The organism is Robertmurraya korlensis (genome assembly GCF_023715225.1).
Lineage (GTDB): Bacteria > Bacillota > Bacilli > Bacillales > Cytobacillaceae > Robertmurraya_A.
Map to the genome: position 1 here is coordinate 345,515 of NZ_JAMBNS010000001.1, position 57,671 is coordinate 403,185.

At 38.4% G+C, this 57,671-nt stretch carries 62 protein-coding genes, 1 other RNA gene and 1 other annotated feature (2 of these 64 running past the window's edge); of the genes, 57 read left to right on the plus strand and 6 right to left on the minus strand.

What is annotated here, in order from left to right; translation table 11 throughout:
* The 4 genes from hisS to M3175_RS01895 form a co-directional block, all read left to right on the plus strand.
* Window positions 1-824 carry the 3' portion of a histidine--tRNA ligase gene (gene hisS, locus M3175_RS01880; protein ID WP_251514090.1) on the plus strand. Its footprint begins 457 nt before the window's first position, so 824 of the gene's 1,281 nt are visible here — the last part of the coding sequence; its start codon lies beyond the left edge, outside the window; it ends in the stop codon at window positions 822-824.
* 4 nt (window positions 825-828) lie between these two features.
* Entirely contained in the window at window positions 829-2,607 is a 1,779-nt protein-coding gene (gene aspS / locus M3175_RS01885; RefSeq protein WP_251514092.1) for an aspartate--tRNA ligase, read from the plus strand.
* Between the two features lie 49 nt (window positions 2,608-2,656).
* A non-coding RNA gene (gene ssrS, locus M3175_RS01890) (6S RNA) lies at window positions 2,657-2,839 on the plus strand.
* Between the two features lie 170 nt (window positions 2,840-3,009).
* A complete protein-coding gene (locus M3175_RS01895) occupies window positions 3,010-3,777 on the plus strand; it encodes a tRNA threonylcarbamoyladenosine dehydratase (RefSeq protein WP_119709233.1) in 768 nt (255 codons plus the stop codon).
* Between the two features lie 34 nt (window positions 3,778-3,811).
* Here M3175_RS01895 and M3175_RS01900 read toward each other — a convergent pair whose 3' ends face one another.
* Window positions 3,812-5,080 carry a replication-associated recombination protein A gene (locus M3175_RS01900; protein WP_251515233.1) on the minus strand — a complete coding sequence of 423 codons (1,269 nt, stop codon included), beginning with the start codon at window positions 5,078-5,080 and terminating at the stop codon, window positions 3,812-3,814.
* Between the two features lie 152 nt (window positions 5,081-5,232).
* Between M3175_RS01900 and M3175_RS01905 the strand changes: the two genes are divergently transcribed.
* The 28 genes from M3175_RS01905 (at window position 5,233) to M3175_RS02040 (ending at window position 31,313) form a co-directional block, all read left to right on the plus strand.
* Complete coding sequence (locus M3175_RS01905) at window positions 5,233-5,925, plus strand: YczE/YyaS/YitT family protein (protein ID WP_251514093.1); 693 nt, start codon at window positions 5,233-5,235, stop codon at window positions 5,923-5,925.
* Entirely contained in the window at window positions 5,922-6,341 is a 420-nt protein-coding gene (gene cymR, locus M3175_RS01910; RefSeq protein WP_251514095.1) for a cysteine metabolism transcriptional regulator CymR, read from the plus strand. Before M3175_RS01905 ends, cymR begins: the two co-directional genes overlap by 4 nt.
* Before the next feature lie 51 nt (window positions 6,342-6,392).
* Window positions 6,393-7,535, plus strand: coding sequence for a cysteine desulfurase family protein (locus tag M3175_RS01915; protein WP_251515235.1), 1,143 nt, complete (start codon window positions 6,393-6,395; stop codon window positions 7,533-7,535).
* A 23-nt stretch (window positions 7,536-7,558) separates the two neighbouring features.
* Complete coding sequence (gene mnmA, locus M3175_RS01920; RefSeq protein ID WP_371321644.1) at window positions 7,559-8,674, plus strand: tRNA 2-thiouridine(34) synthase MnmA; 1,116 nt, start codon at window positions 7,559-7,561, stop codon at window positions 8,672-8,674.
* Between the two features lie 109 nt (window positions 8,675-8,783).
* Entirely contained in the window at window positions 8,784-9,434 is a 651-nt protein-coding gene (locus M3175_RS01925) for a tetratricopeptide repeat protein (RefSeq protein ID WP_251514096.1), read from the plus strand.
* A gap of 40 nt (window positions 9,435-9,474) precedes the next feature.
* Window positions 9,475-11,871: an SF1B family DNA helicase RecD2 gene (recD2, locus tag M3175_RS01930; RefSeq protein WP_251514097.1), complete on the plus strand. Its 2,397-nt coding sequence runs from the start codon at window positions 9,475-9,477 to the stop codon at window positions 11,869-11,871.
* Window positions 11,872-11,955: 84 nt separating this feature from the next.
* Window positions 11,956-12,435 (plus strand): PRC-barrel domain-containing protein, encoded by a 480-nt coding sequence (locus tag M3175_RS01935; RefSeq protein WP_251514098.1) that lies wholly within the window; start codon window positions 11,956-11,958, stop codon window positions 12,433-12,435.
* Between the two features lie 43 nt (window positions 12,436-12,478).
* A complete protein-coding gene (locus tag M3175_RS01940; protein ID WP_066049968.1) occupies window positions 12,479-12,670 on the plus strand; it encodes a YrzR-like zinc ribbon domain in 192 nt (63 codons plus the stop codon).
* Between the two features lie 21 nt (window positions 12,671-12,691).
* Window positions 12,692-12,823 carry a YrzQ family protein gene (locus tag M3175_RS01945; RefSeq protein WP_251514099.1) on the plus strand — a complete coding sequence of 44 codons (132 nt, stop codon included), beginning with the start codon at window positions 12,692-12,694 and terminating at the stop codon, window positions 12,821-12,823.
* A gap of 89 nt (window positions 12,824-12,912) precedes the next feature.
* Complete coding sequence (locus M3175_RS01950) at window positions 12,913-13,992, plus strand: AI-2E family transporter (RefSeq protein WP_251514100.1); 1,080 nt, start codon at window positions 12,913-12,915, stop codon at window positions 13,990-13,992.
* Between the two features lie 59 nt (window positions 13,993-14,051).
* Window positions 14,052-14,262, plus strand: a binding site (T-box leader).
* A gap of 49 nt (window positions 14,263-14,311) precedes the next feature.
* Window positions 14,312-16,945 (plus strand): alanine--tRNA ligase, encoded by a 2,634-nt coding sequence (gene alaS / locus M3175_RS01955; protein ID WP_251514101.1) that lies wholly within the window; start codon window positions 14,312-14,314, stop codon window positions 16,943-16,945.
* Between the two features lie 137 nt (window positions 16,946-17,082).
* A complete protein-coding gene (locus tag M3175_RS01960) occupies window positions 17,083-17,352 on the plus strand; it encodes an IreB family regulatory phosphoprotein (RefSeq protein ID WP_119709221.1) in 270 nt (89 codons plus the stop codon).
* Window positions 17,353-17,355: 3 nt separating this feature from the next.
* Window positions 17,356-17,772 (plus strand): Holliday junction resolvase RuvX, encoded by a 417-nt coding sequence (ruvX, locus tag M3175_RS01965; protein ID WP_251514102.1) that lies wholly within the window; start codon window positions 17,356-17,358, stop codon window positions 17,770-17,772.
* A gap of 17 nt (window positions 17,773-17,789) precedes the next feature.
* Window positions 17,790-18,077, plus strand: a complete 288-nt coding sequence (locus M3175_RS01970) for a DUF1292 domain-containing protein (protein ID WP_251514103.1) — start codon at window positions 17,790-17,792, stop codon at window positions 18,075-18,077.
* 181 nt (window positions 18,078-18,258) lie between these two features.
* Window positions 18,259-19,371: an endolytic transglycosylase MltG gene (gene mltG / locus M3175_RS01975; RefSeq protein WP_251515241.1), complete on the plus strand. Its 1,113-nt coding sequence runs from the start codon at window positions 18,259-18,261 to the stop codon at window positions 19,369-19,371.
* A 165-nt stretch (window positions 19,372-19,536) separates the two neighbouring features.
* Window positions 19,537-20,175: an O-methyltransferase gene (locus tag M3175_RS01980; protein WP_251514105.1), complete on the plus strand. Its 639-nt coding sequence runs from the start codon at window positions 19,537-19,539 to the stop codon at window positions 20,173-20,175.
* 7 nt (window positions 20,176-20,182) lie between these two features.
* Window positions 20,183-21,112, plus strand: a complete 930-nt coding sequence (locus tag M3175_RS01985; RefSeq protein WP_251514107.1) for a peptidase U32 family protein — start codon at window positions 20,183-20,185, stop codon at window positions 21,110-21,112.
* Between the two features lie 28 nt (window positions 21,113-21,140).
* Complete coding sequence (locus M3175_RS01990) at window positions 21,141-22,412, plus strand: peptidase U32 family protein (protein WP_251514108.1); 1,272 nt, start codon at window positions 21,141-21,143, stop codon at window positions 22,410-22,412.
* Between the two features lie 6 nt (window positions 22,413-22,418).
* Window positions 22,419-23,054: a uridine kinase gene (gene udk / locus M3175_RS01995; protein WP_251514110.1), complete on the plus strand. Its 636-nt coding sequence runs from the start codon at window positions 22,419-22,421 to the stop codon at window positions 23,052-23,054.
* Window positions 23,055-23,223: 169 nt separating this feature from the next.
* Window positions 23,224-23,700 (plus strand): transcription elongation factor GreA, encoded by a 477-nt coding sequence (gene greA / locus M3175_RS02000; protein ID WP_251514112.1) that lies wholly within the window; start codon window positions 23,224-23,226, stop codon window positions 23,698-23,700.
* A gap of 54 nt (window positions 23,701-23,754) precedes the next feature.
* Window positions 23,755-25,533, plus strand: a complete 1,779-nt coding sequence (locus tag M3175_RS02005) for a peptidoglycan D,D-transpeptidase FtsI family protein (protein ID WP_251514114.1) — start codon at window positions 23,755-23,757, stop codon at window positions 25,531-25,533.
* 107 nt (window positions 25,534-25,640) lie between these two features.
* Window positions 25,641-26,300, plus strand: coding sequence for a YrrS family protein (locus M3175_RS02010; protein WP_306663934.1), 660 nt, complete (start codon window positions 25,641-25,643; stop codon window positions 26,298-26,300).
* 24 nt (window positions 26,301-26,324) lie between these two features.
* Entirely contained in the window at window positions 26,325-27,023 is a 699-nt protein-coding gene (gene mtnN, locus M3175_RS02015) for a 5'-methylthioadenosine/S-adenosylhomocysteine nucleosidase (protein ID WP_251514118.1), read from the plus strand.
* A gap of 93 nt (window positions 27,024-27,116) precedes the next feature.
* Window positions 27,117-27,368 carry a YrhC family protein gene (locus tag M3175_RS02020; protein WP_251514120.1) on the plus strand — a complete coding sequence of 84 codons (252 nt, stop codon included), beginning with the start codon at window positions 27,117-27,119 and terminating at the stop codon, window positions 27,366-27,368.
* A gap of 341 nt (window positions 27,369-27,709) precedes the next feature.
* The gene (locus M3175_RS02025) at window positions 27,710-27,850 is read left to right on the plus strand and encodes a YrzI family small protein (RefSeq protein ID WP_251514121.1); all 141 of its coding nucleotides are present in this window, start codon (window positions 27,710-27,712) and stop codon (window positions 27,848-27,850) included.
* 565 nt (window positions 27,851-28,415) lie between these two features.
* Window positions 28,416-29,141 carry an RNA polymerase sporulation sigma factor SigK gene (gene sigK, locus M3175_RS02030; RefSeq protein ID WP_251514123.1) on the plus strand — a complete coding sequence of 242 codons (726 nt, stop codon included), beginning with the start codon at window positions 28,416-28,418 and terminating at the stop codon, window positions 29,139-29,141.
* Window positions 29,142-29,265: 124 nt separating this feature from the next.
* Window positions 29,266-29,409, plus strand: a complete 144-nt coding sequence (locus M3175_RS02035) for a hypothetical protein (protein ID WP_198158769.1) — start codon at window positions 29,266-29,268, stop codon at window positions 29,407-29,409.
* A gap of 107 nt (window positions 29,410-29,516) precedes the next feature.
* On the plus strand, window positions 29,517-31,313 hold the full coding sequence (locus M3175_RS02040) for a M3 family oligoendopeptidase (protein ID WP_251514125.1): 1,797 nt from the start codon (window positions 29,517-29,519) through the stop codon (window positions 31,311-31,313).
* Between the two features lie 33 nt (window positions 31,314-31,346).
* Here the strand turns inward: M3175_RS02040 and pssA are convergent, their stop codons facing one another.
* Window positions 31,347-31,886 carry a CDP-diacylglycerol--serine O-phosphatidyltransferase gene (gene pssA, locus M3175_RS02045; RefSeq protein ID WP_251514127.1) on the minus strand — a complete coding sequence of 180 codons (540 nt, stop codon included), beginning with the start codon at window positions 31,884-31,886 and terminating at the stop codon, window positions 31,347-31,349.
* A gap of 117 nt (window positions 31,887-32,003) precedes the next feature.
* Between pssA and M3175_RS02050 the strand changes: the two genes are divergently transcribed.
* Window positions 32,004-32,789, plus strand: a complete 786-nt coding sequence (locus M3175_RS02050; RefSeq protein ID WP_251514128.1) for a phosphatidylserine decarboxylase — start codon at window positions 32,004-32,006, stop codon at window positions 32,787-32,789.
* Window positions 32,790-32,833: 44 nt separating this feature from the next.
* On the opposite strand, the gene M3175_RS02055 is transcribed toward M3175_RS02050, so the two are convergent.
* Entirely contained in the window at window positions 32,834-32,968 is a 135-nt protein-coding gene (locus M3175_RS02055; RefSeq protein ID WP_119709206.1) for a sporulation histidine kinase inhibitor Sda, read from the minus strand.
* Window positions 32,969-33,247: 279 nt separating this feature from the next.
* On the opposite strand from M3175_RS02055, the gene M3175_RS02060 reads away from it, so the two are divergent.
* The 8 genes from M3175_RS02060 (at window position 33,248) to M3175_RS02095 (ending at window position 38,309) form a co-directional block, all read left to right on the plus strand.
* Window positions 33,248-33,763 (plus strand): YqeG family HAD IIIA-type phosphatase, encoded by a 516-nt coding sequence (locus M3175_RS02060; RefSeq protein WP_251514130.1) that lies wholly within the window; start codon window positions 33,248-33,250, stop codon window positions 33,761-33,763.
* Window positions 33,751-34,869, plus strand: a complete 1,119-nt coding sequence (gene yqeH, locus M3175_RS02065; RefSeq protein ID WP_251514131.1) for a ribosome biogenesis GTPase YqeH — start codon at window positions 33,751-33,753, stop codon at window positions 34,867-34,869. The genes M3175_RS02060 and yqeH overlap by 13 nt, the downstream gene beginning before the upstream one ends.
* A 74-nt stretch (window positions 34,870-34,943) precedes the next feature.
* Entirely contained in the window at window positions 34,944-35,774 is an 831-nt protein-coding gene (gene aroE, locus M3175_RS02070) for a shikimate dehydrogenase (protein WP_251514133.1), read from the plus strand.
* Window positions 35,775-35,776: 2 nt separating this feature from the next.
* Window positions 35,777-36,067: a ribosome assembly RNA-binding protein YhbY gene (gene yhbY, locus M3175_RS02075; protein ID WP_251514135.1), complete on the plus strand. Its 291-nt coding sequence runs from the start codon at window positions 35,777-35,779 to the stop codon at window positions 36,065-36,067.
* Between the two features lie 15 nt (window positions 36,068-36,082).
* Window positions 36,083-36,670, plus strand: coding sequence for a nicotinate-nucleotide adenylyltransferase (locus M3175_RS02080; RefSeq protein ID WP_251514136.1), 588 nt, complete (start codon window positions 36,083-36,085; stop codon window positions 36,668-36,670).
* A complete protein-coding gene (gene yqeK / locus M3175_RS02085) occupies window positions 36,639-37,205 on the plus strand; it encodes a bis(5'-nucleosyl)-tetraphosphatase (symmetrical) YqeK (RefSeq protein WP_251514138.1) in 567 nt (188 codons plus the stop codon). The genes M3175_RS02080 and yqeK overlap by 32 nt, the downstream gene beginning before the upstream one ends.
* Window positions 37,206-37,209: 4 nt before the next feature.
* The gene (gene rsfS / locus M3175_RS02090) at window positions 37,210-37,566 is read left to right on the plus strand and encodes a ribosome silencing factor (RefSeq protein ID WP_251514140.1); all 357 of its coding nucleotides are present in this window, start codon (window positions 37,210-37,212) and stop codon (window positions 37,564-37,566) included.
* Window positions 37,563-38,309, plus strand: coding sequence for a class I SAM-dependent DNA methyltransferase (locus tag M3175_RS02095; RefSeq protein WP_251514142.1), 747 nt, complete (start codon window positions 37,563-37,565; stop codon window positions 38,307-38,309). Before rsfS ends, M3175_RS02095 begins: the two co-directional genes overlap by 4 nt.
* Window positions 38,310-38,362: 53 nt before the next feature.
* Here the strand turns inward: M3175_RS02095 and comER are convergent, their stop codons facing one another.
* Window positions 38,363-39,202, minus strand: a complete 840-nt coding sequence (gene comER, locus M3175_RS02100) for a late competence protein ComER (RefSeq protein ID WP_251514143.1) — start codon at window positions 39,200-39,202, stop codon at window positions 38,363-38,365.
* Window positions 39,203-39,287: 85 nt separating this feature from the next.
* Between comER and M3175_RS02105 the strand changes: the two genes are divergently transcribed.
* The 3 genes from M3175_RS02105 to M3175_RS02115 all read left to right on the plus strand — a co-directional run bounded on the left by M3175_RS02105 (window position 39,288) and on the right by M3175_RS02115 (window position 42,833).
* A complete protein-coding gene (locus tag M3175_RS02105) occupies window positions 39,288-39,914 on the plus strand; it encodes a helix-hairpin-helix domain-containing protein (protein ID WP_251514145.1) in 627 nt (208 codons plus the stop codon).
* A gap of 66 nt (window positions 39,915-39,980) precedes the next feature.
* Window positions 39,981-40,478, plus strand: coding sequence for a ComE operon protein 2 (locus M3175_RS02110; protein WP_251514146.1), 498 nt, complete (start codon window positions 39,981-39,983; stop codon window positions 40,476-40,478).
* A gap of 36 nt (window positions 40,479-40,514) precedes the next feature.
* Window positions 40,515-42,833 (plus strand): DNA internalization-related competence protein ComEC/Rec2, encoded by a 2,319-nt coding sequence (locus M3175_RS02115; RefSeq protein ID WP_251514147.1) that lies wholly within the window; start codon window positions 40,515-40,517, stop codon window positions 42,831-42,833.
* A gap of 47 nt (window positions 42,834-42,880) precedes the next feature.
* Here the strand turns inward: M3175_RS02115 and M3175_RS02120 are convergent, their stop codons facing one another.
* Window positions 42,881-43,015, minus strand: a complete 135-nt coding sequence (locus M3175_RS02120) for a YqzM family protein (RefSeq protein WP_084361972.1) — start codon at window positions 43,013-43,015, stop codon at window positions 42,881-42,883.
* Between the two features lie 299 nt (window positions 43,016-43,314).
* Here M3175_RS02120 and holA point away from each other — a divergent pair, with 299 nt between their 5' ends.
* Window positions 43,315-44,337: a DNA polymerase III subunit delta gene (holA, locus tag M3175_RS02125; RefSeq protein WP_251514149.1), complete on the plus strand. Its 1,023-nt coding sequence runs from the start codon at window positions 43,315-43,317 to the stop codon at window positions 44,335-44,337.
* A 57-nt stretch (window positions 44,338-44,394) separates the two neighbouring features.
* Here holA and rpsT read toward each other — a convergent pair whose 3' ends face one another.
* The gene (gene rpsT, locus M3175_RS02130; protein WP_251514151.1) at window positions 44,395-44,661 is read right to left on the minus strand and encodes a 30S ribosomal protein S20; all 267 of its coding nucleotides are present in this window, start codon (window positions 44,659-44,661) and stop codon (window positions 44,395-44,397) included.
* A gap of 226 nt (window positions 44,662-44,887) precedes the next feature.
* On the opposite strand from rpsT, the gene gpr reads away from it, so the two are divergent.
* The 12 genes from gpr to mtaB form a co-directional block, all read left to right on the plus strand.
* Window positions 44,888-46,012 (plus strand): GPR endopeptidase, encoded by a 1,125-nt coding sequence (gene gpr, locus M3175_RS02135; RefSeq protein ID WP_251515244.1) that lies wholly within the window; start codon window positions 44,888-44,890, stop codon window positions 46,010-46,012.
* Between the two features lie 76 nt (window positions 46,013-46,088).
* Entirely contained in the window at window positions 46,089-47,285 is a 1,197-nt protein-coding gene (gene spoIIP, locus M3175_RS02140; protein WP_251514152.1) for a stage II sporulation protein P, read from the plus strand.
* Between the two features lie 31 nt (window positions 47,286-47,316).
* Complete coding sequence (locus M3175_RS02145) at window positions 47,317-47,634, plus strand: YqxA family protein (RefSeq protein WP_306663940.1); 318 nt, start codon at window positions 47,317-47,319, stop codon at window positions 47,632-47,634.
* A 136-nt stretch (window positions 47,635-47,770) separates the two neighbouring features.
* Entirely contained in the window at window positions 47,771-49,606 is a 1,836-nt protein-coding gene (gene lepA / locus M3175_RS02150; protein WP_251514156.1) for a translation elongation factor 4, read from the plus strand.
* Between the two features lie 98 nt (window positions 49,607-49,704).
* On the plus strand, window positions 49,705-50,844 hold the full coding sequence (gene hemW, locus M3175_RS02155; protein WP_251514158.1) for a radical SAM family heme chaperone HemW: 1,140 nt from the start codon (window positions 49,705-49,707) through the stop codon (window positions 50,842-50,844).
* 85 nt (window positions 50,845-50,929) lie between these two features.
* Entirely contained in the window at window positions 50,930-51,961 is a 1,032-nt protein-coding gene (gene hrcA / locus M3175_RS02160) for a heat-inducible transcriptional repressor HrcA (RefSeq protein ID WP_251514160.1), read from the plus strand.
* Window positions 51,962-52,049: 88 nt separating this feature from the next.
* Window positions 52,050-52,634: a nucleotide exchange factor GrpE gene (gene grpE / locus M3175_RS02165; protein WP_251514162.1), complete on the plus strand. Its 585-nt coding sequence runs from the start codon at window positions 52,050-52,052 to the stop codon at window positions 52,632-52,634.
* A 34-nt stretch (window positions 52,635-52,668) separates the two neighbouring features.
* A complete protein-coding gene (gene dnaK / locus M3175_RS02170; protein WP_251514163.1) occupies window positions 52,669-54,495 on the plus strand; it encodes a molecular chaperone DnaK in 1,827 nt (608 codons plus the stop codon).
* 126 nt (window positions 54,496-54,621) lie between these two features.
* Complete coding sequence (dnaJ, locus tag M3175_RS02175; RefSeq protein WP_251514165.1) at window positions 54,622-55,743, plus strand: molecular chaperone DnaJ; 1,122 nt, start codon at window positions 54,622-54,624, stop codon at window positions 55,741-55,743.
* A gap of 20 nt (window positions 55,744-55,763) precedes the next feature.
* Window positions 55,764-56,702 (plus strand): 50S ribosomal protein L11 methyltransferase, encoded by a 939-nt coding sequence (prmA, locus tag M3175_RS02180; RefSeq protein ID WP_251514167.1) that lies wholly within the window; start codon window positions 55,764-55,766, stop codon window positions 56,700-56,702.
* Between the two features lie 51 nt (window positions 56,703-56,753).
* Complete coding sequence (locus M3175_RS02185; protein ID WP_251514168.1) at window positions 56,754-57,500, plus strand: 16S rRNA (uracil(1498)-N(3))-methyltransferase; 747 nt, start codon at window positions 56,754-56,756, stop codon at window positions 57,498-57,500.
* Between the two features lie 5 nt (window positions 57,501-57,505).
* Window positions 57,506-57,671, plus strand: partial view of a tRNA (N(6)-L-threonylcarbamoyladenosine(37)-C(2))-methylthiotransferase MtaB gene (mtaB, locus tag M3175_RS02190; RefSeq protein ID WP_251514170.1) — the beginning only. The gene runs 1,184 nt beyond the window's last position; 166 of the gene's 1,350 nt are visible here — the first part of the coding sequence; its start codon is at window positions 57,506-57,508; the stop codon falls past the right edge of the window.

Below are 57,671 nucleotides of genomic sequence, written 5' to 3' on the forward strand. Positions count from 1 at the left end.
AATCATTAGGCTTGAAAAGGCTAAAGCTAATTATCAATAGCCTTGGTGACAAAGAAAGTAGAAATGCTCACCGAGAGGCTTTAATCAATCATTTTTCACCAAGAATTGATGAGTTTTGTGGCGATTGTAAATCAAGACTAGAAAAAAATCCTCTTCGTATTCTTGATTGTAAGAAGGATCGTGACCATGAGCTTATGGCTACAGCACCATCCATCCTACAATATTTAAATGATGATTCTAAAAAGTATTTTGATAAAGTTCAACAATATTTAGCTGACCTTGGAATTGATTTTGAAGTCGATCCGAATCTTGTAAGAGGTCTCGATTACTACAATCAAACGGCTTTTGAAATTATGAGTGATGCTGAAGGGTTTGGAGCCATTACGACTCTGTGTGGCGGCGGACGATACAATGGGCTTGTAGAAGAAAGTGGTGGACCAGAAACTCCTGGTATTGGCTTTGCACTTAGCATTGAACGCTGTTTGGCAGCACTTCATGCGGAAGGTATTGATCTTCCAGTAACACAGGGAATTGATTGTTTTCTCGCTTCATTAGGGGAGGCAGCCAAGGACTATACCGTAAAGCTTTTACATGAACTGCGTAAAGCAGGTTTTTCTGCGGAACGAGATTATCTCGATCGAAAAATCAAAGCTCAGTTGAAGACAGCGGATCGCTTACAAGCCAAGTATGTAGCAGTCCTCGGAGATGATGAACTTCAAGCGAATAAAATCAGCGTGAAGGACATGGAAAGTGGAAATCAAATTGAAGTACCGTTAGATACATTTATGGAAGAATTTTCAGCAATTTATAAAAAAGGGAGATAGGAATATGTACGGTAGAACGTATTTTTGTGGAGAGGTAACAGAACAGCATATTGGTGAAAGTATTACGTTAAAGGGTTGGGTGCAAAGACGCCGCGATTTGGGTGGATTAATTTTTATCGACTTGCGTGACCGTACGGGAATGATCCAAGTGGTGTTTAATCCAGAGGTTTCACCAGAGGCTCTAGCTTTAGCAGAAAAAATTCGAAATGAATATGTATTGGATATAGTTGGGACAGTTATCGCTAGAGAAGCTGGTACAATCAATGAAAACCTGCAAACAGGTCGAATTGAAGTACAAGCAAAGCAGGTTACGATCATAAACGAGGCTAAAACGCCTCCATTTACAATTGCAGACCAAACGGATGTATCTGAGGATGTTCGCTTGAAATATCGTTACTTGGATCTTAGAAGACCTGCAATGTTTGAAACATTTAAAATGCGTCATCAAGTAACTCAAATTATTCGTAACTTCCTTGATCGTGAAGGGTTCCTAGATGTAGAAACTCCAATTCTAACAAAAAGTACGCCTGAGGGTGCACGTGATTATTTAGTACCTAGTCGTGTTCATCCAGGGGAGTTTTATGCTTTGCCACAATCACCGCAAATATTTAAACAACTTCTTATGGTGGGTGGTTTTGAAAGGTATTATCAAATTGCAAGATGTTTCCGTGACGAGGACCTTCGTGCAGATAGACAGCCTGAATTTACTCAAATAGATATTGAAACGAGCTTTATGAGCCAAGATGATATTATTTCCTTGATGGAAGATATGATGACTGAAATGATGTCAAAGGTAAAGGGATTGCAAGTGGAGACACCGTTTGAGCGTATGCCATACCAAGAGGCGATGGCACGTTTTGGATCCGATAAGCCAGACACTCGTTTTGAAATGGAGCTAGTGGATCTCTCAGAAATCGTGAAGGATTCTAGCTTTAAGGTCTTTGCAGGTGCGGTTTCATCTGGTGGCCAAGTAAAGGCTATTAATGTGAAGCAGGCTGCGACCAAGTATTCTCGTAAAGATATCGATGCATTAACTGAATTTGTAGCCGTCTATGGAGCAAAAGGGTTGGCTTGGTTAAAAGCAGAAGAGGACGGACTAAAAGGACCAATCTCTAAATTTATTACCGAAGAAGAACAATCGGCAATAAAGTCTGCGTTATCAATTGAATCGGGAGACTTACTTCTATTTGTAGCTGACAAAAAGAGTGTGGTGGTAGATGCATTAGGTGCTCTTCGATTAAAACTTGGAAAAGAGCTTGAATTAATCGATCAAAGCAAATTCAACTTCTTATGGATTACCGATTGGCCATTACTAGAGTATGATGAGGCAGATGGACGTTACTATGCGGCTCACCATCCATTTACAATGCCAGTAAGAGAAGACCTTCACTTATTAGACGAAAATCCAGGTCTTGTTCGAGCACAGGCGTATGATCTTGTACTGAATGGCTATGAGCTTGGGGGAGGATCTCTGCGTATTTTTGAAAGAGATGTTCAGGAAAAAATGTTCAGTATTTTAGGATTCTCTCCAGAGGAAGCTAGAGCTCAGTTCGGTTTCCTGCTTGAAGCCTTCGAATACGGAACGCCTCCTCATGGTGGTATTGCTCTTGGGCTAGACAGACTTATCATGCTTTTAGCAGGCAGAACCAATTTAAGAGATACGATTGCATTTCCAAAAACTGCTAGTGCAAGTTGTTTATTAACAGATGCTCCGGGTGAAGTGAGCGAGGCGCAGCTTTCTGACCTTCATCTGTCATTAAAACGTAATATTTCTGTCCAATAGAGTCATCTTGAAACTTATATAAAGGTATGATATAGTTTAATCAAACATAAGAATCCTGATGTGTTCGTGGTATTACCTAAAGTTTTGACCAACAGCTTTACTACGGGAGTTTGAGTTTCCGAGTGGCGTAAATGCCTTTGGCTTAGGACTTACAAAAGCTTGGAACAGAACACCCACCTGCTTATGCGGGATCAAAACGAAGGCATCGAGCGACGGCACGATTGGGATTCTTACTCTAATTAAATAACCATTACACCCTTATGCCACTATCCGCATGGGGGTTTTTTGATGTTCTTTATATATCTTTCTTAGACTTGTTTTTGTTTGTGAGTATGGTATAGTCATATCGAGAAAAATAAGTTTGAAACCTATTACATAAATATAGATGCTGGAGTGATGAAGATGTTGCACCAATTTTCCCGCAATGAACTTGCGATTGGAAAGGAAGGAATTGATACATTAAAAGGAAGTACAGTTGCGGTATTAGGAATCGGTGGAGTAGGCTCGTTTTCTGCTGAGGCACTTGCACGTTCTGGTGTGGGACGTCTCATTTTAATTGATAAAGATGATGTTGATATAACAAATGTGAATCGTCAAATCATTGCCTTACTTTCCACAGTGGGAAGACCCAAAGCCGACTTGATGAAGGAACGCATTATGGATATCAATCCTGAGTGTGAAGTCATTTCATTAAAAATGTTTTATACAGAGGAAACGTATGAAGAAATCTTTCAATACGGACTGGATTTTGTAGTGGATGCTTCAGATACTATTTCGTATAAAATTCATCTAATGAAAGAGTGTTTAAAGCGAAATATACCAATGATCTCAAGTATGGGAGCAGCTAATAAAATGGACCCGACTCGTTTTCAAATTGCGGATATTTCAAAAACTCATACGGATCCAATTGCAAAGGTCATTCGCACACGTTTACGTAAGGAAGGTATTAGAAAAGGAATACCGGTAGTTTTTTCAGATGAAAGTCCAATCGTCATTCGCGAGGACGTTCGAAAAGTAGTTGGGAAAGAGGATGCAGAGATAAGAAAGGCAAAGATGCCGCCTTCTTCGAATGCCTTCGTGCCATCTGTTGCCGGTCTTATAATGGCGAGCTATGTCATTCGGGAGCTATTAAAGGACATAAAAATTTCTACGGTCAAAGATAGTGAATAGATGAGTAAAAACGGACAAGCACACGCCTTGTCCGTTAATTTTTCATCAACTTTTCATAGATGGAAGCAAGTGCTTGCTCAAACTTTCCGGTCTTTTTCGGCTTATAATAAACCTTCTTTTTTATTTTGTCAGGTAAGTACTGCTGTTTAACCCACCCATTTTCAAAATCATGAGGATATAAGTAATCAATTCCTCTTCCAAGGGAGGCCGCTCCTTTATAATGAGCATCCTTTAAATGTAGGGGTACTTCACCGCTTAGACCTGCTTCAATATCAGCAATCGCAAGGTCCAACGCTTTATAGGCAGAATTAGACTTAGGAGAGAGGCATAGCTCAATAACAGCGTTAGCTAGCGGAATCCGAGCTTCAGGAAATCCTAGACGTTCAGCTGTTTCGATGGCGGCTAGTGTTCTCGCACCCGCTTGAGGATTGGCAAGGCCAACGTCTTCATAGGCAATAACGATTAATCTTCTACTTATGCTAACTAGGTCACCCGCGACAATGAGTCTCCCTAAATAATGAAGTGCTGCATTGACATCACTGCCTCGAATTGATTTTTGAAAAGCAGAAAGAACATCGTAATGAGCATCCCCATCGCGGTCATGGGAAAAGCTCTTCTTTTGTAAGCATTCCTCAGCTATTTCAAGAGTAATGGTAATGGTCCCAAACTCATCAGGTTCCGTAGAAATTATGGCTAGTTCAAGTGCATTAAGCGAACTCCTCACATCCCCATTAGAAGCACTCGCAAAATGTTCTATTGCTGCGTCCGATATGTGCACATTGTAATTTCCCAATCCTCGGTCATTATCGTGCAAGGCGTGGTGAATGGCTCTTTTTATTTCCTCAGCCGTTAATGGCTTTAGCTCAAAGATTTGGCATCGACTACGGATCGCTGGATTAATGGCATGATACGGATTGCTAGTCGTTGCTCCAATTAGGACAATGGCTCCATTTTCTAAATGTGGAAGAAGAAAATCTTGCTTTGCTTTATCGAGACGGTGGACCTCATCCAGTAAAAGAATTACTTTACCGGACATTTTTGCTTCTGCAGCCACCACCTCGAGGTCTTTTTTGTTATTTGTCACAGCATTTAAGGTACGAAAAGCATATTTTGTACTACCTGCAATCGCACTAGCAATGGATGTTTTTCCAACACCAGGTGGTCCATAAAGAATCATGGACGAGAGCTGTTTGGCTTTAACCATACGCTGAATAATCTTTCCTTCACCGACGAGGTGCTGCTGACCAATAATCTCATCAATCGTCCTTGGTCGCATTCGGAAGGCAAGTGGCTTCCCGTTCATATTCATCGCTCCGTTTATCGTTTTACCTAAAGGTAACATACGTTCGTGTTATTTGCATACTATTATGCTATAATGTCAAATGTCTATCAAATAAGTCAGGATTTTGTTAAGATTTACAAGTAACCATTTTTGTTTAGAGGAATTGATTGGTAATGGCTTTTAAAAAGACAGGACAAGTGGGTCCAAGATTTTTTATTTATATTTTAGGTTTATTAATTATGTCCCTTGGAATTGTATTATTAATAAAGGCTGATATTGGAGCTACACCATGGGATGTTCTTCATGTGGGCCTTCATTATCAATTTGGTCTAACGATTGGTACATGGTCCATTTTTGTTGGGGTGGTTATCTTAACTTTAGCGACAATCATTTCTAAAGAATTTCCGAAAATCGGTGCGTTTTTAAATATGTTATTAGTTGGCGTTTTTATTGATATGTATTTTCTGCTTCCGATCATTCAAACACCCGATGGCTGGGTTGGAAAAGCTTTGATGTTTGCCGTTGGTCTTTTATTAAATGGGTATGGTATGGGGTTATATATTTCTGCTTCTTTCGGTGCTGGCCCAAGAGACAGCCTAATGATTGCTTTAACCGATAGAACAGGGTGGAAGGTTACTTATGTCCGGGCTTGTATAGAAATTATTGTACTGATTATGGGGTGGCAACTCGGTGGACCAGTATTTGTTGGTACCGTTGTGTTCAGTTTTGTCATTGGACCTATCGTTGGCGTAGCGTTACCACAGTGCCAAAGGCTAACGGATTATTTCCTTAGTAAATTACACTCCGCTAAAAGAATGGCTAAACATACAAAAGAAGAAATTAGTAATCGAGGTGCTAGTTTATGAAAATATCAACAAAAGGTCGTTACGGATTAACAATTATGATCGAGCTTGCGAAAAAACACGGTGAAGGACCAACATCGCTTAAAACGATTGCTCAAGCAAATGATTTATCTGAGCATTATTTAGAGCAGTTAATTGCTCCTCTTAGAAACGCTGGATTTGTTAAGAGCATTCGTGGCGCATATGGTGGTTATGTGTTAGCGAAGGGACCAACAGAAATTAGTGCAGGCGATATTATTAGAGTGCTAGAAGGTCCTATCAGTCCTGTTGAAGGGATTGAAGATGAAGAGCCTGCAAAGCGTGCATTATGGATGAGAATCCGTGATGCTGTGAAAGGTGTTTTAGACAATACAACACTAGAAGAATTAGCGAACCACACAGATGACGGAGAGTCAGATTCCTATATGTTTTACATATAGGAGAAAAGGTAAAGCTAGTTTCAAGTGGATATTTTTAAGTAGGTGAACATGTTGAATCATATATATTTGGATCATGCAGCAACGGCTCCAGTTCATGCGGATGTCATTGAAACGATGGCCGTTGTGATGAAAGAGCAATTCGGGAATCCCTCTAGTATTCATTCTTTTGGAAGGTCGGCAAGATCTATAGTAGACGAGTCTCGTTCAAAAATTGCAAAGAGCATTGGAGCAAGAACGGAAGAGATTATTTTTACAAGTGGAGGCACTGAGAGTGATAACCTTGCTATTTTAGGAGTGGCGAAATCTTATCAGAAGAATGGTAACCATATTATTACGACTATGATTGAACATCATGCTGTTTTGCACGCTTGTAAAAGTCTTGAAAAGGAAGGCTTTGAAGTAACTTACTTACCAGTTGATGAATATGGGCAAATTTCGGTCGAAGATTTTAAGAAAGCACTAAGAGATGAAACGATTCTCGTGACCATCATGTTTGGAAATAACGAAGTGGGAGCGGTCCAACCGATTAAAGAAATTGCCAGGCTATTAGAGGATCATCAAGCGAAATTTCATACAGATGCCGTTCAAGCCTTTGGTTTAATGGATTTGAACGTAACTGAGCTTGGCGTGGACTTGTTATCCGTCTCAGCACATAAAATTAATGGACCTAAAGGGATTGGATTTCTATATGTAAAGCAAAATACAGCATTAACGCCACTTTCCTTCGGGGGAGAACAGGAACGAAAAAGGCGTGCGGGAACTGAGAACGTAGCGTCTATTGCTGGCTTTGCTAAAGCGGTTGAAATAGCTTCGATTGATCGAGCGGAAAAGGTCGAGCAATTTACCGAATTAAAAAAACTTCTGATTAAATCACTTCAATCGAGAGATATTACATTCTCAGTAAACGGATTGCTTGAAAATTCCCTCCCACATGTACTAAACTTAAGCTTTCCAGGCACAGATGTCGAATCAATGCTTGTAAATTTGGATATGGAGGGTGTGGCTGTATCGAGTGGGTCTGCTTGTACAGCTGGTTCGATTGATCCCTCTCATGTGTTAGTAGCAATGTTTGGTCAAGAATCAGAACGAGTGAGAAACTCTATCCGATTTAGCTTTGGCCTTTATAATACAAAAGGGCAGGTTGAACGTTCAGCTGAAGTTACGGCGAAAATAGTAAATAGGCTGACACGATAAAGCTTGCGAATGAGGTGAGGAAAGTGAAAAAAGACAACAAGGACATACGTGTTGTCGTAGGTATGTCTGGGGGAGTAGATTCATCAGTAGCCGCATTACTCTTAAAAGAACAAGGGTATGATGTGATCGGAATTTTCATGAAAAACTGGGATGACACCGATGAGTTTGGTGTTTGTACGGCTACTGAGGATTATGAGGATGTTATTCGAGTTTGTAATCAAATCGGTATCCCGTATTATGCCGTCAATTTTGAAAAGCAATATTGGGACAAAGTGTTTACTTACTTCCTAGAAGAATATAAAGCAGGAAGAACTCCCAATCCCGATGTGATGTGTAACAAGGAAATTAAGTTTAAAGCTTTTTTAGAGCATGCCATGAAGCTAGGTGCGGACTATTTAGCAACTGGGCATTACGCAAGAGTTGAATTCCGCGATGGGGAATACAAAATGCTACGTGGAATAGATGAAAACAAGGATCAAACGTATTTCTTAAACCAGCTTTCTCAAGATCAACTTGAAAAAGTGATGTTTCCAATAGGCGATATTGAAAAAGCAAAGGTAAGAGAGATTGCTAAAGAAGCAAACTTAGCAACTGCGACCAAAAAGGACAGTACAGGAATTTGCTTTATTGGCGAGCGTAATTTCAAAGAATTTCTAAGCAATTATTTGCCAGCTCAGCCTGGGAATATGGAAACACTTGAGGGAGAAGTTGTCGGTAAGCATGATGGGTTAATGTACTATACAATCGGTCAGAGACATGGTTTAGGAATCGGTGGTGCGGGCGACCCTTGGTTTGTCATCGGTAAAGACCTTAAGCGAAATGTACTGTTTGTAGGACAAGCATTTCATAATGATAAATTGTACTCTGATTCAATCATTGCTGTTGATGTTAGTTGGGTTACGGGCAGGGAAGTAATGCAGACTTTCGAGTGTACGGCTAAATTCCGCTACCGTCAACCTGATAACAAAGTAACTGTTCACAAATTAGAAGATGGGACAGTAAAGGTGATATTTGCTGAGCCAATCCGGGCCATTACACCTGGTCAATCGGTTGTCTTTTATCAAGGGGATGAATGCCTTGGCGGAGGAACCATTGATCAAGTATTCCGTGATGAAAAGCAATTAACTTATGTAGGGTAAGGAGGAAACCTCGATTCAAATGGTCGAGGTTTTCGTATGTATAAAAAGGACAAAACTAGATGAAAAGAAGTTATAATAATAAAAGACAATAAATAATGGAGCGTGTACTATGGATAAAAATGAAAAAGGAATTCAATTGATGAAGGAGGGAAAGTGGGAGGAAGCTGCTGGATTGTTTATGAAGGCAATAGAGGAAAATCCGAATGATGCGGTATCCTATATAAATTTCGGAAACGTATTATCTGCAGTTGGAGAAAATGATAAGGCACTCAAATTTTTTCAAAAAGCCATAGAAATCGATGAAAATGCGGCAACAGCTTATTATAATGCTGGAAACCTATACTTCGAAAATGAACAATTAGAAGAAGCAAAAAATATGTTTGAACTGGCAATGAGAAAGGGACTGCATTCTAGTGATAATTATTTTATGCTTGGACTTACGCTTATTCAGTTAGAGCAGTCTAAGCTTGCTTTACCTTATTTGCAAAGAAGTGTGGAGCTAAATGGGGATGATGCTGAAGCTCGTTTTCAATTTGGATTATGTCTAGCAAATCAAGAATTACTTGACGAGGCATTGGAGCAGTTTAATGCATGTGTAGAGTTAGATCCATCACATGCTGATGCTTATTATAATCTTGGTGTTGCTTATGGCTTTAAAGAGGATGGAAAAAAAGCTCTTGATATGTTTGATAAAGCATTGGAATTACAACCTGATCATCTACTAGCAGGTTACGGGAAGAAATTAATCGAAAAGAAGTAATCTTCATTCGTAGCGAATTTTTTGTAAGGAGGGGAGTTCTTTGGAGGGACAAGAAACGCTCGATTTGTTTAAGGATCAAGGAAGATTTATAAAAGGAAAGCATCTTGTCACAATCTTTCATAATGAACAAAATTTGTACACCGTTCTAAGAATTCGCGTGGAAGAAACGAATGAGAATTATGAAGACAAAGAAGCTGTTATTACCGGCTATTTTCCAAAAGTTCATGAACAGGAAACGTACATATTTTATGGAGAGTTAAAGGACCATCCGAAATTCGGTCAACAATTTCATGCAACGCATTTTCGAAAAGATATACCCCAAACGAAGCAAGGGGTAGTGAGCTATTTATCAAGTGAGCTTTTTAAAGGAGTCGGAAAGAAAACCGCTGAAAAAATCGTTGAAGTTTTAGGGGAGAATGCCATTTCTAAAATTATGCAACAACCTTCTTTACTTGATCAAATACCGAAGCTTCCCCCTGATAAGGCAAAGGAAATTTTTGATACCCTTATGGAGCATCAAGGATTAGAACAGGCGATGGTTGCTTTAAATCAATATGGATTTGGTCCGCAAATCTCTATGCGGATTTATCAGGCGTATAAGGATCAGACAGTAGAAGTGGTTCAGTCGAATCCTTATAAGCTTGTTGAAGATATTCAAGGTATTGGGTTTACCAGAGCAGATGACCTTGGGTTTCAACTTGGCATTTCCGGTCATCACCCTGACCGAATAAAAGCGGCCTGCTTATATACGCTTGAGGTTGAGTGTATGCAAAATGGTCATGTGTATATGGAAACAGGATTATTACTCGATAAGGTAAAGACATTATTAGAAGAAAATAAACGTGATGAAATTGATTTTTCACCTATTGGAGCTGAGGTAGTCAAGCTTGAAGAAGAAGGGAAAATCATCGTTGAAGAAATGAGGGTGTATTTGCCTTCCCTTTTTTTCTCCGAAAAAGGACTTGTTACAAGCATTAAAAAAATAGTCTCTCAAACGCAGTATGAAAATCAGTTTCCTGATTCTGAATTTTTACTCGCCCTTGGAAATCTAGAGGAACGATTAGGAGTTCAGTATGCCCCGACTCAAAAGGATGCGATTCAGACGGCTTTGATGTCACCGATGCTGATCTTAACAGGTGGTCCGGGTACAGGGAAAACAACGGTTATTAAAGGAATTGTTGAGCTATATGCAGAATTGCATGGCTGCTCTTTAGATCCAAATGATTATAAAGGAGACGAACCCTTTCCATTTATATTAGCTGCGCCAACTGGCCGTGCAGCAAAACGAATGACGGAATCTACAGGACTTCCTGCGGTTACCATTCACAGGCTATTAGGATGGAATGGGGTTGAAGGGTTCAGCAAAAATGAAGACAACCCATTAGAAGGGAAAATTTTAATTGTAGATGAGACGAGCATGCTTGACATATGGCTTGCTAATCAGCTATTTAAAGCTTTGCCTGAATCCATACAAGTCATATTAGTTGGAGACGAAGATCAATTACCTTCTGTAGGTCCTGGGCAAGTACTAAAGGATCTTCTAGAATGCGGCGTTCTTTCTGTCGTTAGACTAACTGATATTTATCGTCAAGCGGAAGGATCTTCTATTATTGAACTTGCTCATGAAATTAAATCGGGACGGTTACCTGCCAATATAAGTTTGCAACAAAAGGACCGATCCTTCTTTAGATGTAGCGCAAACCAAATTGCGGATGTAGTTGAAAAGGTCGTCCGAAATGCGAAAAGTAAAGGTTACACAGCAAAAGATATTCAGGTTCTTGCACCCATGTATAAAGGGCCTGCTGGAATTGATCGCTTGAACACGCTAATGCAAAGCATATTTAATCCTAACCCTGATGGCACGAGAAAAGAAATAAAGTACGGCGATGTGGTTTATCGTGTCGGTGATAAGGTGTTACAGCTTGTGAATCAGCCGGAAAATAATGTATTTAATGGAGATATAGGCGAAATTGTATCTATCTTCTATGCAAAAGAAAATACGGAAAAAGAGGATATGATCGTTGTATCCTTTGAGGGTGCAGAAGCTACATATACCAGACAAGACCTTCAACAAATCACCCATTCCTATTGCTGCTCTGTTCACAAATCGCAAGGAAGTGAATTTCCTATTGTAATCCTCCCTGTAGTAAGGAGCTATTATCGAATGCTGCGAAGAAATCTGTTGTATACAGCGATTACGAGAAGTAAGCAGTTTTTAATCCTTTGTGGAGAAGAAGAGGCTTTAAGGGTCGGTATTTCAAGATCGGATGAACAGGAGAGATTGACGACGTTACGGATGAAATTGGAAAAAAACATAGAAAACAATAGCGAGGGCAACGTAAAGGGTATGTTTCAAAATGCGGAGGAGCATTTGCTGTCTATTGACCCGATGATTGGCATGGAAGGAATCACCCCATATAGTTTTATGGAGAGTTGATCACCCATTACATTTGGAAATCGTTTCTCGTTATGATTTTACGCTTCGTCGTGAACAATAGTAATGTTCGAAAGAGGTGGTATCTTGCGGACATTTACATTGCTAAAGGGAGTTAGTGTGTACGAGAAAGAAAGCGGATCAAAGGTTGGTGAAGTCAATGACCTCATCATTTCTGCGACTAGTGACTCGGTCCAATCACTGCTTGTGAAGCAAGGAATGCTTGTTAAAAGGACCGCACTGCTTGATATTCAAGACGTCACTTCCTTTGGCTCGGATGGAGTAATGATTGAAAACCGAACTTTGCTAAGACCAATTAATAGGGGCAATCATTCTTCCATTGCATTTTGTCGAGGTCTATCCGGGAACATGCTGTTATCAAGTGACGGTGAGCAGCTCGGGTTGATTGAGGATGTATATTTTAAGGAAGAATTGGGCACAATCGTAGGGTATCAATGTTCGGATGGCTTTTTTTCAGACATCAAAGAAGGAAAGCGTGTCATCAAAACGGATGAACCCCTCCAGTATGGAAAAGACGCCATCATCGTGAACGTAAAAAAATCTTAAGCGCACATGACTTAAGATATTACCTATACGTGAGGTGTCTACGATGTTGAAATGCCCTAATTGTCAAAGCAAAGATATCGGGAAAATTGGAATTAACCAATACTATTGCTGGAACTGCTTCATTGAACTAACTTTAGCAAAAGGAATCATTAATACTCACCAAGTTGAGGAAGACGGTACATTAAGCTCATTAGACGATCTTTTTGGAGAAGATGAACGCCGATATAGCTCATAAATCTATTAAGAGGTGAGATAAATGAATCGAATGGTAACTTCTGCAGTAGCAATTGGAGCAGGTGTTGTTGCATATAATTACGCTCGCAAAAACAAAATGATGTCAGGGCGTGGAATGAAAAAAATGCAGCGTAGAATTTCGAGAATGTTTTAATACGAAGAAAGGCCCCTGTAAAAAAGGGGCTTTTCTTTTTGTATATTTCTTACTGTTCCACTTTAAACTATAGACAAGGAGTGGATACAATGGACATTCGTTTGAAATGGTATTACCGGCTTGGTTTTTTGCTTTTGTTATTCATTGTCTTATTTGTTTTTCTGAAATTACAGCCCATCTGGTTGCCCATTTTTAAAATCACAATGATCGTCGTGCTCCCATTTATCATCGCAGCATTTATTTCATATTTATTACATCCCGTGGTGGAAACACTTCATGAAAATTATTTACCCAGATGGTTGGCCGTTTTAATTATATATATACTGTTTTTTGGAAGTGTAAGTGTGGCACTTTATAATGGTGTTCCTGCAGTTATACACCAGCTAAGAGATCTGACTGAAAACGCACCAAGCTTTGCCGATCAATACAGAGCGTGGATCCATGAAATTCAGGATAAAACCTCTACTTGGCCTGAAGCCTTTCAAGATAGGGTAGATAGCAGTATTGTGGCCGTTGAAAGAATGCTTGATAACGCTCTAACAAGAGCCGTTAATTTAGGAATGGGAATTATCAATTCAGCCTTGCTCTTTGCTATCATCCCATTTATTGCATTTTACATGTTAAAGGATTATGAAAAAATCAAGAAGGCGGTATGGTATATTACACCGAAAAAATGGCGGAGTGGGGGAACTCTATTTTTAAGAGATGTGGACAAATCGCTTGGCAGTTATATTAGGGGACAGCTTTTAGTTTGCGTGATGATTGGTACGATTTCAGCATTATCTTTCTGGTTCATTGACTTACGGTATCCACTGTTGCTTGGATTAATTGTTGGGATTACAAATATTATTCCATATTTTGGTCCTGTTATAGGTGCCGTGCCAGCTATTATCATCGCTGCTACGATAAGTGTAAAAATGGTTCTCTTTGTTGTGATTATCATCGCTCTACTGCAATTTTTAGAGGGGAATATTTTATCTCCTTTTATTGTTGGAAAGAGCCTGCATATGCATCCTTTAGTGATTATGTTTGCGCTTTTGGCAGGTGGAGAAATTGGCGGAATACTAGGACTAATCTTAGCTGTACCAATTATGGCTATTCTCAAGGTGAGCCTTCTTCATGCAAAACAGCACTTTTCAAAAGACGTATCCGATAATCAATTGATGTGACAACGTTGACAAACATAAAAGCATATCAGTATAATTCGTACTATAAAGTTCAAAAACACGAAAACATGTTGAAGGAACAAGTATGTGATAGCCCGTCTATAGAGAGGAATTTCCTTGGCTGAAAGAAATTCTAGACGAAGGATGACAGAAAGCTATTCCGGAGTGCAGCTAATTCCTGCCGTTAACCTGCGTTAAAGGTCTTTGAGAGATGAGTGCTTTTGGGGCATTCATAATCAGGGTGGTACCGCGAGCAAGCTCCTCGTCCCTGTTTTGGGATGAAGGGCTTTTTTTGTTGAAAAAAATGTTGGAGGGTAAATAAATGAAGAAGCTTACAGGCTCAGAAATTCGTAAAATGTATTTAGACTTTTTTAAAGAAAAAGGACATTCGGTGGAACCAAGTGCTCCCCTTGTTCCTCATGATGATCCATCTTTGCTTTGGATTAACAGTGGGGTTGCGACATTAAAAAAATATTTTGATGGACGAGTTATTCCTGATAATCCAAGAATCACAAATGCACAGAAATCTATTCGTACGAACGATATCGAAAATGTTGGGAAAACTGCAAGACATCATACGTTTTTTGAAATGCTAGGGAACTTCTCTATCGGAGAATACTTTAAAGTGGAAGCTATCCATTGGGCTTGGGAATTTTTGACGGATGAAAAATGGGTAGGATTTGAAAAGGAAAAGCTTTCTGTTACGATTCACCCAGAAGATGATGAAGCGTTTGAAATTTGGAGCAAAGAAATTGGGGTGCCCGAAGAGAGAATTATTCGCTTAGAGGGGAACTTCTGGGATATCGGCGAGGGACCTAGTGGACCAAATACAGAAATTTTCTATGATCGTGGACCTGAATATGGAAATGATGAAAGTGATCCAGAGTTATATCCTGGAGGAGAAAATGATAGATATTTAGAGGTTTGGAACTTAGTTTTCTCAGAATTTAATCATAATCCGGATGGTACATATACTCCGCTACCAAAGAAAAATATTGATACAGGGATGGGACTTGAAAGAATGGCTTCGGTTGTTCAAAATGTTCCTACAAATTTTGATACAGATTTATTTATGCCGATTATTCGTGCAACAGAAGAGATTTCTGGGGCAAAGTATGGTAATGGTAAAGAGTCAGATGTGGCATTTAAAGTCATTGCTGACCATATTCGTACCGTTGCATTTGCTATTGGTGACGGCGCTCTTCCTTCCAATGAGGGACGAGGATATGTGTTAAGAAGATTGCTTCGTAGAGCGGTACGTTTTGCTAAGCAAATTAACATCAATCGTCCATTTATGTTTGAGTTGGTTCCTGTTGTAGGGGAAATCATGGTTGATTTTTACCCAGAAGTAAAAAATAAAACCGACTTTATCCAAAAGGTTATAAAGAATGAAGAAGAAAGATTCCATGAGACTCTGAATGAGGGGCTTCAAATTCTCGCAGCGGTGATCAAGAAAGAAAAGGAAGCTGGAAGTGATACGATTCAAGGCGCAGACGTTTTCCGTCTTTATGACACATACGGTTTCCCTGTCGAACTAACAGAGGAGTATGGTGAAGAAGAGGGAATGAAGGTTGACCACGCTGGTTTTGAGAGCGAAATGGAGCTTCAGCGTGAGCGTGCACGTAAAGCAAGACAAGATGTAGACTCTATGCAGGTTCAAGGTGGAGAACTTGGTGAGATTAAAGTAGAAAGCAAGTTTGTTGGTTACGATCAGTTAAAGGTTGAATCAAAGGTTCTTGCTATCGTACAAAATGGTGTGAAGATTGACAAGGCAAGTGAAGGAGAAGAAATTCAATTAATCCTTGATGTTACTCCATTCTATGCTGAGAGCGGTGGGCAAATTGCTGACCTTGGTACACTATTTAGCGAAGGTGTAAAAGCAGCGGTAAAAGATGTACAAAAGGCACCAAATGGCCAAAACCTTCACCGTGTATTGATTGAATCTGGTGAATTGCAGGTTAATGACCAGATACTAGCGATTGTTGATGAGAACAATAGAGGGAAAATTATTAAGAACCATACGGCAACCCATTTATTACATCAAGCCTTAAAAGATGTTCTTGGAACACATGTAAACCAAGCAGGTTCACTAGTAGAACAAGATAGACTTCGTTTTGACTTCTCTCATTTTGGACAGGTGAAACCTGAGGAATTAGAAGAAATAGAAAAGATTGTAAACGAAAAAATTTGGCAATCTTTATCTGTTCAAACAGACTTTAAGGCCATTGCTGAAGCAAAAGCAATGGGAGCTATGGCACTATTTGGTGAAAAATATGGTGATATCGTACGTGTGGTTCAAGTAGGAGATTATAGTTTAGAACTTTGCGGTGGCTGCCATGTGCCAAATACATCCGTTATTGGTCTCTTTAAAATCGTATCGGAAAGTGGAATTGGAGCAGGAACTCGTCGTATAGAAGCGGTGACGGGGGAAGGTGCATTTAAGCAAATGCATGGTCAAATCCAAATCTTAAAAGATACGGCTGGAAAGTTAAAAACAAATCTAAAAGATGTACCATCTAGAATTGAAGCACTGTTAAGTGAACAAAGACAGCTTCAAAAAGAAAATGAGTCTTTAGCAGCTAAGCTAGGGAATATTGAAGCGGGTAATTTGGTTAATTCTGTAAAAGAAGTGAATGGTGTTCAAGTTCTAGCTGTACGAATTCAAGGTGCTGATATGAACGGACTAAGAAACATGGTCGATGATTTGAAGCAAAAGTTAGGATCTGCAGTAATCGTACTTGGAAGTGTAAACGAAGAGAAAGTAAACCTAATTGCCGGTGTAACAAAAGACTTAATTGAAAAGGGCTATCATGCCGGGAAAATTATTAAAGAAGTTGCTACTATTTGCGGTGGTAGTGGTGGTGGACGTCCAGATATGGCCCAAGCAGGCGGAAAAGATGCTGGGAAGCTGGATTCTGCACTAAGTTTTGTAGAGGAATGGGTCAAATCCGTTTGATATTCAGGAAAAGTAGTGTAAAATGAAGGAGATTAGACTACTAAATATTTCTTCCATTGGATAGATTTGATGATAGATACTTCTACCTGAGATCAGTTAATAGCTAGCGATTACTAGAAAAAGCGAGGTGCAAGAGAATGAGTACATTTGATAAAACAATGAGGTTTAATTTTCCAGAAGAGCCAATCGAACATGACGTGAAGGAAGTCCTATTTCAAGTACATGAAGCTCTTCAAGAAAAAGGATATCATCCGATTAATCAAATTGTAGGTTACCTGCTTTCTGGAGATCCTGCTTATATTCCTCGTCATCGTGATGCTCGTAACATTATTCGAAAGCTTGAACGAGATGAAATTATTGAGGAGCTTGTCAAAAGCTATTTAAAAACACAACGAGAGGGCTCTTAACTTATGCGAATTCTCGGTCTTGACGTCGGTAGTAAAACGGTCGGCGTTGCGCTCAGCGATGAATTTGGCTGGACAGCGCAAGGTTTAGAAACAATAAAAATTAATGAAGATGAAAGAATGTTTGGTTTTGACCATATTGGTCAAATAATAGAAAAGTATGAAGTAGGAAAAATAGTAGTAGGGCTGCCTAAAAACATGAATGGAACCATTGGACCTAGAGGTGAAGCGAGTCAATTTTACGCTAGTGAGCTAGAAAAGAGATTTTCCTTGCCTGTATCCCTATGGGACGAGCGTTTAACTACGGTTGCAGCGGAACGTGTCTTACTAGAAGCGGATGTTAGTAGGAAAAAACGTAAAAAAGTAATCGACAAAATGGCAGCAGCTATGATCTTACAAGGCTTTTTAGATAGTCAAAAATAACTTGAGGTGATTTTTCAATGCAACATGGAGAAAACAATATTACAGTAATTGATGAGGATGGTAACGAGCAACTTTGTGAGGTGCTTTTTACATTCGATTCTGATGAATTTGGCAAATCTTATGTTCTTTATTATCCAATTGGGGCAGATGAAAACGATGATGAAGAAATTGAAATTCATGCGTCTGCTTTCGTTCCAACCGAAGATAATAATGATGGTGAGTTAATGCCCATCGAAACAGAAGAAGAGTGGGACTTAATTGAAGAAATGTTAAATACATTCCTAGAAGAGCAAGACGAAGAATAGAAAGAAAAAAGGCGGATAGCATAGGCTATTCGCCTTTTTTGCAATTTTCTACTTCTATTGTCGAAAAATATAGTATAATGATTCGAGAATAGTTATAAGGGAATAGTAAGTATGAGCCCTGTGAATTGGAGGGGAAACTTTGTCAACGGAAGAGAAGCAAAATAAAGAAAATACAAGTAATATGCCTAATAAAAAAGCAATAATTCGAGAAAAGATGATTGAGCGGGAAGGCGAGGCAAGAGTTGTAAGAAAAATTGTCTTTACCATTTCAATTATATTATTCCTGCTGGTGGCCATTACAGCTGGTGGAGGATATTTTTATATTAAATCAGCACTAAAACCCGTAGATCCTGAGAATAAAAAAGAAATGACCGTAGAAATTCCCATTGGTTCTTCAGTTACTGGAATTGCAAACATATTAGAGGAACATGGGATTATTAAAGATGCACGTGTATTCAAATACTTTGTTAAGTTTAAGAACGAGTCAGGGTTTATGGCCGGTGACTATAAACTATCACCTTCTATGACCTTGCCAAGTATCATTGAAAGCTTAAAAACAGGTAAAGTGGAGCAAGAAGTGGTGTTTCAAATTACCATCCCTGAAGGTAAACAGCTTAAAGAAATTGCAAAAATCATCGCAGAAAAAACAGGTCATAAAGAAGAAGATGTATTTGCCAAATTAAATGACCGTGAATTCATACAAGCACTTATGAATAAATACCCCGATGTATTAACAGAGGAAATTCTCGCGGAAAATGTCAAATACCCATTAGAAGGCTATTTGTTCCCTGCAACATATCCATTCTATAAAGAAGACACAAAAATCGAAGAAATTATTATGACCATGTTAGATCAGACGGAAAAGGTAATTAGTGAGTATGAAGGAGATATGGCTGAGAGGCAATATACAGCTCACCAACTATTAACATTTGCTTCATTGGTAGAAGAGGAAGCAACTGAGAAGCTTGAGCGAGACCAAATTGCTAGTGTCTTTTACAATCGTATAAACACGGGGATGCCTTTACAAACCGATCCTACCGTTTTATATGCTCATGGAGAACATAAGGACAAAGTGTTGTATAAAGATTTGGAAATTGATGATCCATACAATACTTACAAATACCCAGGCTTAACACCAGGACCAATAGCCAATGCAGGAACTGTATCAATTGAAGCTGTTTTACATCCTGCTGAAACGGACTTCCTATACTTTTTAGCAACGGCATCTGGTGATGTATTATTCTCGAAAACTCTTGAAGAGCATAATGCAAAAAAAGCCGAGCACATCAATTAATCTGATTCAAGGAGAAATGTTCGCATTTCTCCTTCTATTATGATAGAATAGTTCAAGTGTTTTTAAATAGCGTCAACCACAGAAGACCATATTTAGCTGTGCTGAATCCCTGTGAAATGCTGTGAACGCTATTTTTTCATGTCTAAACAAAAGAGGTGACGCAGCTTGGAAACGGAAAAGCTGCATTCTTATATAGAAGAGCTCATTCTAAATAGATCAGAACTGCTAGAAGAAATGGAGCAATACGCGAGAGCACATCATGTTCCCATAATGGAACTGTCAGGAATCGAAACGATCCTTCAAATACTGAGAATTGCTCAACCGAAAAAGATTCTAGAGGTTGGTACAGCAATTGGATATTCTGCCCTTCGAATGGCCACTGTTCTTCCTGAAACGAACATCGTCACAATCGAACGAGACAGTGAACGCTATACGGTTGCGGAGAAATTTATTAAACGCGCAAATAAAGAACATCAAATTTCGATCATCAAGGGTGATGCGCTAGAAGTAGAGTCACTTGTAGAAGAATTTGGTTCTTTTGATGCCATTTTTATAGATGCAGCCAAAGGGCAATACAAGAAGTTCTTTGAAATATATTCAAAGTATTTAGGAGACAAAGGGATCATCATAACCGACAACGTCCTGTTTAAAGGTCTAGTCTATGAGGATACAATTGAGAGTAAAAGAGTAAGAAGCATGGTTACAAAAATAAAAGATTTTAACAAATGGCTGATGGAACATGCAGAATATGATTCGATTATTATTCCCGTTGGCGATGGAGTAGCAATAAGTAAAAAGAGGTGAAGAGAAAATGAAAAAACCAGAACTATTAGTCACACCAAAAACGTTAGAAGATATAGAAGCATTATGTAAAGCTGGAGCGGACGCCTTTGTAATCGGAGAGGAACGCTTTGGTCTTCGTTTGGCTGGAGAATTTTCAAGAGAAGATGTAAAAAAGGCTGTTGAAATTGCCCATTCTTCTCAAAAAAAAGTGTATGTAGCAATGAATGCGATCTTCCACAATGAAAGCATTGAGGCTTTATATGACTATGTGAAATTTGTAAATGAAGCAAGTGTGGATGCAATTATTTTCGGTGATCCAGCGGTTTTAATGGTGGCGAAGGAGGCTGCACCTGATATGCCGCTTCATTGGAATACAGAAACAACTGCAACAAACTGGTATACATGTAACTATTGGGGTAGAAAAGGGGCTAAGCGTGCGGTCCTTGCTAGAGAAATCAATATGGATGCGATTGTCGAAATGAAAGAGCATGCTGAAGTGGAGATTGAGGTACAGGTTCACGGGATGACAGCGATGTTCCAATCCAAACGTTCATTATTAGGGAACTACTATGAGTATCAAGGTAAAGCATTAGTGGTTGAAAATCGCGCCCAAAATGCGAACATGTTCCTTCACGATAAAGAAAGAGAAAACAAATATCCGATCTTTGAGGATGCCAACGGAACACATATTATGAGCCCGAATGATATGTGTATTATTGATGAATTAACAGAGCTAATTGAAGCAGAAGTTGACTCTTTAAAAATTGATGGTGTGTTGCAAACATCTGAATATATTCTAAAAGTAACAGGATTATATCGAAAAGCAATTGATCTATCTGTTGAAGATCCTGATCAGTACGAAGAAATAAAGGACGAATTATTGCAGGAAGTTGAAAAGATACAGCCAAAGAATCGTCCATTAGATACTGGATTTTTCTTCAAAGAGACCGTTTATTAATAAAACCATGTGTTAAGGAGGGAATAAGATGTCTATCGTATTAAACGATAAAATTTCACAGATTGTGAATGGAAAGCGAGTAATTGTAAAAAAACCTGAATTACTTGCACCTGCTGGAAATCTAGAGAAATTAAAAATTGCTGTCCAATACGGGGCAGATGCTGTATTTATCGGTGGGCAAGAGTACGGACTTCGCTCAAACGCAGGAAACTTTACTTTTGATGAAATGAAAGAGGGAGTAGAGTTTGCTAAGAAATATGGTGCCAAGATTTATGTAACAACAAATATTTTTGCGCATAATGAGAATATAGATGGATTAGAAGATTATATTCTTGGTTTAAAAGGGGCTGGGGTTGCAGGTATTATTGTTGCTGATCCTCTTATTATAGAAACATGCCGTCGATTAGCGCCTGAAATTGAAGTGCATTTAAGTACACAACAGTCTTTATCCAATTGGAAAGCAGTCCAATTCTGGAAGGAAGAAGGATTAGAGCGTGTGGTACTTGCGCGTGAAACTAGTGCGGAAGAAATTAAAGAAATGAAAGAGAAAGTGGATATCGAAATTGAAACTTTCATCCATGGTGCAATGTGTATTGCCTACTCTGGACGCTGTACATTAAGTAATCATATGACAGCTCGAGATTCAAACCGTGGTGGTTGCTGCCAGTCTTGTCGATGGGATTATGACTTGTATACACTTGATCAACAAAATGAAGTAGCTCAATTTAGCGAGGGCGATGCACCGTTTGCGATGAGCCCTAAGGATCTTAAGTTAATTGAGTCGATTCCACAAATGATTGAGCTCGGTATCGATAGTTTGAAAATCGAAGGTCGTATGAAATCTATTCACTATGTGGCAACAGTTGTTAGTGTGTACCGTAAAGTGATTGATGCTTATTGTGCAGACCCTGAGAACTTTGTCATTCAGAAAGAATGGTTAGAAGAACTTGATAAATGTGCTAACCGAGATACGGCTCCAGCTTTCTTTGAAGGAGTTCCTGGGTATAAAGAGCAGATGTTTGGAAATCATAGCAAAAAGACAACTTTTGACTTTGCTGGATTGGTGTTAGACTATGATGCGGAAACTCAAATGGTAACACTTCAGCAACGTAACTACTTTAAACCTGGTCAAGAAGTAGAGTTTTTTGGACCTGAAATCGAGAACTTTACAACGGTCATTGAAAAAATTTGGGATGAGGATGGCAATGAGCTAGATACGGCAAGACATCCAATGCAAATCGTAAAGTTCAAGTTAGACAAGCCGGTTTACCCAAACAACATGATGCGGAAGGAGATTTAAACTAGCATGAATCGCAAACCCGTTGTTATTGGTGTAGCCGGTGGCTCCGGCTCCGGGAAAACGAGCGTAACAAAATCTATATACGAGTCGTTTAAAGGGCATTCAATTTTAATGCTCGAGCAAGATTTTTATTATAAAGACCAATCGCATTTACCTTTTGAAGAGCGTCTAAAGACGAATTATGACCATCCGCTAGCATTTGACAATGATTTACTAATTGAGCATATTGAGAGTCTTCTCCGCTATGAAGCGATTGAGAAGCCTGTGTATGACTACAGTGTTCATACCCGTTCAAATGATGTCATCCATGTGGAGCCTAAGGATGTCATTATCCTTGAAGGGATTCTCGTATTAGAAGACGAAAGACTTCGTAACTTAATGGATATTAAGTTATACGTAGATACAGATGCGGACCTTCGTATTATTAGAAGATTGGTAAGAGATATAAAAGAACGCGAGCGTTCAATGGATTCAGTCATTGAGCAGTATGTTAATGTGGTGAGGCCAATGCATAATCAGTTTATTGAACCAACGAAGCGTTATGCAGATATTATTATCCCTGAAGGTGGCCATAATTTTGTCGCAATTGATTTGATGGTGACAAAAATTCAAACAATTCTTGAACAAAAATCATTTTTATGAAACAATAAAAAGCAGTAATGCAAATGTTTCCCAAAATAAGTCCCGTTGGACGTTTCATGCGCGCCCTTTTCATAAGGACGCGCTCCTATGCATTTACCGTAAGATATAACTACATAAGAAGAATACACAATCTATTTGGGGGTTGTGAAACTAGAAGGAGTGAAGGGTCTTGGCAACAGAAAAGGTTTTCCCGATGACTTTAGCTGGTAAAGAAAAATTAGAGCAAGAATTAGAACATTTAAAATCAGTAAAACGTAAAGAAGTCGTAGAGCGTATTAAAATTGCTCGTAGCTTCGGAGACTTATCTGAGAACTCAGAGTATGACTCAGCAAAAGAAGAACAAGCATTTGTTGAAGGTCGTATTACAACGATTGAAAATATGATAAGAAATGCAAAGATTATTAAAGAGGATGAGTTGGCTACCGATGCGGTTGCATTAGGTCGTTCTGTTACGTTTGTTGAGCTTCCTGGAGGCGATGAGGAAACGTATTCAATCGTTGGAAGTGCAGAAGCAGATCCATTTGAAGGCAAAATCTCAAACGATTCTCCAATTGCCAAAAGCTTGATGGGTAAGAAGGTTGGAGATGAAGTAACGGTTCAAACGCCTGGTGGAGAAATGAATGTTCGTATTACAAATATTAAGTAAATTGGTTTGAAATAAGAAAACCTCGTCAACACTTTTGACGAGGTGTTTTTTATTATGTGGAGAAAACGGGCAGTGGTATGGTTAATTTTTTGTATAACAGCAATTAGTCTCTTAATAGGAAGGCTTGTCCAAGTGCAGCTCGTTTCAACAGAAAACTTTACCAAACATAACGTTAATCTTCTTGAGGCAAGTGTCGTTCAACGCTCACAGCAAATGGTGATTGACAATGGAAGAGGCGGGTTTCTTGATCGAAATGGGGAGTCACTTGTTCACCGAAAGATTCCGGTTCTCATCCTCTTTCCTTTTTTAAAGAATATGGAATGGGATAGTGAACAGATCGCTGAAATAATAAATGTTCCTGTGGAATCAATTGAATACAGAGTGAAACAAGCGGAAGATCCTTTCGCCTATGGTGATCCCAATCCATTGAAACTAACAGATGCACAAATGGAGCAAATTAATGCTTTGAAAATACCAGGTGTGTTTGCCGTTGAACGAAAGTACTCGCTAACTGAGTATCCAGCTGAGCAACTTATCGGTATTACGGGACAAAATACAGCTGAATTACAAAAACGATATCCTGATAAAGACTTACTAGAACAGACTGTGATCGGGTTAACCGGTTTAGAAAAAAGCTTTGATGAATTTTTGCTTCCTGATGGAAATTCCAAGCTTATCTACCATGTTGATGCTAAGGGTGGACCGCTGTTTGGAATTGATGTAAAATACGTCGAACCAGCCAATCCTTTTTATCCAGTCAATATTAAGACAACGATAGATAAAGATATTCAGGAAATGGCTGAAAATCTAGTTGATCAATATCAAATTAGTAAAGGGGGACTTGTCCTTCTAGACTTAGAAACAAACTCGGTCCTTGCTATGGTATCTAAACCTTCCATTAACAAGCAAAAACCGTTTGAGGAAGGATCAAATGGTCTGAAAAATATGATGATTTCTGAGCAAATTGTTGGTTCTGTTTTTAAAACGGTAGTGGCTGGAGCTGCCATTGATTATGAACTTGACGATCCCACTCGAATGTATGATTGTAGTAAAAAAATTAATGGTCAACCGGACTTAGTGTATGATCATGGAATGTTAAACTTTACGGATAGCTTTGCAAGAAGTTGTAACAATACTTTTGGAACGATTGCAAAGGAATTAAAGGAAATAGACCCTAACATACTCGAGGAGTACGCGAACAAATTATCTCTTGTAGGTTCTGTCGGGTGGAATGGTGATATCTATCATTTCTCTGATTTTAAGCAACTTCAAGAAGAACAACAAGGCCGTGTGTTTTTATCAGAGGATGCTAAAAATGATAAAAATTTTGTTGCTTTGACAGGAATCGGTCAGCATGAGGTACGTGCTACACCACTTGCCGTTGCCAATATGATGGGGACGATTGCAAAAGGTGGAGTAAGGGAGAGCGTCAGAGTTGTTTCAGAAGTGGAGTACAAAAACGGGAATTCGCTACTGCCATTCGAAAAGCAAGCTCTTTCTGGTGAATCCATTTCTCCTTATACAGCAATGAAGCTTCAAAAATTATTGCGTGAAGTGGTTGTAAATGAAAATGGAACGGGTAGATGGTTTCAAGAACTGCCATATGCCGTTGCTGGGAAATCAGGAACAGCTGAAACAGGAATTTTTAAAGATGAGAAACAATTGCATAATAAATGGTTTGCTGGTTATTTCCCATACGATAACCCCAAATACGCTTTAGTAACAGTAAATTTAGGTGTTTATGGAGATGAAGGAGGAGTAAACGGATTATTTGCTGATATGGTAAAAAATATATATAACATTGATCATAATGAGTCTCTGTCGAAACGTTAATGTATTTGTAACGTGATTGTCCTTTTCGATTTCCCGGTTAAATGGTAGAATGTATAGCGAGTTCGCTCTTAAAAGGATGATCAAAAGAGGTCTAGGAGGTTCGTATGATGCAAGATGATTTTCAACAATCAAGGTTTAATCAAAGGTCGAAGCGTCGTAAAACAAATCTGATTTTAAATGGTCTCATTGGAATAGTATTGGTTTTGATTATTGTTGTTTCCGGGGTTATTTTTTTGGGAAACGATGATAAAGCTACGACACAAAAAGAGCAGGAACAAAGCTTAGAAGCATCAAATGAAGTGAATGAAGGAGAAGAGTCTTCAAACGAAGAGACAGCAGGATCTGACTCAGAAACGAATGAGGACTCTTCATCTACTGACTCTTCGTCCTCAAATGAAGAGTCTAGTGAGGAAGCTAGCTCTAATGATAACGAAGAGGCAATTGTGACAGAAGGCGGGGCGGATTCTAACGTAGTTAAGACCATTGTTAACCCAAATTGGGAGCCAGTTGGAACAAGCCAAACAGGTGAACATACAAGCGTGTATAGCGGTGTGGATTGGGATGAAATGGTTTCTGCTATTGAATATGCCACTGGATTGTCAAAGGATAATATGACAATCAAGTTTCTTGGAAATGATGGTCATAATAAATCAAAAGGAACCGTCTTTTCAAAGGACAGAACCCAAATTTATCGCGTTTCCATTGAGTGGGTGGAAGGCAAAGGTTGGAAGCCTACTTTAGTGGAAGAACTAGCGTTGATAGAATAAAACAATAGAGAGAGGTCTTTATAAGTGAAAATCGCAATTATTGGTGCAATGGAAGAAGAAGTAGCTTTATTACGAGAGAAGATCAGCAATCGAGAACAACAAACAATTGCTGGTTGTGAGTTTACTACAGGTCATATGGATGGCGCTGAGGTAATCCTACTGCGCTCTGGAATAGGGAAAGTAAATGCAGCAATGTCCACAACGATTCTATTAGATAGATTTAAGCCTGATTATGTTATTAACACAGGCTCAGCAGGAGGCTTTCATCCTGATTTAAATGTAGGTGATGTTGTTATCTCTTCTGAGGTACGCCATCATGATGTAGACGTTACAGCATTTGGATATGAGTATGGTCAAGTCCCGCAGCTTCCTGCAGCGTTTGAGGCCAATTCCGGGCTTGTTGAGATTGCAGAAGCAGCTGCACAGGAAATTGGTAGTGTGCAAGTTGTGAAAGGATTAATCGCAACGGGCGATTCTTTTATGAATGATCCAAAGCGTGTGGATGCAATCCGTGATAAATTTCTTGATCTGCAGGCGGTTGAAATGGAAGCAGCTGCTATTGCCCAAGTTTCCTATCAATTTGGGATTCCATTTGTTATCATACGTTCACTTTCTGATATCGCTGGAAAAGAATCAGATGTTTCTTTTGAACAATATTTAGAAAAAGCAGCACTTCATTCAGCCTCTTTGGTTATGAAAATCGTTGAAAAGATCAAAGGCTGATTGAATAACCTTAGAAAAATTGCTATTAATTACATCCTCACTAACACAGCTTTCTATGATAAAGTAGTTTCATAGAACAAGAGAAGGTTGCAGGTGAGTGTAGTGAAAGATAGCAGCAAAGGAAAAATGCTTGAAGAGAAAATGATTGACTTTAAAAGATTTGCGGTTGTATTACTTGCCGTAGGAAGCTTTTTTTACCTAGGTGTTATCATTCCATCAGGTGAAAAGGTGCTAACCGATCTATATATTATGATGTGCTCATCTATGCTGTTTTTATCAGGTTCTATTTACTTTTTTACTTTATCGAAGCAAATAAAAACAAAGCTTGATGACATAAATGAATAGAAAAACAGCTCTCAGCTAGCCTGAGGGCTGTTTTTTTTGAAATTATTAAAAATAGGGGTTTACAGAAGTGGTAATAGTGGATATAATTACCACTGTAAGCAATAATTTCTAAAAAGGAGGTCGAGTGAAATGATTAAATTATTTGTAGCAACTGAAAAGAAAACAACTAAATGTTTCACGCATTCGACCATTAGGAATGGATTGCTTAAGTAAATGTGAACCTAACTTATGCCATTTCAAAGCCGCATGGAGAATGTACTCTTGCGGCTTTTTATATGCCTAAAAGTCGCAGGGGGATCTCTGCGGCTTTTTTGTGTGCAAAAATAAAGGAGGTGATAGATATGACACTGAATATATTATTCTTAACAGTGACGATTAAAAAACGTAACGTGTCAGCTGCTGAATTTGAACGAGCAGAACAGGCAAAAAAACATTATGAAGCTACTCGCGATCGTATGCTTTCCATTCAACGATTATTTTAAAGTATGGTTAATAACAAAACTAAAAAATAAAGAAAGGTGGGAATGAAGATGATTTATTTCATGCAAGATCGTAAGGCAGTTTTATGGGTGGAGAAAGATACCACCTAACGAGTTTGTGGTGAGGAGGGGAATTCGATGTTCCTCCGTGTATTGTTGCTGTCTCTAGAAATGTATCGCATAAGAAAACTAAAGTAGAGTTCTTCCCCCGGAGAAATCTCTTAGTATAAAAGTGACTTAGTGCATTTTGAAGGCTTCATAAGTAACAAAATGTTCACATCCATTCGCCATTTTGATCTGAATTATATGGTACATTCGAAGTAACAAAAGGGTGAGAAGGGGTGGTAACATGTTTGCAATTGTTATGGGTTTAATTATATGCGGATCTGTAGGTTGTATAATTGCTGCCGAAGTTTCCGTAGAATAGAAGCTTAAAACACCGACCAACGCTGTCGGTGTTTTTTTAAAATTAATTCTATTTAAATATAATTAAGTGGGACAGACAAATACGACCACCTCTCTTCATAGGTATTAACATGGGGAAAGTCCTGAAAGTGGGGTGGAATAAATGTCAGGTATATTGACTGCACTTAGTTATTTAGTAAAGGAAATTGTGTTTTTAGTTTCCTATGTTAAAAATAATGCATTTCCACAACCTTTATCATCGTCGGATGAGAAGAAATATTTACGATTGATGGCAGATGGTGATGCTCACGCTCGTAATATGCTTATTGAACATAATCTTCGTCTCGTCGCTCATATCGTCAAAAAATTTGAGAATACGGGGGAAGATTCAGAGGATTTAATCTCCATTGGAACAATTGGATTAATTAAAGCCATTGAAAGCTATTCAGAAGGGAAAGGAACAAAGCTAGCTACGTATGCGGCCCGCTGTATAGAAAATGAAATTCTTATGCATTTACGGGCTTTGAAAAAGACAAAAAAAGATGTGTCCCTACACGACCCAATTGGTCAGGATAAAGAAGGCAACGAGATATCATTAATTGATGTCTTGAAATCAGAATCTGAGGATGTCATAGAGACCATTCAACTAAATATGGAGCTTGAAAAGGTAAAAGAATTTATTGACGTGCTGGATGATAGGGAAAAGGAAGTAATCGTTGGTCGATTTGGTCTCGATTTAAAAAAGGAAAAAACGCAGAGAGAGATTGCGAAAGAATTAGGCATATCAAGAAGCTATGTTTCAAGAATTGAAAAAAGAGCATTGATGAAGATGTTTCATGAATTTTATCGAGCAGAGAAGGAAAAGCGAAAGCGTGATTCACAAAGTTAGAAGGTAACGGGCATAGAGAAAATCTATGCCTATATGTATGTAGGGAAAGTCCGCACCTGCCTACACCAATATGGACAATGAACATACATTGTTTAGTAGGATATAGTGTAAAGGAGGGTAAAAAATGCCATACGGTTATCCTTATCCATATGCTTATCAAGCACCATATTATGGTGGCGGTGGAATAGCTTTAGCACTGCTTATCGTTTTGTTCGTACTGTTGCTCATATTCGGGGGTTGGTGGTATTTTACTGGTTATCGATATTAATCTTTGGACCCATCATCTTGATGGGTCTTTCGTATTTCGAAACTTTTCGTGGAGTTTTCGGAAAAATAAATTTATAATGAAATAGACATTGATGAGGAGGGGTATGAATGACAAAAAGAAGTAATTATCATGATGTATGGGACCTTGACGTGTTTTTTTCAGGGGGAAGTTCCTCTCAAGCATTTGTTAATCACATACATAGCTCAATAGAAGAGGTTAAAAAGTTTAGAAGTAGGGTTACAGACTGGCAACCATCAAATAAAATAGAAGATCAAGAACAAATTGTAGAAATCGTTGAATTCTTTCAAAGAGTGGCGAAAAAGATCCGCCAGGCAGGGGCATTTGTTAGCTGTTTACATGCACAAAATACAAACGATAAAAATGTTGGCGGACTTCGTGGGCAAGTAACTGAACTAAGTGCGAGTTTACAAAATGCTCTCACCGTTTTTGATCAAAAATTAACTACATACGACGATCAAATTTGGAAAGAGCTGCTGCAGGGAGAGGCTCTACATCCATTGCAGTTTGTGTTACTTGAAAGACGGATCCATGCATTAGAGAGACTTTCTCAGGAAGAAGAAACAATCATTAATGCATTAAGCATTGACGGCTATCATGGATGGGGGCAATTATATGATACGATCGTTGGTACGATTAAAGTTCCGTTTAAAGATGGAAACGAAACAAAAGAGTTATCAGTTGGGCAGGCAGCTAATAAGTTCGCGCATCCTGATCATGAGGTAAGAAAATCCATCTTTGAAGGCTGGGAGCAATCATGGTCTGATAAAGCAGAGTTCTTGTCAAAAACTCTCAATCATCTTGCCGGATTTCGATTAAACACATACAAGCTTCGTGGATGGGAAGATGTGTTAAAGGAGCCTTTACAAATCAATCGTATGCAGAAGAAAACATTAGATATGATGTGGCAGGTTATTGCCGATGCCAAAGCCCCTTTTGTAACATTTTTAGAGAGAAAAGCAAAGTTACTAGGGAAGGATAAATTAAGTTGGTATGACTTAGATGCACCTATCGGTCAAGTAGAATCAAAGGTTTCTTATGAAGAGGGTGCCGAATTTATTATTGAGCATTTTTCACGCTTTGGAAAAGAAATGACTGAGTTTGCAAGAAAGGCATTTGAACAGAAATGGATTGAAGCTGAAGATCGCCCTGGAAAAGCACCTGGTGGTTTTCATACCTTTTTCCCTGAGAGCAATCAGTCAAGAATATTTATGACGTTTTCAGGTACCCCTTCCAATGTTTCAACTCTTGCACATGAATTAGGCCACGGCTTTCATACATATGCGATGAGAGGTCAGCATTATTTAAATAGAAATTATGCGATGAATGTTGCAGAAACAGCCTCGACCTTTGCTGAGATGATCGTAGCAGATGCTGCTGTCAAACAAGCGGAGAACCCAGAGGAAAAATTAGCGTTATTAGAGGATAAAATACAGCGTTCAGTAGCATTATTAATGAATATACACGCTCGCTTTCTATTTGAAACACGCTTCTATGAGGAAAGAAAAAATGGAGTCGTAGGAACAGATCGTTTAAATCAGTTAATGAAAGAAGCACAGGAAGAGGCGTATGGTGGGGCACTTGCTGAATATCATCCTTTGTTCTGGGCCTCTAAGCTCCATTTCTTTATCACAGGTGTTCCTTTTTATAATTTTCCTTACACATTTGGTTATTTATTCTCTTTAGGAATTTATGCAAAGGCAATAGAAGAAGGAGAAGGCTATGAGGAAAAGTACATTGCTCTATTAAAGGATACGGCATCTATGTCAGTAGAGGAATTAGCTTGGAAGCATTTGAATGTTGATTTAACAAAGCCTGATTTTTGGGAAAAAGCAGTACAACAATGTGTAGCTGATGTTGAGGAATTTTTATCGTTAACTAAATGAGACAATATAGACACGGCTATTATATGGCTGTGTCTATATTTTTTTTAATTTGAAAGGACTAACCATGAAAAAAGAAAGAATAATAATGAAAAAGAGGAACATCTCAGGAAGTAGGAACGGGAGCATAAGGTAGCTAAAAGTCAATAAGCAGCCGGCAGCTGTAATCGGTAAACCCGTAAAATAGCTTTGATTCTCACTGATATTAAAGCGTGCAAGCCGAAATGCCCCACAGGCGATATAAAAAATCGTAAAAAATGTTCCAGGAAAGTCAAACTCAAATAATATTCCTTGATAAATCAATAGTGCAGGTGCAACACCAAATGATATAATATCACTCATGGAATCTAATTGTTTGCCAAGCTCTGATTCAATATGAAGTTTTCGGGCAACCATTCCATCAAATCGGTCAACGAAAGCGGCAATGAAAATTAATAAAAGGCTCAATTCTAAATTACCTTTAAGGCTCTCAATCACTGCGAATCCACCAAGAAAGAGGTTGATGAAAGTTAAAAGATTGGCCGTTTGAATTCTTAATTTTTTAAGCGTTTGATCGAGTACGTTTAATAAAAACAAATACGCCTCACCCCTATATTAAAATGGATAAAAAACATCTTAATTATATGTAATGATTGGTTATCTTGTTTTATTCATTTATTATGTGAGAATTTTCCCATAACGGAGGTTAATCCATTGTTTCAGCCCATTTATCGTTTTATGATTGAATTAACCAATGGCAAATGGTCATCATTGCTGTTGAAGAGATTTGCTACATCAAATATCAGTCGTTATGTTGTTCCTCACTTCTCAAGAATCTATCGAATCAATACGGAGGAAATGGAAGGAGATCTTAAGGGATTTTCTACACTTCATGAATTCTTTATACGAAAGCTGAGGAAAGGGAGTAGACCGATAGATCAGGACGTGCAAGCTGTTTCTAGTCCAGTGGATGCGGTCCTTGAGGAAGTTGGCCCAATTTCAGAACAGAAATTAATTGAGGTGAAGGGGAAAACATACTCGATTTCAGAGATGCTAGGTAATGATGCACTTTTACAGAAATACATACATGGGACCTTTATGGTTTTGTACTTAAGCCCGAGTCATTACCATCGTATTCATAGTCCTGTAGCAGGAAGGATTACAGCTAGTTGGACTCTTGGAAAGAAATCATATCCAGTCAATTCACTTGGGTTAAAGTATGGAAAAAGTACACTTTCGAAAAATTATCGGACAGTGACCGAAATTCAGCATCATACCGGTCATATAGCAGTGGTGAAGGTGGGAGCCATGTTCGTGAATTCCATTGAAGTTACACATAAGAATGAACAGGTAGAAAAAGGGCAGGAACTCGCATATTTTACATTTGGATCAACAGTCGTTTTACTGTTTGAGAAAGACTCCCTTCAATCAACATTAGAAAAATCGCTTCCATTTCCTATTAAAGTGGGGGAAAGAATTGCGTTATTAAAAGAGACATGATATTGTTTTGTGAGCGCAAAGAAAAAAGCCCCACAAAGGGCTTATTAGACAATGATTTTGTGAGTTAATGAACGACGGTGAATTTCTGTCTCAATTAGATAAATAAAATCTTTGCTTAGTTGTAATTCTCTTGCTTTAAAATACGATTCAACAAGCAAGTCATCCGATAATTTACGCAATGGAAATCACACCTTTCTTTTCTTGAGAATGGTTCTAATGCATAGTGATTCATCATAAAATGTAGGCTATGTAGCTGTACTCCTACTCTATCAAAATAAACAAAACAGAACAACCGTTCTGTTATCCACAAGTTGTGGTGGATAACTTGTGATTAATTTGTTTATAAAAGAGTAATTCCTTTTTATGACAGTGTGAGTTTTGTGCATAAAGTTATCCACAGTGTTGAAGGAACGTGAAATTTGTCGAAAAATTTTCATCAATTTAATGAGGTGTAAGAAATGCTTAAAAAGTTTTTGCCAGATCAGCATGTCAAAAGTATATTTGATATTACTCCCGAAAGTCTAAAGGAAAAGGGAGCAAAGGCGATCATAACTGATTTAGATAACACTCTTGTCGAATGGGATCGACCAAATGCAACACCGAACCTTATCAAATGGTTTGAGGAAATGAAAAAACACAATATTCTAGTGACCATTGTGTCTAATAATAATGAAGGAAGAGTGAAAGCTTTTTCTGATCCGCTGAATATTCCTTTTATTTTTCAAGCTCGTAAGCCTATGGCAAGAGCCTTTAAAAAGGCTATGATGCAAATGGGAACATCTAAGGAAGAAACGGTGGTTATCGGAGACCAGCTGCTTACAGATGTTCTGGGTGGTAATCGCAGTGGATTACACACCATTCTTGTTGTACCTGTTGCCTCAACAGATGGATTTGTGACAAAGTTTAATCGACTGGTTGAGCGTAGAATATTGAATTGGTTCCGTAAAAAAGGAATGATTGTATGGGAGGATTAAGTTTGAGTGAACAGTTTTCGTGTATAGGCTGTGGAGTAAATATACAAACAGAGGATAAGGACGCTTTAGGCTATGCGCCTTCATCCGCACTGGAAAAGGAAGTTATTATTTGCCAACGCTGCTTTCGTTTAAAACACTACAATGAGATTCAGGACGTTAGTTTAACAGATGATGACTTCCTAAAAATTCTAAATGGATTATCTCAAACCGATGCACTTATTGTAAAAATTGTCGATATTTTTGACTTTAACGGTAGCTGGTTACCGGGGCTACATCGTTTTGTAGGGAAGAATAAAATACTGCTTGTTGGAAATAAGGTGGACCTTCTACCTCACTCTGTAAAGCCAAATAAAGTTATTCAATGGATGAAGCGAGAATCTAAAAAACTAGGTTTGCATCCAGAAGATGTGTTTTTAGTGAGTGCACATAAAGGTCATTTTGTTCGTGAAGTAGCGGAAGCAATTGACGAATATCGAAATGGCAAAGATGTATATGTAGTAGGTTGTACAAATGTTGGGAAATCCACATTTATTAATCGTATCCTTAAGGAAGTATCAGGAGAAGGGGATGTCATTACCACTTCTCATTTTCCAGGAACGACTCTTGATATTATTGAGATTCCACTTTCTGACGGTAAGCATCTTATCGATACGCCAGGAATCATTAATCATCACCAAATGGCTCATTTCGTGAGTAAACAGGATTTGAAAGTTATTACTCCCAAAAAGGAAATAAAGCCAAAAGTCTTTCAATTGAACGAAGGACAAACTTTATTTTTCGGAGGACTTGCACGATTTGATTTTATTAGTGGAGGAAGACAATCATTTGTTTGTCATTTTTCTAATGAAATTAATATTCATCGTACAAAACTTGATCATGCCGATGAATTATACCAAAAGCATGTGGGTGACATGCTCTCACCTCCAAGAACAGATGAATTGGAAGAATTTCCACCACTCGTTCGCCATGAATTTATGATTAAAGAAGAAAAAACAGATATCGTGTTTTCTGGTCTGGGCTGGATAACGGTAAACGAACCAGGAGTGAAGATTGCAGCGTATGTCCCTAAGGGTGTCCATGCAATGATTAGAAAATCACTTATATAATTTAGCTATTTGAGTAAATCAGCTTGATCAACCTCATGAAGTACTCTAGGCTACAACAAGGGAGAGGGAATTTTTTGAAAAAGCTGTATGCGGTAATAGGGGATCCAATCGCTCATTCTATGTCACCTGCCATGCACAATGATTTATTTGGCTACTATGATATAGATGCTCATTATCAGGCGCTTCATGTGAGAAAAGAAGACTTACAGAAAGCCGTCATAGGGTTAAAAGCGATTCAAATTAGTGGGTTTAATGTGACTGTTCCACATAAGGTCGATATCCTTCCGATGCTTGATCGCTTAGATCCATTAGCAAAAGCCATCGGTGCAGTTAATACAGTGGTAAATGAGGATGGCGAACTTGTTGGTTACAACACAGATGGGGAAGGATCAGTAAAAGGAATTATGAATATTATTCCAGATCTTTTTAACCACCGAATCCTTATCGTTGGAGCTGGTGGGGCTGCAAGAGCTATTTATTTTACTTTAGCTTCAATGGGGATTAAAAATATAGATGTTACCAATCGTACGAGTGAAAAAGCAGCAGAATTAATCGCTCAATGTCCATATACAGTTAACTCTAGCGTATTACTTCGTGAGGAAGCTGAGAAAGATTTGGGCGAGTACGATATTATCATTCAAACCACATCAATAGGTATGGCGCCGGATGTAGAATGCCAACCGCTTTCTTTACATAACTTAAAAGAAAATAGTTTTGTAAGTGATATTATATACAACCCACTTGAAACTCTATTTTTGCGTTCTGCAAAAGAAAATGGGGCTCATACGCAAAATGGAATTGATATGTTCGTTCTACAAGGAGCATTAGCATTTAAAAAATGGACTGGAATTTTTCCGGACCAAAAAAGAATGGAAAAATTGGTTTTAAACCGATTAGGAGGATAAGGATGTTAACTGGTAAGCAGAAAAGATTTTTACGTTCGAAAGCACATCATCTAAACCCTATTTTTCAAGTAGGTAAAGGTGGAGTGAATGATAATATGATTAAACAAATCAATGAGGCGTTAGAGGTTAGAGAGCTTCTGAAAGTAAGTGTGCTACAGAATTGTGATGAGGACAAAGATGAAGTAGCAGAAAAGTTATCGTCAGGCTGTAAGGCAGAGCTGGTTCAAGTAATTGGATCAACCATTGTTCTATATAAAGAGTCTGAGGAAAATAAACAATTACAGCTTCCTTAACTAGAGGAGGTCCTTATGAGGAAAATTGGAATTTTAGGGGGAACCTTTGATCCGCCCCACAATGGACATCTGCTTATTGCAAACGAGGTCTTAGAATTCATAGGGCTAAATGAAATATGGTTTTTACCCAATTCAAAGCCACCGCATAAATCAACAAGTGGGACGAGCACGATCGATCGAGTGAACATGCTTGAAAAGGCAGTATGTGATCATGCACAGTTTAAAGTGGAGAAGATAGAGTTGGAGCGAAGTGGTCCGTCCTATACGTATGACACAATGAAACTTCTGCAGGAAAAAAATGATGGTACAGAGTTTTATTTTATTATCGGGGCAGATATGGTTGAATATTTACCAAAATGGTACAAGATTGATGATTTAATTAAACTTGTTACTTTTGTCGGAGTTCAAAGACCAGAACACGTATTGCAGACAAGTTACCCGGTTCTCTATCTAGATATTCCGGAATTTGCCGTCTCTTCTAGTTTAATAAGAGAAAGAGTAAAGAATGGGAATACTATTCATTATCTTACCCCTGACTCCGTCATACAATATATAAAGGAGCATCAGTTATATGGATCGAGCGAAAGCGTTAGAGATTGTTAAAGAGCAATTAACCGACCATCGTTACCAGCATACACTAGGGGTAGAAGAAACCGCGGTAAAGCTAGCAAAAAAATATGGTGCAAATGAGAAACAAGCAGAGTTGGCAGCGATTTTTCATGATTATGCTAAGTTTCGTCCCAAGGAGGAGATGAAGCAAATCATCCTTCGTGAAAAAATGCCAGAGGAACTGCTTTCCTATAACAGCGAACTTTGGCATGCTCCAGTAGGCGCGTATTTAGTGGAGAATGAAGTCGGAATTCGTGATCATGAAGTGCTTGAGGCAATCCGTTACCACACCTCTGGTAGACCGCACATGTCATTACTTGAAAGAATCATTTATGTAGCTGATTACATTGAGCCAGGAAGGCAATTTCCAGGTGTCGATGAGGTCAGAGAAGTAGCAGATAGGAATTTGAATGAAGCATTGTTACTTTCTATTCAAAATTCAATTATATTCTTAATTAAAAAGAAACGAGCAGTTTTTCCATTAACGCTCCAAACGTATAACTATTTCATTCATTTAAAGGAGGACTGATTGGATGACCAATCGTCAATTATTAGAAACATCAGTAAAGGCTGCTGATGATAAGCGCGCAGAGGATATTGTTGTATTAAATATGCAGGGCATTTCACTAATTTCTGATTACTTTATTATTTGCCACGGAAACTCTGATAAGCAGGTTCAAGCGATTGCCAGAGAAATGAAGGAAAAGGCAATGGAAAATGGCTATATTGTAAAGAGAATGGAAGGCTTCGACGAGGCAAGATGGATCCTTCTTGATTTAGGGGATGTTGTGGCTCATATATTCCATAAAGACGAAAGAAGTTACTATAACCTTGAGCGTTTATGGGGTGATGCACCAATAGAAAATATGGAAAGTGTTCTCACTCAATGACGTATGGGAAATTTGCCTACCTTTATGATGAATTAATGAAGGATGTACCGTATGATGAATGGGTTTCTATCGTAACGGAAAAGTGGAGCAAGTACGAATGTAAGGGAAAAAAACTATTAGATTTAGCCTGTGGTACGGGTGAGTTATCTGTGCGCTTTGCAAAAGCTGGATTCGAAGTGACAGGTGTCGATTTATCAGCGGACATGCTAACGGTAGCGCAAATGAAAGCAGCAACTAACGGGCTTAAGCTTCCTTTTTATCAACAAAATATGGTTGAACTTGACTTATATGAACGTTTCGATGTAATCGGGATATTTTGTGATTCCTTAAATTATCTACAGACGGAAGAAGAAGTAATTGAAACGTTTGCGAAAATTTATGACTTACTTGATGAGGATGGATTTTTTATATTTGATGTACATTCCGTTCATAAAATCATGAATATATTTATGAATCAAACGTTTACTCATGATGAGGAGGATATTTGTTATATTTGGAATTGTTTTCAAGGAGACTATCCTCTTAGTATTGAACATGAACTTACATTTTTTGTCCAGGATGATGAAAGCGGGAAATATGACCGTTATGATGAGTTTCATAGTCAGAGAACATTTCCGGTAGAAGTGTATAAAAATTGGTTAGAAGCAAGCGGCTTGTATGTAACAGATATCTTCTCTGATTTTATGGACGATTTATCATCCGAGGGAGAAAGAATCTTTTTTATCGCTAAAAAACAGGCATGAGAAAAAGGCTGATTGAAAATAATCAGCCTTTTTTTAAATTGTTGCAGGAATCATTATTTCTTTAGAGAATTATTTAAAGGGAACTGTTTTTGTGATTCAATCAAATCTTCTTCGAACTTTGTATGAGTTGCTTGAAATAAGTGCTCAAACACATCTCCAAGCTCTGCATCCAACACTTTAATTCCTTCCCATGTGACTCCGCCCTTAACACAAACTTTTTGCTGTAGGGTTGGAAGTGTGTAAAATCCTTTTCGTAGCAATTCCCCAAGCCCAATTAACATTTCACTAGCAAGTGTCGTTGCGGTTTCTTTATCTATTTTAGTTTCTGCTACGGCTGCATCAATGAATTTTTGCGTTAAGTAACTGAAAAAGGCTGGTCCACAACTAACGATATCTGAGCCTACCCTTGTAATATCTTCGTTAATGGAGACCGGCGTGGAAATGGCTTCAAACAGTTGAAGTAACTTATCCTTCCATTCCCCCGTACAGCTATCACCAAACGTTAGTAGAGATACACCTGCTAATGCCCTGTTGGTAATACTTGGTATTGCTCTCGCCACTGAACAGTCGACCACCGATTCAATTTGATTAACACTAATAGGACTCGTGATGGAAACAACACATTTCTCTGGCAATAAAAATGGTTTGATTTCCATTAATACCTTATGGATGTCTTTTGGTTTTATGCATAAGAACAGGATATCTGATACTCTTGCTACGCTTTTAGCATCAGAAAGTACGGCGATGTCATTATACACTGCTTTTATATTCATTGCTTTACTTAGCGTTCGATTTGTCACATTCATAAAAGAAGGGGAAATGGCTTTTCCATCAATAAGTGCCTCAATTAAGATCCTCCCCATATTCCCTGTACCAATCACTCCGATTTTCAATGTACTTCCCTCCTTCACAAAGCAAGCATTCTCATATAAAAGTATGTAAATAAATTTGTGAATATGCCAAGAAAGGAGTAACAAGATGATTGACTCTGTAAAGAAGTATAAATGGTTTATTGTTGGGTCTTCTGTGATCACCATTGTAATACTAATTTATGCCCGTGGTCTTGTATATGACAAAGAGGAGGAAACTGAATGGACGATTCCGAGTGAAGAAGAACAAGCTCCGGAAGTGTCCGAAGAAAGGCTTGTTCCGGAACCAGATGTAAAGAATTTAGTAGATGTAAAAGGAGCGGTAGAGAATCCTGGTGTGTACGAAGTGATGCTAGATGAAAGGGTGATCGATGTTATTGAAAAGGCTGGAGGATTAAAGGAAGGAGCGGACGAGACAAAGATTAACTTTGCTGGGCGGGTAACAGATGAAATGGTATTGTATATACCTATAATAGGCGAGGAAGGAGGAAGTATGATTGTGTCTGCCGGTTCTAGTTCTACCTCTACTAGTCAAGGAGCTGACAAAATCAATATTAATAAGGCGACATCTGATGAATTGCAAACTCTCCCAGGGATTGGACCGTCTAAAGCGGAAGCGATTATATCCTATCGGGAAGATAGCGGATTATTTCAAACGATTGATGATTTGAAGCTTGTTACAGGGATTGGTGATAAGACATTTGAAAAACTGCAGGAACTGATCATTGTTAAATAACAGCATTGACTAAAATCGACAATTTCCCTTAGACTAGTAGAAAATGAGAAATGTGGAGTGGGGAATATGAGCAATCATCGTTTAACATGGGATCAATACTTTATGCTAAATGCACATCTGATAAGTATGAGAAGCACATGTAATCGACTAAATGTAGGGTCGGTATTAGTGAAGAATAATCGAATCATTTCAACTGGCTATAATGGGGGAATTAGTGGAGATGATCACTGCCTTGATGCGGGCTGTTACGTCGTTGATAATCACTGTCTTCGCTGTTTGCATGCCGAAGAAAATGCGATTCTTCAGTGTGCACTTGAAGGAGTTTCCACAAAGGGAAGTCAAATCTATGTGACTCATTTTCCTTGTATCCATTGTATGAAAAAGATATTACAAGCGGGTATTACAAAAATTTATTATACGCATGATTATAAAAATCATGAATATTGCTATCATCTTCTTCGCATAAGCAACGTGGAAGCGATAAAGCTAGAAATGGATATTGAAAATGAGCTTAACAATAAAAACGATAGTTCTGGGCGTTTAAGTTGGAATTTTCAAGAATAATATACCTTGATTCAAACACGATTCGGGGGTGATATCTTGCAAGAAAGATGGATCTATTTTGCATTAGCTTCTTTACTTGCTCTGGTTACTGCTTTTCAGACCCAAGTTGTTGTCAAGGTCTCACTCTTTTTATTTTTGATCTTATTTTTGTGTTATAAGCGCTTCTCCAAAAGAAATATTTTTATCATTTTTTTGATTGTCCTTGTTTTCTATACGAAGGCAAGGATTGATATAAACAGAAATGAATCTGTTTTTCAAGGGAGTGAGACCCAGTTTGTTGTTTCGTTTCAAGATGAAGTAAAGCTTAATGGAAGTCTACTAAGTGGTTATGGAAAAGACACAACCGGAGAAAGGCTATTAATTAAATACCGAATGAAATCCGAAAAGGAAAAATCCAGATTAAATGAGGAGAGACTTCTTGGGTATTCTTGTCAGCTAACAGGTAGCTTAAAAGCTGTGAATGGACAAACCAATCCAAATGCTTTTGATTACCAATCCTACTTAAATCATCAACACATTCATTGGCAGTTAGTCGTTGATCGATGGAGCGATTGTGAAGAACATAAGGGACCTATTCTAATTGTAAAAAAACAAAGGCAAAGAGCAATTGAATTATTGGAATCTTATTTTCCAGAATCCGTCGCTTCCTTGGCCAGTGCCCTATTGTTTGGGGAGAGACAGATAATTGATCCATCCTTAGAAAAAGCGTATCAAAAACTTGGTATTATCCATTTATTAGCTATTTCTGGAGCGAATGTTGCTCTTTACGTAAGCATCATCCATTATATTGGTGTGCGTTTAGGAGTGACAAGAGAACGCATGATTGTCGTCCTTCTTCTCTATCTACCAGTCTTTGTTTATTTGTCAGGAGCCTCTCCTCCTGTGTTTCGAGCAGCGATGATGATGTTTCTTTTTTTGTTCCTTCGACTTGTATCACAGTCAACCTTGTCCAGACTAGATATTTGCAGTATCATATTCATGGTTTATACATTTTTTTCACCTTACCTCCTTTTTGATGTTGGGTTTCAACTGTCCTTTAGTGTGACCTTCTCCTTACTTCTTTCCACCAAAGGATTATTAAAGCCTTCTAAATTCCTCTTAATAAAAGCGTCATTTATTTCCCAACTAAGTTCTCTCCCTATTGTCCTCTATCATTTTTATGAATTTTCTTTGTTGTCATTGTTAGCAAACCTCGTTTATATTCCCATTTTCTCTATAATCATAAACCCGGTTTTTATCACTCTGTTTTTTTTGTTATTCATTTTTGGGAAACCTATTTCATTTATGATTAAACCAATGGATTTTCTCATTACCTCAATGAACCAATTAACCGTTTGGCTAGCTTCGTTTCCATTCCAAACAGTCACAATTGGCCGCCCCTCTCAATGGATAATACTTGTCCTTATATGCACTATCATTTATTTATTCTACAAATGGGAGACAGGTAAGACTAGGAAAAGACAACTGATTTCAATCCTTCCTTTATTATTTACCCTTGCTTTCTCTTACTACTTGTCACATTATTCTTTCTCAGGGCAAATCACGTTTGTTGATGTTGGGCAAGGAGACAGTATCGTTATTCAAAATGGTTTTCATAAAAAAACGTATGTAATTGATACGGGAGGAACTGTGTCTTTTCATGAGGAAGAATGGGAAAAGCCAAGGAATCCTTTTGAAGTTGGAAATGATATTCTCGTCCCCTTTTTAAAAGGAAAAGGAGTTAGTACGATCGATAAGTTAATATTAACGCATGGTGATATGGATCATATTGGAGGAGCAAGGTCTGTGCTCGAAACAATGAGAGTGGAAGAATTAATCCTGCCTTATGTTACGAATCGTTCTAATTTGGAAAATGAAATCATTCAATTGGCTAAAGAAAAGAAAACTACCGTCATATTTGTAAAGGATGGAATGAGTTGGAAAGAAAATGGATCCTCTTTTAAAATCGTTAATCCAATCATTGAACAAGACGATAGGAACGATAATTCGGTGGTGATTCATGTAAAGATAGGAGGGTTATTTTGGTTGTTTACAGGAGATTTAGGTGAGGAAGGAGAAGAAAGGTTATTGAGGGAGTATCCTACCTTACGAGTGGATGTGTTAAAGATAGGACATCATGGCAGCAAAAGCTCGACCTCTGCTACGCTTCTTCAGGCCTATCAGCCGAAGGTGGCAGTAATATCTGTAGGGGAGACCAACCGATTTGGGCATCCGCATCAAGAAGTTTTGGATCGGTTAAAGGAAAGAAATATAAAAATTTTTCGTACGGATAAGGATGGTGCGATAAGTTACACTTTTCAAAATGGGATAGGAACCTTTTCTAAACATATCCCATATGATGTAACAAACCCATAAAAAAGAGACTGCAGTAGCAGTCTCCTTATGTTTTATGTAGCACAACATTATGCCCCTACGAGTTTAATGACAGTTGCAATGATAAATAAAGTTGCAAAAAAACCGAAGGAAACGATGAACCCTACACCAGAATCAACGGCGTCATTACGTTTACTTTGCACATTTTTCTCAAATTCGTTCACAACTACCCCTCCTAATCAATCTTAGTATAAGCGATTTCATAAAAAAAATCTACCGATCCTCTGTTTCTTTTCCTTGCTTGTCAGTCATTGTCACAAATACTTTTTTGATGTACGGTAACAATAATGTATACAACGGGGGTTATCGCTGTAAAAGGAGTATCCTAGGCCTCTTTCTTCAGCGTTTCTATAGATGGGAATTGGTCAGGAGATTGATCAATTCCCTTTAAAATGCTTGTCAAATCCTTGATCCTTCATTAGGATAAATAAGTAACCTATTTTCCTGAACGGAGCGAGGAAAAGTGATTTTTGATTTATGGAAGCAAATTAAGAGGAAAGAATTTTCTCCTATTTACGTATTGTATGGAACAGAATCGTTTCTAATAAATGAAACAAAGCAGCTTTTTATACAAAATGTTTTGGGTGAAGATGAAAGTGATTTTAATCTATCCACCTATGATTTAGAAGAGATATCGATTGAAGTGGCATTAGAGGATGCCGAAACAATCCCATTCTTAGGGGATAAAAGGCTGATATTTTTAAATAACCCAGGGTTCTTAACGGCTGAAAAAACGAAAGATAAAGTGGAACATCAGCTAGGAAGACTAGAACAATACATGAAGGAACCGTCTCCTTATTCAATTGTTGTGATGGTAGCGCCATATGAAAAGCTGGACGAACGAAAAAAGCTAACAAAAGAATTAAAGAGAACAGCTGTTGTGGCAGAGGCAAAGAAACTTGGAGAACACGAACTAAAGAATTGGATTGTTCAAAGAGCTAAGACAAATGGAACAAGTATAGATGATGAGGCAGTAGAGCGGATGCTCGCATTAGCTGGGACGAATCTATTTTTATTAACCTCAGAAGTAGACAAGCTTAGCTTATACTGTAATGAGACAAAACAAATTGATGCTGAAACAGTAGAGAAGCTCGTGTCACGCTCTCTTGAACAAAATATATTTGCACTTGTTGATAAAGTTGTGCATCGAAAAATAGACGAGGCATTACGTATTTATTATGATTTATTAAGGCAAAACGAAGAACCGCTCAAAATCTTAGCGATTATTGCAGGGCAGTTCCGTTTAATTTACCAGGTAAAGGAATTAGCAAGACGTGGATACGGTCAGCAGCAAATGGGAGGGTATTTAAAAGTACATCCATTCCGTGTGAAACTAGCTGCAGGACAAGCGATGCAATTTAGTGATGAAGAGCTAACAAAAATTATGAAAATGTTAGCAGATGCTGATTATCAAGCGAAAACAGGTGGTATGAAGAAGGAGCTTCTTATCGAAATGTTCTTATTTCATTTACATTCTGGTTCATAAATCAAAAAAAGCTAGATCCGATAAGGATCTAGCTTTTTATCTATGAGTAGCAAAAAATTAAGAGTTTAATGAGTTTAATTTCTTCATTAAACGAGACTTTTTGCGAGCAGCAGCATTTTTATGGATAAGACCTTTTGCTGCAGCTTTGTCAAGTTTACTTGCAGCAAGAGCAAAGCTCTCTTGTGCAGTAGTAGCGTCACCGTTTACGATAGCTGATTCTACTTTCTTAACAGCAGTACGTGTTGCAGATTTCACCATCGTGTTACGTGCATTACGCTCTTCGCTTGTTTTCACGCGCTTGATTGCAGATTTAATATTTGGCATTCTTTTCACCTCCTACAAAGCATCGAGTTTATATACTCGACAATCACCATTCATTAATTTACGTAAATTAAGAACAAAACACATTTTATCATTCGGTGAATACTATTGCAATACTTTTCAATGGAAATATATCCATCGATATCACTTGATTTGAATGGTTTTATTTAGAAAAGGAAATAATAGTTGCTAGTTTATGATCTAATTTGACGAAAGAGAGGGGCTTATGATGAAAGAATCAATAGATTTGAGTAAATATTCCATCCGCACCGATTTGGCAGTAGAGGCAAGGGAGATGGTGATTGCAAGCAGGGGGAACAATGTAACAGATGAACAAGATCTCTCTAATATACATGGTGTGGTTATTAAAGAAAAGGAAGAGAACGGAATCAAGCTATCGTTGGTAGAAGTGTCGAAGGAAGGAGAGAAAGAGCTAAATAAAAAAGCTGGAAAGTATTTAACCATCGAAGTACAAGGAATTAGACAGCAGGACACTGATTTACAAAAAAAGGTTGAAGAAACGTTTGCGAGAGAATTCTCTCATTTTATAAGTGGACTAGGAATAAATAAAGATGCATCTTGCCTTGTAGTTGGCTTAGGGAATTGGAATGTTACTCCTGATGCTCTGGGGCCCCAGGTGTGTGAAAATCTATTAGTTACGCGACATTTATATCAATTAAGTCCTGAGAGTGTGGACGAAGGATATCGCCCAGTAAGTGCGTTAGCTCCTGGTGTGATGGGCTTAACTGGTATAGAAACAAGTGACATTATTATGGGAGTGGTTGAAAAAACGAAGCCTGACTTTGTCATCGCTATTGACGCGTTAGCTTCACGATCCATTGAGAGGGTCAATTCCACGGTCCAAATATCTAATACAGGAATACATCCAGGATCTGGGGTTGGGAATAAGCGTAAAGAGCTTAGTGAAGAAACATTAGGAATACCAGTGATCGCAGTGGGTGTACCAACAGTGGTGGATGCGGTTTCTATTACAAGTGATACGATTGATTTTATTTTAAAGCATTTTGGACGGGAGCTTAAAGAAGGAAATCGACCTTCTAGGGCATTAGCACCAGCAGGAATGACTTTTGGTGAGAAGAAAAAATTGACTGACGAAGATATGCCTGAAGAGCATCACCGAAATACTTTTCTTGGAATGATTGGTACTTTAGAAGAAGAAGAAAAAAGAAGATTAATTCATGAAGTATTATCTCCGCTAGGACATAATTTGATGGTAACGCCAAAGGAAGTGGATGTATTTATTGAAGATATGTCCAATTTAATTGCAAATGGATTAAATGCAGCTTTGCATGATGCCGTAAACCAAGATAATGCAGGTTTCTATACTAGATAGAGATCGTCAAAATTTATTGTTCTACCTTCTCTAGTAAGTACATATCATTTACTAGACTAGGCTAAGAGGTGGAATAATGAAACTACAAAAAACGCCCTATGTTGTAACTATTCAAGGGACAAGCATATTAAAGCTCATTTTATCGTGTTTGTTGTTGATTTTCCTACTCTTTTCTGTGAGCGGACTGTTAACTTCTTTAAACCCACAATATCAACTTAGGTCATCGAGTGTGAACAAAGCGACAATGAATGTGAGCGGAAATGTACTCTATCAGTTGATGGCTAGAGAAAACCATTATTTTATGAGTGGTTTAGTAGAAAAAGATGATGTTCCGAGTATGTCGAGTGTCTTGTTTAAAGCCTCCACAAATGTGAATCTTGATGATCCACGGAGCTTATTAGGGAGAGAACTTCCGGGATTTTCCTTATTTGATGGAAAAATTCTTGTTGCTGGTGAAGGAACCAATTATACGAATATGCCAATTGAATCAGCTCCACCAGAGGAAGCGCTGAACACAGAAAATGAGGCAAGCTTGCAAAACACGGACGATATTACAAAGGAAGAACCAAATAAGGTAACTCCACCTTTAACAACAGGTGATCAAAAGGTAGCTTATATTTATTTCTCTCATACAAGAGAATCCTATCTGCCTTATCTAAAAGGAGTGACGGATCCAAATAGTGCACAACACTCGGAAATAAATGTAACGAAAATAGGTGATCGCTTGCAAGAGAGGTTAGAAGGGTATGGGGTTGGCACAATAGTGGATAAAACGGATATAACGAATCGCTTAAATTCAAATGGCTGGACGTATGGTCGGTCGTATGATGCTTCTAGGGCTCTTGTACAAGAAGCAATGACTGGCAATTCTAACTTATCGTATTTAATCGATATTCATCGTGATTCAAGAAGAAAAGAAGATACAACGAAAGTTATCAATGGAAAATCATATGCGAAGCTAGCCTTTGTGATTGGTGCAGAACATCCAAATTACGAAAAGAACTTAAAGTTAGCGACAGAAATCCACAAAAAACTCGAGGAGAAATATCCTGGTTTAAGCAGAGGAATCATCCAAAAAAGTGGAGCTAGTACAAATGGTCGTTTCAATCAGGACCTTTCTGGAAATGCTCTATTAGTTGAGTTTGGTGGGGTGGATAACAACTTTGATGAGCTTAATCTTTCTGCCGATGCATTTGCCGATGTATTTAGCGAGATATTCTGGGAAGCAGAAAAGGTGAATTACCCAGTAACCGTTCCTTCTGAGGAACAATAATGTTAATTTAGGTGATATTATGAAAATGTTTATGTTTAAAAGCATATTGCTAATGTCTCTCATGTTTGTATCAGTTTTATTTGGGATGCAAATTGCAAACGATGGGATCGTAAACATGAAGGGATTTGAAGATCCTAATTTTAAAGGCGCATTCACCATTAACGAACAAGAAGAAAATGTCCAAGTATCCGTACTTGGAAATAATGTAGATAGTCACGATATTAACAAAAAGAGAGAGCAGCTAGAAGAGATGGAAGCCTATAATTTCTTCTCAGACTTAGGAAAAACACTAGCAGACATCGTAACGGGTATAGTAGATATAACAATTGATCTTATTAGAAACAGCTAAAAATGCGGCAATCTCAGGATTGCTGTTTTTCTTTGATATGACAAGTTGCTTCCGCTTTTCTCTATTGAATCTTCGAAACCCTACTGCTATAATCAAAAATAGTGTATACGTGCGAAGTATAGTAGGAGTGAACCGAATGAACAGACAAGACAGACTAAATAGACAAGAAAAAATCAGGAATTTTTCTATCATTGCACATATTGACCATGGGAAATCCACATTAGCTGACCGCATTCTTGAAAAAACGAATGCGCTAACAGCTAGAGAAATGAAGGACCAGTTACTAGATTCGATGGACCTTGAAAGAGAACGTGGAATTACAATCAAATTAAATTCTGTGCAATTAAAATATCAAGCAAAGGATGGAGAGATATACACTTTCCATTTAATCGATACACCTGGGCACGTCGACTTCACGTATGAGGTATCTCGAAGCTTAGCGGCTTGTGAAGGAGCTGTCCTTGTGGTGGATGCAGCACAAGGAATTGAAGCTCAAACATTAGCAAATGTTTACTTAGCGTTAGATAATGACCTTGAAATTGTACCAGTTATTAATAAAATTGACTTACCAAGTGCAGATCCTGAACGTGTGCGTAATGAGATTGAAGAAGTAATTGGACTAGATGCATCTGAGGCGGTATTAGCAAGTGCAAAGGCCGGAATTGGAATTGAAGATATACTAGAGCAAGTAGTAGAAAAGGTACCTGCACCTACTGGTGATCCCGATGCACCTTTAAAAGCGCTCATCTTTGACTCTCTCTATGATGCTTATCGTGGAGTGGTTGCTTATATTCGTGTCGTTGATGGTACGGTAAAAGTGGGAGACAAAATCCGTATGATGGCAACCGGAAAAGAATTTGAAGTTACAGAAGTAGGGGTATTCACACCAAAGTCAACTCCTAGTCCAGAACTTACTGTTGGTGATGTTGGATTCTTAACAGCAGCTATTAAGAATGTTGGAGACACACGAGTGGGGGATACGATTACTAGTGTGAAAAATGGAGCAACAGAAGCTCTTCCAGGTTACCGCCGTTTAAATCCAATGGTATATTGTGGTTTGTATCCAATTGATAGTGCAAAGTTTAATGATTTGCGAGAAGCATTAGAAAAGTTAGAACTAAATGATTCTGCTCTTCAATTTGAGCCAGAAACTTCTCAGGCGCTCGGTTTCGGTTTCCGTTGTGGATTCCTAGGATTACTCCATATGGAAATTATTCAAGAGCGTATTGAAAGAGAGTTCAAAATTGACTTGATTACAACAGCACCAAGCGTTATTTATCACGTGATAATGACGGATGGTACGGAAATTAAAGTTGATAATCCTTCAAACATGCCAGATCCTCAAAAAATTGCCCGTGTTGAAGAGCCCTATGTAAAAGCTACCATGATGGCTCCTAATGACTATGTTGGTGCGATTATGGAACTTTGTCAGGAAAAACGAGGAATCTTTATCGATATGCAATATATGGATGAGACTCGTGTAAACATTGTGTATGAGATTCCGTTATCAGAAATCGTATATGATTTCTTCGATCAATTAAAGTCAAGTACAAAAGGTTACGCGTCATTTGATTACGAGTTAATTGGCTACAAAGAATCTAAACTTGTTAAGATGGATATTCTCCTTAATGCTGAAAAGGTTGATGCGTTAAGCTTTATTGTTCATAAAGACTTTGCTTACGAACGTGGAAAAGTCATTGTTGAAAAGCTGAAGGAATTAATACCAAGACAACAGTTCGAGGTTCCAATTCAAGCGGCTATTGGACAAAAAATTGTAGCGCGTTCGACGATTAAAGCGATGCGTAAAAACGTATTAGCCAAATGTTATGGTGGAGATATCTCGCGTAAGCGTAAGTTACTTGAAAAGCAAAAAGAAGGTAAAAAGCGGATGAAGCAGGTAGGTTCTGTAGAGGTGCCTCAAGAAGCATTCATGGCCGTGTTGAAAATGGATGATACAAACTCAAAGAAGTAGATGATTTGATTTTAAAGGAAAGGTTAGATAAGCTTGATAAATCAAGTGATCTAACCTTTTTTGATTGCAAAAAAGATATATTTTAAGGTTGTGTAAAAATGGTAAAAGCAGCATATATTCATATCCCGTTCTGTGAGCATATTTGTCACTATTGTGATTTTAATAAGGTCTTCTTAAAAGGCCAGCCTGTCGATGAGTATCTAGACGCTCTTGATGAGGAAATTCGATTAACTCTAGAAAAGCATCCTGCAGATCCTCTTCATTCTGTATTTGTAGGCGGTGGAACTCCAACCTCATTAACTGAAAAACAATTGCAACGATTATTATTATCCATAAAAAAATATCTACCATTAGAACATAATGCAGAGTTTACGTTTGAAGCCAATCCAGGGGACTTGTCTGATGAAAAGTTTCGTGTGCTATACGAGGGTGGAGTCAATCGATTAAGCTTTGGTGTGCAAACCTTTGATAATCAGTTGCTGAAGGCGATTGGAAGAACCCATCGAGCGGAGGATGTGTTCGCCTCTATTGAGAAAGCCAAGAAAGTTGGGTTTGATAATATTAGTGTAGATTTAATTTATAGTTTGCCGAATCAAACGCTAGATAGTTTTAAAGAAACACTACAAACGGCTCTCTCCCTGGATATTCAACACTACTCTGGGTACTCCCTCATTATTGAACCCAAAACGGTGTTTTATAACCAGATGAGAAAAGGAAAGCTGCCTGTTCCAGGTGAAGATGCTGAAGCGGAAATGTATTCATTACTGATGGAGCAGATGGAGTTAGCTGGATTTCAGCAATACGAGATTTCCAACTTCGCTCTTCCAGGATACGAAAGCAAGCATAATTTAACATATTGGAATAACGAGGAATACTATGGATTTGGTGCTGGGTCTCATAGCTATGTTTCTGGAGAGAGGATTGCCAACCATGGTCCTTTAAAAAAATATATGGATCCCATTTGGAATGGTGATCTACCTTCTCATAATATTCACAAAGTGGAGAACAATGAAAAGTGGGAGGAAGAAATGTTCCTCGGTTTAAGGAAAATGGAAGGAATCAGCGTAGACCACTTCCTTCAAAAATTCGGGGTCGATCCGCTTTCTCTATTTAAGAAAGAGATAGATTCTTTACAAGATCGTGATTTAATCTCAGTACAGGAGGGCAAAATTGCCTTAACAAAAAAAGGGCGGTTTTTAGGAAATGAAGTGTTTCAATCATTTATTGGCGTGATCTAAATGTTGACATATAGCCCTAACATTTGATAATTTATTATTAGATTTAGCACTCGTTAGAAGAGAGTGCTAACAGAGGTGATGAAACATGTTAACAGATCGTCAGTTGTTAATTTTTCAGGTGATTGTTGATGATTTCATTCGTTCTGCTCAGCCGATTGGATCTAGAAGTTTGTCGAAAAAAGAGGATATTAGTTTTAGCTCTGCTACGATTCGCAATGATATGGCTGATTTAGAGGAGCTAGGCTTTCTGGAGAAGACACATACTTCTTCTGGAAGAATTCCGTCCGAGAAAGGCTATCGTTTTTATGTAGATCATCTTCTTGCCCCACAGAAGCTTGATCAGCATGATATGCATTCGGTCAAATCGATTTTTGCTGAAAGGCTTTATGAACTTGAAAAAATCGTACAAAAATCTGCGAAGATTTTATCTGATCTGACCAATTATACTTCTATCGTTCTTGGACCTGCCGTAAGAGAGAATAAGCTTAAGAAGATTCAAATTGTTCCACTTAATAAGGAAACAGCTATCGCGATCATTGTGACTGATAAAGGACATGTAGACAATCGGATGTTTCATCTTCCTGAGGGGTTAGATGCAAGTGATATCGAAAAGATGGTCAATATCCTTAATGAACGTTTAACTGGTGTCCCACTTGAAGATTTAAATGATAAGATCTATAAAGAGGTAGCCACTTTACTCAGACAACATATCCGTAATTATGATTCCATGCTTCATGCATTCGCTGATACGTTGAAGATTCCATCAAATGAAAAGGTGTTTTTTGGTGGAAGAACCAATATTCTTAGTCAACCGGAATTCCATGATATCGAAAAGGTAAAAAGCCTTTTAAACATGATAGAGCATGAAAAAAGCATGTACGATTTGATTCGGAAAAATCCGACGGGGATTCATGTGAAAATTGGGAAAGAAAACAACAATTCAGCAATGGAGAATTGTAGTTTAATTACAGCTACGTATTCTGTAGGTGAAGAACAACTAGGTACTATTGCTATTTTAGGCCCTACTAGAATGGAGTACTCTCGAGTGATCAGCTTATTACAAACGATTAGCCAAGATTTAACTTCTGTACTAACCAAGCTGTATCAAAATAAATAACGGTGGTGATTATGTTAAGGAGAGTCTTCCTTAGCATATCCCCACTATTTATAAATGAAGAAGGAACACTTTAAGGGAGGTGAGTAATTTGGCAGAAGAGAAAAGTACATTAAATGAAGAATTACAATCTTCTACTGAAACAGAAGCAAGCTCAGAAGGTATTGAAGAAGTTTTTGCTGAAGCAGAAGTGGTAACTGAAGAAAAAGTTGAAACTAATTCTGAGGACACTCGTATACAAGAGCTAGAAACAAAACTTCAAGATGCTGAAAATCGTTACTTGCGCTTGCAGGCTGATTTTGACAACTCTCGTCGCAGGGCCAGAATTGACCTTGAAGCGGCGCAAAAATATAGAGCTCAAAGCTTAATTACAAATTTATTGCCAGCTCTAGATAATTTTGAAAGAGCTCTTCAGGTTGAACCTGATAATGAACAAACAAAATCGTTGTTACAAGGGATGGACATGGTATACCGCAATCTATCTGAAGCATTAAAAGGTGAAGGCCTTGAGGCAATTGAAGCTGTTGGTCATTCATTTGATCCGCATATGCACCAAGCGGTTATGCAAGTAGAGGATCCTAGTTTTGAATCAAATGTGGTTGTAGAGGAATTCCAAAAGGGGTACAAGTTAAAAGATAAAGTCATCCGACCATCGATGGTTAAGGTGAATCAGTAATCCCTACATAATAGAATTTTGGGAGGTTATTTTTATGAGTAAAATCATTGGTATTGACTTAGGGACAACAAACTCATGTGTGTCTGTACTTGAAGGTGGAGAGCCAAAGGTCATTCCTAATGCAGAAGGAAACCGCACAACACCATCTGTTGTAGCGTTTAAAAATGGTGAGCGTCAAGTTGGTGAAGTAGCAAAGCGTCAAGCTATTACAAATCCAAATACAATCATGTCCATCAAGCGTCATATGGGTACTAGCCATAAAGAAACGATTGAAGGAAAGGATTATACACCACAAGAGGTATCTGCGATTATTCTTCAACATCTTAAAGCGTACGCAGAAGACTATCTTGGTGAGCCTGTTTCAAAGGCTGTTATTACCGTACCAGCGTATTTTAACGATGCAGAGCGTCAAGCAACAAAAGATGCTGGGAAAATTGCTGGTCTAGAAGTAGAACGTATTATCAACGAGCCAACTGCAGCGGCACTTGCTTATGGTTTAGATAAAATGGACGACGATCAAACGATTCTTGTTTACGACCTTGGGGGCGGAACATTTGACGTGTCTATTTTGGAATTAGGCGATGGTGTTTTTGAAGTAAAATCAACTGCAGGTGATAATCGTCTTGGTGGAGATGACTTTGACCAAGTGATTATTGATTATCTAGTCGAGCAATTCAAAAAGGAAAATGGCATTGATCTTTCTAAAGATAAAATGGCACTTCAACGCTTAAAGGATGCGGCAGAAAAGGCGAAGAAGGACCTTTCTGGTGTTACGACAACGCAAATTTCACTTCCGTTTATCACGGCTGGGGAAGCTGGACCACTTCACTTAGAAGTAACATTATCTAGAGCGAAATTTGAAGAATTATCTGCAAGTCTTGTAGAAAGAACAATGGGGCCGACACGTCAAGCTTTAAGAGACGCTGGTTTAACACCTGCTGAACTTGATAAAGTTATACTAGTTGGTGGATCCACTCGTATTCCTGCGGTACAAGAAGCAATTAAACGTGAAACAGGAAAAGAGCCACATAAAGGCGTGAATCCAGATGAAGTAGTTGCAATGGGTGCTGCTATTCAAGGTGGAGTAATTTCTGGTGACGTAAAAGATGTTGTTCTTCTTGATGTAACACCATTATCACTTGGTATTGAAACAATGGGTGGCGTGTTTACGAAGTTAATTGATCGAAATACAACGATTCCAACTTCAAAGTCACAAGTATTCTCAACTGCGGCAGATAGCCAAACAGCTGTTGATATTCATGTTCTTCAAGGTGAGCGTCCAATGGCAGCAGATAACAAGACACTTGGTCGTTTCCAATTAACGGACATCCCACCAGCACCACGTGGTGTACCACAAATTGAAGTATCATTTGATATTGATAAAAATGGTATTGTAAACGTTCGTGCAAAGGATTTAGGAACAAACAAGGAACAAACAATCACGATCAAGTCTTCAACTGGTCTATCTGATGAAGAAATTCAAAAGATGGTTAGAGAAGCAGAAGAAAATGCAGAAGCTGATAAAAAGCGTAAAGAAGAAGTAGAACTACGCAATGAAGCAGATCAGCTTGTGTTTACAACTGAAAAAACTCTGAAAGATCTAGAAGGAAAAGTAGACGCGTCTGAAGTAGCTTCAGCAAATGAAGCGAAGGATGCACTAAAGGCTGCGATTGAGAAAAACGAATTAGAAGAAATTCGTGCGAAAAAGGATGCTCTTCAAGAAATCGTTCAAAACTTAACTGTGAAATTATATGAGGAAGCAGCTAAGCAAGCTCAAGCAGCTGGAGGTCAACCAGGCGAAAGTGGCAAGGATGACAATGTTGTGGATGCAGAATTTGAAGAAGTAAAAGACGATAAATAAGTTTAGGCTAACTAGCTTAGAAAAAGTCAAAGTCAAATCCAAGCGACTTTGGCTTTTTCATTGCTTTGGGTTGAATGATAATGTTAAAATAACCTTTATGTGAAATGATTCGGGGAGTGGGCAATCATGAGTAAAAGGGACTACTATGAGGTACTTGGAGTAAGTAAAAGTGCTTCAAAGGATGAGATAAAAAAGGCGTACCGAAAGTTATCGAAAAAGTATCATCCTGATATAAATAAGGAAGCAGATGCAGATGAGAAGTTCAAAGAGGTAAAAGAAGCATATGAGGTATTAAGTGACGACCAAAAGAAAGCACACTATGATCAATTTGGTCACACGGATCCTAACCAAGGTTTTGGTGGAGGAGACTTCGGTGGTTTTGGTGGTTTTGAGGATATATTTAGCACGTTCTTTGGCGGTGGTGGGTCAAGAAGAAGAGATCCTAATGCACCAAGACAAGGAGCTGACCTACAATATACAATGACCCTAAGCTTTGAGGAAGCGGTTTTCGGAAAAGAAACCGATTTGGAAATACCGAGAGAAGAAAATTGTGAAACATGTCACGGATCTGGAGCTAAACCAGGTACGAAGCCGGATACTTGTAGTCATTGTCATGGGTCTGGTCAGTTGAATGTGGAGCAAAATACACCATTTGGCCGGATTGTGAATCGTCGAGTTTGTCATTACTGTAGTGGAACTGGGAAACAGATTAAAGACAAGTGTTCAACATGTGGTGGAACAGGGAAAGTGAAGAAGCGTCGTAAGATTCATGTAAAGATTCCTGCAGGTATTGATGATGGTCAACAGCTTCGTGTTGCTGGTCAAGGGGAACCTGGAGTAAATGGTGGACCGGCAGGAGATCTATATGTTGTATTCCATGTCCGTTCACATGAATTCTTTGAACGTGATGGAGACGATATCTATTGTGAAATGCCGATTACTTTTGTTCAAGCCGCACTTGGTGATGAAGTGGAAGTACCAACATTACATGGGAAAGTAAAACTGAAAGTGCCTGCTGGTACTCAAACTGGAACCAAATTCCGATTGAAAGGAAAAGGTGTTCCAAACGTAAGAGGCTATGGTACAGGGGATCAACATATTATTATTCGAATCTTAACACCGACTAAGTTAACTGAAAAGCAAAAGCAATTGCTGCATGAGTTTGCAGAGGTAAGCGGAAGCGTACCTCAAGGTGAGCATGAAGAAGGTTTTTTTTCAAAAGTAAAAAGAGCATTTAAAGGCGAATAAAAGGAATAGGAGTTGGTAGTATGAAATGGTCAGAACTTTGCATTCATACAACAAATGAGGCAATAGAACCGATCTCAAATATATTGCATGAGGCAGGCGCAAGTGGAGTGGTAATTGAGGATCCATTAGAGCTTGTGAAAGAAAGGGAAGACCAATTCGGTGAAATCTACCAACTCAATCCTAAAGATTATCCGGATGAAGGTGTAATGGTTAAAGCATATTTACCGGTTACAAGCTTCTTGGGTGAAACGGTTGATGCAATAAAAGAATCTATTAACAACCTGAGCATTCATAATATTGATATTGGAAGAAATACCGTAACAGTCAGTGAAGTGAATGAAGAGGAATGGGCAACTGCATGGAAGAAGTATTATCATCCAGTGAAAATTTCTGAACGATTTACCATTGTACCGACGTGGGAAGAATATACTCCAGTTTCAAGTGATGAATTAATTATTGAATTGGATCCAGGTATGGCATTCGGTACAGGAACGCATCCGACAACAGTAATGTGCATACAGGCGTTAGAAAGAACGGTTAGAGAAGGTGACCGTGTTATTGACGTTGGAACGGGAACAGGAGTATTAAGTATTGCGTCAGCTATGTTAGGAGCAAGTTCAGTTTTTGCTCTTGATTTAGACGAAGTGGCTGTTAAATCAGCAAAGATAAATAGCAAGCTGAATAAAACACATGAAGTAGTAACTGTGGCTCAAAATAATTTACTTGACGGTGTGGACCAACAGGCAGATGTTGTTGTTGCAAATATTTTAGCCGAAGTGATTGTTCGCTTTACTGATGATGTAGCAAGAGTTGTTAAAAAAGACGGTTATTTTATTTCTTCAGGTATCATTTTACAGAAAAAAGAAGAAGTTAGGACAGCAATTGAGCGCTCTGGGTTTGAAATAATAGAGACGATCCAAATGGAAGATTGGATTGCGATGATTGCAAAGAGGCAATAATGTGAAGGGGGGATATCCCCCTTTATATATGAAATAAAGAAGGTGTAGCGTGTGCAACGATATTTTGTTGATCAGACAACGGAAGGACGATTTGTCATAAAGGGTGACGATTTCAGGCACATTGTGAAGGTGATGAGGTTAAAGATAAGCGATCAAATCATTTGTACAACTTCCAATGGAGAAGGGGCTATTTGCCAAATTGCAGAAATTACCGATGAACAAGTCGTTGCAGACGTTGTACAATGGGAAGTAGTGTCCTCAGAACTTCCAGTTCGAGTCACGATTGCAAGTGGTCTTCCTAAAGGTGATAAGTTAGAGTGGATCATACAAAAAGGCACTGAATTAGGTGCCTCTTCTTTCGTTCCGGTTTCAACTGCTAGATCAGTAGTAAAATGGGACGAAAAGAAGGCTGATAAAAAAGTAGATCGTTGGCAAAGGATTGCAAAAGAGGCAGCAGAGCAGTCGCACCGACGAATTGTGCCAACTGTTGCCAATCCTCATAATTTAACAAAGCTTATTAGTCTTTCAAAAGAATATACGTATAAATTAATTGCTTATGAGGAAGATGCAAAGCAAGGAGAAAGGTCAACTCTCGCTCGTACTCTTCAAGAGATGAAGAAAGATGACAGTGTCTTAATTGTGTTCGGTCCTGAAGGCGGACTAACGGAATCGGAAGTTGAGTTACTTTCTAAAGAGGGGTTCGAGTCGTGCGGGCTTGGTCCTAGAATCTTACGTACAGAGACAGCACCTTTATACGTGTTGTCAGTTATTTCTTATCAATTTGAACTATTGAGGTGAACGATATGCCATCAGTTGCATTTCATACATTAGGTTGTAAGGTAAATCATTATGAAACAGAAGCCATTTGGCAGCTATTTCAAGAACAGGGATATGAGAGAGTAGACTATGAATCAACTTCAGATGTTTATGTCATTAATACTTGTACCGTAACAAACACAGGCGATAAAA

Coding starts and splice junctions, on each gene's coding strand:
- rpsT (WP_251514151.1), bottom strand. CDS start 44,661: ATGCCAAATATTAAATCTGCAATCAAGCGCGTGAAAACAAGCGAAGAG.
- yqeK (WP_251514138.1), top strand. CDS start 36,639: ATGGATCGAGCGAAAGCGTTAGAGATTGTTAAAGAGCAATTAACCGAC.
- udk (WP_251514110.1), top strand. CDS start 22,419: ATGAATCGCAAACCCGTTGTTATTGGTGTAGCCGGTGGCTCCGGCTCC.
- M3175_RS01960 (WP_119709221.1), top strand. CDS start 17,083: ATGAGTACATTTGATAAAACAATGAGGTTTAATTTTCCAGAAGAGCCA.
- aspS (WP_251514092.1), top strand. CDS start 829: ATGTACGGTAGAACGTATTTTTGTGGAGAGGTAACAGAACAGCATATT.
- M3175_RS02080 (WP_251514136.1), top strand. CDS start 36,083: ATGAGGAAAATTGGAATTTTAGGGGGAACCTTTGATCCGCCCCACAAT.
- M3175_RS01985 (WP_251514107.1), top strand. CDS start 20,183: ATGAAAAAACCAGAACTATTAGTCACACCAAAAACGTTAGAAGATATA.
- hemW (WP_251514158.1), top strand. CDS start 49,705: ATGGTAAAAGCAGCATATATTCATATCCCGTTCTGTGAGCATATTTGT.
- gpr (WP_251515244.1), top strand. CDS start 44,888: ATGAAAGAATCAATAGATTTGAGTAAATATTCCATCCGCACCGATTTG.
- sigK (WP_251514123.1), top strand. CDS start 28,416: ATGTCAGGTATATTGACTGCACTTAGTTATTTAGTAAAGGAAATTGTG.
- alaS (WP_251514101.1), top strand. CDS start 14,312: ATGAAGAAGCTTACAGGCTCAGAAATTCGTAAAATGTATTTAGACTTT.
- M3175_RS01945 (WP_251514099.1), top strand. CDS start 12,692: ATGAATCGAATGGTAACTTCTGCAGTAGCAATTGGAGCAGGTGTTGTT.
- M3175_RS01950 (WP_251514100.1), top strand. CDS start 12,913: ATGGACATTCGTTTGAAATGGTATTACCGGCTTGGTTTTTTGCTTTTG.
- M3175_RS01940 (WP_066049968.1), top strand. CDS start 12,479: ATGTTGAAATGCCCTAATTGTCAAAGCAAAGATATCGGGAAAATTGGA.
- M3175_RS01905 (WP_251514093.1), top strand. CDS start 5,233: ATGGCTTTTAAAAAGACAGGACAAGTGGGTCCAAGATTTTTTATTTAT.
- M3175_RS01970 (WP_251514103.1), top strand. CDS start 17,790: ATGCAACATGGAGAAAACAATATTACAGTAATTGATGAGGATGGTAAC.
- dnaK (WP_251514163.1), top strand. CDS start 52,669: ATGAGTAAAATCATTGGTATTGACTTAGGGACAACAAACTCATGTGTG.
- M3175_RS02025 (WP_251514121.1), top strand. CDS start 27,710: ATGACACTGAATATATTATTCTTAACAGTGACGATTAAAAAACGTAAC.
- M3175_RS02010 (WP_306663934.1), top strand. CDS start 25,641: ATGCAAGATGATTTTCAACAATCAAGGTTTAATCAAAGGTCGAAGCGT.
- M3175_RS02110 (WP_251514146.1), top strand. CDS start 39,981: ATGAGCAATCATCGTTTAACATGGGATCAATACTTTATGCTAAATGCA.
- M3175_RS01895 (WP_119709233.1), top strand. CDS start 3,010: ATGTTGCACCAATTTTCCCGCAATGAACTTGCGATTGGAAAGGAAGGA.
- M3175_RS02145 (WP_306663940.1), top strand. CDS start 47,317: ATGTTTAAAAGCATATTGCTAATGTCTCTCATGTTTGTATCAGTTTTA.
- lepA (WP_251514156.1), top strand. CDS start 47,771: ATGAACAGACAAGACAGACTAAATAGACAAGAAAAAATCAGGAATTTT.
- M3175_RS02040 (WP_251514125.1), top strand. CDS start 29,517: ATGACAAAAAGAAGTAATTATCATGATGTATGGGACCTTGACGTGTTT.
- M3175_RS02060 (WP_251514130.1), top strand. CDS start 33,248: ATGCTTAAAAAGTTTTTGCCAGATCAGCATGTCAAAAGTATATTTGAT.
- spoIIP (WP_251514152.1), top strand. CDS start 46,089: ATGAAACTACAAAAAACGCCCTATGTTGTAACTATTCAAGGGACAAGC.
- yhbY (WP_251514135.1), top strand. CDS start 35,777: ATGTTAACTGGTAAGCAGAAAAGATTTTTACGTTCGAAAGCACATCAT.
- cymR (WP_251514095.1), top strand. CDS start 5,922: ATGAAAATATCAACAAAAGGTCGTTACGGATTAACAATTATGATCGAG.
- ruvX (WP_251514102.1), top strand. CDS start 17,356: ATGCGAATTCTCGGTCTTGACGTCGGTAGTAAAACGGTCGGCGTTGCG.
- hrcA (WP_251514160.1), top strand. CDS start 50,930: ATGTTAACAGATCGTCAGTTGTTAATTTTTCAGGTGATTGTTGATGAT.
- dnaJ (WP_251514165.1), top strand. CDS start 54,622: ATGAGTAAAAGGGACTACTATGAGGTACTTGGAGTAAGTAAAAGTGCT.
- M3175_RS01900 (WP_251515233.1), bottom strand. CDS start 5,080: ATGAACGGGAAGCCACTTGCCTTCCGAATGCGACCAAGGACGATTGAT.
- yqeH (WP_251514131.1), top strand. CDS start 33,751: ATGGGAGGATTAAGTTTGAGTGAACAGTTTTCGTGTATAGGCTGTGGA.
- M3175_RS01925 (WP_251514096.1), top strand. CDS start 8,784: ATGGATAAAAATGAAAAAGGAATTCAATTGATGAAGGAGGGAAAGTGG.
- rsfS (WP_251514140.1), top strand. CDS start 37,210: ATGACCAATCGTCAATTATTAGAAACATCAGTAAAGGCTGCTGATGAT.
- M3175_RS02005 (WP_251514114.1), top strand. CDS start 23,755: ATGTGGAGAAAACGGGCAGTGGTATGGTTAATTTTTTGTATAACAGCA.
- M3175_RS02095 (WP_251514142.1), top strand. CDS start 37,563: ATGACGTATGGGAAATTTGCCTACCTTTATGATGAATTAATGAAGGAT.
- mltG (WP_251515241.1), top strand. CDS start 18,259: ATGCCTAATAAAAAAGCAATAATTCGAGAAAAGATGATTGAGCGGGAA.
- M3175_RS01990 (WP_251514108.1), top strand. CDS start 21,141: ATGTCTATCGTATTAAACGATAAAATTTCACAGATTGTGAATGGAAAG.
- prmA (WP_251514167.1), top strand. CDS start 55,764: ATGAAATGGTCAGAACTTTGCATTCATACAACAAATGAGGCAATAGAA.
- M3175_RS02105 (WP_251514145.1), top strand. CDS start 39,288: ATGATTGACTCTGTAAAGAAGTATAAATGGTTTATTGTTGGGTCTTCT.
- M3175_RS02035 (WP_198158769.1), top strand. CDS start 29,266: ATGCCATACGGTTATCCTTATCCATATGCTTATCAAGCACCATATTAT.